We start from the raw sequence: 51290 nt of genomic DNA, 5'->3' as shown, positions 1-51290 counted from the left end.
GGCGGACTCCACTCGAACATAAAATCGATATAAAGAAAAAAAGAAACAATCGTGATTGTTGGCACACGTCGACAAGACCCGGCATTGGCCGAAAAGCCCCTGCACAAAAGGGGTGACGCGCGAACCGCTATCTGCGGTATTTATCCGATGCGGATCGGTGGATCGCGATCGGGACCGGGGATCATAGCCTAAACTGAGAAAGATATCTTGTATTTCTCAACAGATTCTTCCCTGTTTATCCACAGGAAGGATCGAAGACGGGTAAGTGTAATCGATCCGCAGAGCAGTGAGGCACGATTTCGCCCACATATTGGAAAATTTAATGAGATCGGTTGGTTTAGGGCCTAAACGATCTAACAAAGATCCTTTGCGATCCTTGCGCTTTACCCGTCAGGCCGTATAATCCCCCACCCGGCGCGTAATGCCCGTTTTCCGTCGCCTGTCGCAGGTCATTTTTTGTGCGACAAGATGCGAGAAATAAGGAAAGAGAATTGACTCCGGAGTGTACAATTATTACAATCCGGCCTCTTTAATCACCATCGCTGCCGCGTAAGTCGTTCGAAGTTTGTTCGGGTCTACGCAAAAGTCAGTGAAATTATTCAAGTTTAGGTAGAAACCGCCATGAAACGCACTTTTCAACCGTCTGTACTGAAGCGCAACCGTTCTCACGGCTTCCGTGCACGTATGGCTACTAAAAATGGTCGTCAGGTTCTGGCACGTCGTCGTGCTAAAAGCCGTGCTCGTCTGACCGTTTCCAAGTAATAAAGCTAACCCTGCGTGGTTAAGCTCGCATTTCCCAGGGAGTTACGTTTGTTAACTCCCAGTCATTTCACTTTCGTCTTCCAGCAGCCACAACGGGCTGGCACGCCGCAAATCACCATCCTCGGCCGCCTGAATTCGCTGGGGCATCCCCGCATCGGTCTTACCGTCGCCAAGAAAAACGTCAAACGCGCACATGAACGCAATCGGATTAAACGTCTGACGCGTGAAAGTTTTCGTTTGCGTCAACATGAACTCCCGCCAATGGATTTCGTGGTGGTGGCAAAGAAAGGGGTTGCAGACCTCGATAACCGTGCTCTCTCGGAAGCGTTGGAAAAATTATGGCGCCGCCATTGTCGCCTGGCTCCCGGCTCCTGATAGGCCTTATTCGGGTCTATCAGCGCCTGATTAGTCCGCTACTCGGGCCGCATTGTCGTTTCACGCCAACCTGTTCAAGCTACGGAATTGAGGCATTGCGCAGATTTGGAGTGATAAAAGGCAGTTGGTTGACAATGAAACGCGTATTAAAATGCCACCCTTTACACCCTGGTGGTGACGATCCCGTCCCGCCTGGACCATTTGATACCAGAGAACACTAACGATGGATTCGCAACGCAATCTTCTTATCATCGCTTTGTTGTTCGTGTCTTTCATGATCTGGCAAGCCTGGGAGCAGGATAACAATCCTCAGGCTCAGCAACAGACCACGCAGACTACGACCACAGCAGCGGGTAGCGCCGCCGACCAGGGCGTACCGGCCAGTGGCCAGGGGAAACTGATTACGGTAAAAACCGATGTGCTTGAGCTGACCATCAACACCCGCGGTGGTGATGTGGAGCAAGCGCTGCTTCCGGCGTACCCGAAAGCACTGAAGTCGACTGAACCGTTCCAGTTACTGGAAACCACGCCACAGTTTATCTATCAGGCTCAAAGCGGCTTAACCGGTCGTGATGGCCCGGATAACCCGGCTAATGGAGCCCGCCCGCTGTATAACGTCGATAAAGATGCGTTTGTGTTGGCGGAAGGCCAGGACGAAATCGTCATTCCGCTGACGTATACCGATAAAGCTGGCAACGTCTTCACCAAAACCTTCACGCTGAAACGCGGTGATTATGCGGTGAACGTGGGTTATAGCGTGCACAACGCTGGCGAAAAACCGCTGGAGATTTCTACCTTCGGTCAGCTGAAACAGACGGCCAACCTGCCAACCGCCCGCGATACGCAAACCGGTGGTCTGTCTACGATGCACACCTTCCGTGGTGCCGCGTATTCAACGTCTGAGTCGAAATACGAAAAATATAAATTCGATACCATCATCGATAACGAAAACCTGAACGTCAGCACCAAAGACGGTTGGGTAGCGATGCTGCAACAGTATTTCACCACCGCATGGGTGCCGAGTAACAACGGCATCAACAGCTTCTACACCGCCAACCTCGGCAACGGCGTTGTCGCCATCGGCTACAAATCGCAGCCGGTGCTGGTACAGCCGGGTCAAACCGACAAGCTGGAAAGCGTGCTGTGGGTCGGCCCGGCCATTCAGGACAAAATGGCTGCCGTCGCGCCGCACCTCGATCTGACCGTCGACTACGGCTGGCTGTGGTTCATCTCCCAACCGCTGTTTAAGCTGCTGAAATTCATCCACAGCTTCCTCGGTAACTGGGGCTTCTCGATTATCGTCATCACCTTCATCGTTCGTGGCATCATGTACCCGCTGACCAAAGCGCAGTACACCTCGATGGCGAAGATGCGCATGCTGCAGCCGAAGATTCAGGCAATGCGTGAGCGTCTGGGCGATGACAAACAGCGTCAAAGCCAGGAAATGATGGCCCTGTATAAAGCAGAAAAGGTCAACCCGCTGGGTGGCTGCTTCCCGCTGATTATTCAGATGCCGATCTTCCTTGCGCTGTATTACATGCTGAGCGCCTCGGTTGAACTGCGTCATGCGCCGTTTATCCTGTGGATCCACGACCTGTCAGCGCAAGACCCGTACTACATCCTGCCGATCATCATGGGCGCGACGATGTTCTTCATTCAGAAGATGTCGCCAACGACCGTGACCGACCCGATGCAGCAGAAGATCATGACCTTCATGCCGGTCATCTTTACGGTGTTCTTCCTGTGGTTCCCGTCAGGTCTGGTGGTTTACTATATCGTCAGCAACCTGGTGACCATTATTCAGCAGCAGCTGATTTACCGTGGTCTCGAGAAGCGTGGTCTGCATAGCCGCGAGAAGAAAAAGAGCTGATACTCTGCTTAAGCCGCAGTAGCATCAATGCCAGAGAAGGCGGTCAATAGACCGCCTTTTTTACATTTACATAGAGAGTCATCATGAGCCATAACGACACTATCGTCGCCCAGGCAACCCCACCGGGACGCGGTGGTGTGGGCATCCTGCGCATCTCCGGCCTCAAAGCACGCGACGTCGCGCAAGCGGTTCTCGGCAAGCTGCCAAAACCGCGCTACGCCGATTATCTGCCCTTTAAAGATACCGACGGCACGCCGCTGGATCAGGGTATTGCGCTATGGTTCCCCGGCCCAAACTCCTTTACCGGTGAAGATGTCCTGGAACTGCAGGGCCACGGCGGCCCGGTGATTCTGGATCTGCTACTGAAACGAATCCTGACGCTGCCAGGCGTGCGTATCGCCAGGCCTGGGGAGTTCTCTGAACGCGCGTTTCTTAACGATAAGCTCGATCTCGCCCAGGCAGAAGCGATTGCTGACCTGATTGACGCCAGTTCCGAGCAGGCGGCACGCTCGGCGCTAAATTCGCTGCAGGGCGCCTTCTCTGCCCGGGTGAATCATCTGGTGGAAGCGCTGACCCATCTGCGTATCTATGTCGAAGCCGCTATCGACTTCCCGGATGAGGAAATCGATTTTCTCTCCGACGGTAAAATCGAGGCCCAGCTCAACGGCGTGATCGCCGATCTTGATGCCGTACGCGCCGAGGCCCGCCAGGGCAGCCTGCTGCGCGAAGGCATGAAGGTGGTTATCGCCGGTCGCCCGAACGCCGGGAAATCGAGCCTGCTGAACGCGCTGGCCGGGCGCGAAGCCGCGATCGTAACCGATATTGCCGGCACCACCCGCGATGTGCTGCGCGAGCATATCCATATCGACGGCATGCCGCTGCATATTATCGATACCGCAGGACTCCGCGATGCCAATGATGAGGTAGAGCGCATCGGCATCGAACGCGCCTGGCAGGAGATAGAACAAGCCGATCGGGTCCTGTTCATGGTCGACGGCACCACCACCAGCGCCGTCGACCCGGCGGAAATCTGGCCAGACTTTATCGAGCGTTTACCGGCGAAACTGCCGATTACCGTGGTCCGAAACAAAGCTGACGTCACCGGCGAAACGTTGGGTATCAGTGAAGTGAATGGCCACTCACTGATTCGACTGTCGGCGCGTACCGGTGAGGGCGTAGAGGTCCTGCGCAACCACCTCAAGCAGAGCATGGGCTTCGATACCAACATGGAAGGCGGTTTCCTCGCCCGCCGTCGCCACCTGCAGGCGCTGTCAGAAGCCGCTGGTCATCTGCAGCAGGGCAAAGCGCAGCTGCTTGGCGCCTGGGCTGGCGAACTGCTGGCCGAAGAGCTGCGGCTGGCGCAGCAGGCGCTGAGCGAAATCACCGGTGAATTTACCTCTGATGACCTGCTGGGGCGCATTTTCTCCAGCTTCTGTATCGGCAAGTAACGATTCACCGGTACGCAAGAGTGAGCATCAACTAACCTGCATCAACTTAATGTTTATGCAGGTTTTTTTATTGCCCTGCCAGGGGCCTGATCTTTAATCTCGTGTCCCCTACGACTTAAGGTTGCTTCCGGCCACGCGGCATCATTAAATGCGATGAGAACTTCGCTACAGGATACCGCCATGAATTCTGATTACACCGTTATCGAGACCGTCCCGTCGGCAGAGGATTTTTGCCGTTTACGACTGATCGCCGGCATGTCGCCGCGCCCGCTGGAGGGGGTGAAAGCAGGGCTGCCGCGCAGCTGCTATGGCGTGCACATTGTCTGGCAAGGTGTTTCCGTGGGCATGGGGCGCATCGTTGGCGATGGCGCGGTGAATTTCGACATCGTCGATGTGGCGGTCGATCCTGCGCACCAGGGAAAAGGGCTGGGCAGAGCGATCATGGAAAAGATAGTCAGCTGGCTGGACGCTAACGCCTGCCAGGGCGCCTATGTCACGCTGGTCGCCGACGTCCCCGAACTTTATGCGAAGTTTGGTTTTACTTCCGTGCGCCCGGCCAGCGACGGCATGGCCAAAGTCTGGTAATCCCTCGCAGAACGCAGCGAGGGTTTTTCCTTTCAGGAAATCATTGTTGTCCAAATGGCAACTCGTACTGCCGCGCAATAGCCATTACTCTGTACGCCTCTATTCTTGCGGGGGTCCTATGGCACGCTTTCTTATCTGCAGTTTTGCGCTGGTTTTACTCTATCCATCCGGCATCGATATGTATCTGGTGGGTTTGCCGCGTATTGCGCAGGACCTCGGCGCCAGCGAAGCGCAGCTACATATTGCATTCTCGGTTTACCTGGCGGGCATGGCCGCCGCAATGCTGTTTGCCGGCAGAGCAGCCGATAAATCCGGGCGTAAACCGGTCGCCATATTCGGTTCGACGACGTTTATTCTGGCCTCGCTGCTCTGTGCGCAGGCGCAGAGCAGCGATCTCTTCCTGGCGGGGCGTTTTATCCTGGGCATCGGGGCCGGGAGCTGCTATGTCGTCGCTTTCGCCGTGCTGCGCGATACGCTCGACGATCGCCGTCGCGCCAGGGTGCTGTCGCTGTTAAATGGCATCACCTGCATTATCCCGGTCCTGGCACCCGTTCTGGGTCACCTGATTATGCTGAAATACCCGTGGCAGAGCCTGTTCTACACCATGACCGGCATGGGGGTGATGGTCGGCCTGCTCTCGGTCTTTATGCTGCGGGAAACGCGGCCGACGGCCCCTGCGCATACTCTCGCCGGGCAGAACCCTGCCATGGAGTCACTGCTGAACCGCTTTTTCCTCAGCCGTATCGTCATTACGACCCTCAGCGTAACGGCTATCCTCACCTACGTTAACGTCTCCCCGGTATTGATGATGGAAGAGATGGGGTTCGATCGCGGACACTATTCGATGGCGATGGCCTTAATGGCGTTGGTCAGCATGACGGTGTCGTTCTCAACGCCCTTTGCGCTCACCCTGTTTAAGCCGCGGACGTTGATGCTGACGTCCCAGGTTATGTTTTTTATTGCCGGGACTTTGCTCAGCCTTGCCACCAGCCAGACGGTAACCATGCTCGGTCTGGCGCTGATTTGCGCCGGCTTCTCGGTGGGTTTTGGCGTGGCCATGAGCCAGGCCCTGGGGCCATTTACTCTGCGGGCGGGGGTTGCCAGCTCGGTACTGGGCATTGCCCAGGTTTGCGGCTCGTCGCTGTGGATTTGGCTGGCCGCCATCATCGGGTTAAGTGCGATGAATATGCTGATCGGGATTCTCATTGCCTGTAGCATAGTGAGTCTTGTTCTGATTCTGGCCGCGGCCCCTGTCCGGGTTGCGCAACATAATGAAGAAACCCCTGTCGAGTCTCGATCTTAATTTATTACTCTGTCTGCAGCTTCTGACCCAGGAGCTCAGCGTGACCCGCACGGCGAAACGCATGAACGTTTCGCCGTCGGCGGTGAGTAAATCATTAGCTAAACTGCGCGCCTGGTTTGACGATCCGCTATTCGTCAAAACGCCGCTCGGGCTGTCGCCGACGCCATTGATGACCAGCATGGAGCAGGATCTGGCGGACTGGATGCAGATGGGTAACCAGATCCTCGACAAACCCCACCACATCATGCCAAGCGGCCTGAAATTCGAACTGGCGGCGGAAACGCCGCTGCTGATGATTCTGTTTAATTCGCTGTCGCAGCAAATCTACCAGCGCTATCCCCAGGCGCTGATCCGCTTGCGCAACTGGGACTACGACTCACTGGATGCGATTATTCGCGGTGAGGTCGATATCGGCTTTTGCGGACGTGAAACGCATCCGCGCTCACGGGAGCAGCTCAGCCAGCTGCCGTGGTATATCGATTTTGAAGTCCTGTTTACCGACCTGCCTCAGGTCTGGCTGCGCGCGGATCATCCGGCGCTCGATGAAGAGTGGAATCTGGCGACCTTTCTACGCTATCCCCATATCAATATCAGCTGGGAGCAGAGTGATACCTGGGCGCTGGACGATGTTCTTCACGATCTGGGGCATAAACGCACCGTTGCGTTAACCCTGCCGGGGTTTGAACAATCGCTGTTTATGGCCGCCCAGCCAGATCACACGATGCTGGCCACCGCGCCGCGTTACTGCCATCACTATAACCGACAGCACCATCTACCGCTGGTGTCGCGCCCGCTTCCGCTGGAGCCGCTATTGCTGGAGAAAACGCGGGTGCCCTTTACCCTGCTCTGGCACAAACGCAACAGCGACAACCCGAAGATAGTCTGGCTCAGAGAAACGTTTAAGCGACTCTATGCGGACCCCCTCTGACGCGATTTCTCCAGCCATCTCTGTCTGACTGCGCAAGAAATTGTAAAAATCGCGCAAATCACTTTTCAAGGGGGGATTTCCGCATTAAAACCTATCAATACCAGGTGATAATAGATCCTCACAACTTTTTCTCTGACCATTAATCACGGAGCGACGAATGGCAACGCATTTTGCAAGAGGGATACTCAGCACCAGGGAGCCGCTATCGACACGACTGTCCGCGGCCTGCCATCAATCCGCACAGCGCCTGCCAGAATACCGCCAGGCCCGCTATCGCGCATCACGTTCACTGCTCGCTGAACTGTTATTTATGCTGTATGGCATTAGCGAGCTCCCCGAAATCATCAGCGAAGAGAACGGCAGACCCGTTTTTCGCGATCCCCACCTGCCCCGATTTTCCATTTCCTATGCCGGAAACATTGTCGGCGTAAGCCTGACGACGGAAGGCGATTGCGGACTGGATATGGAACTTCAGCACGCCTCGCGCGGCATCCACCCGCTGCACGACGCCAACCGCGACGTATTCAGCAGCAATGAGAATTTATGGATTAACATCCAGAACGACCCTGACGAAGCCCGCGCCCAGCTGGTAGCGCTGCGCCGGAGCGTGCTGAAGTTGACCTGTGAAGCCCCGGTCCATCTGCAGCTGCTCCCCGGCGCGGGTCGGCTACGGACCACCAACATACTGCCTGTAGAAGCCCTGTGCGATGCAGAAACGCTACTGGTCTGGTCGATCGCCGCTACGCCAGCCATCGGCCGGCTTAAAGTCTGGGAATACAATAGTCAGGAAGGCTGGCGTAGTCTGCCAGATGCACCGGTGCGCGCGAAGGAGTCCTCTGCCCGTCTGATGCGCTTTACCAGCCTGCCCATAGAAAAAGCACTCTCCCTCAACTGACCGGTCCGTCCGGCCACCATGATGCAAAGGAGCAATCATGTCTGATACGTTGAAAGTTGTTACGCTACTCGGAAGTCTGCGCAAGGGGTCTTTTAATGGCATGATCGCACGCACCCTGCCAGGCATTGCGCCGGCGGGCATGGAGATCGCAGCGCTGCCGTCGATTGGCGACATTCCGTTATATGACGCGGATATCCAGCAGGAAGACGGATTTCCGCAAAGCGTGCAGGATATTGCGCAACAGATTCGCGAAGCCGACGGCGTTGTTATCGTTACGCCCGAATATAACTATTCCGTTCCCGGCGGCCTGAAAAACGCGATTGACTGGTTGTCGCGCCTGCCAGAACAACCGCTGTCCGGGAAACCGGTGCTGATTCAAACCAGCTCGATGGGCGCGATTGGCGGCGCGCGCTGCCAATATCACCTGCGTCAAATTCTGGTGTTCCTCGACGCGATGGTGATGAACAAACCTGAGTTTATGGGCGGCGTGATTCAGAACAAGGTCGATCCGCAGTCGGGAGAGGTGGTCGATCAGAGCACGCTCGATCATCTGAGCGGACAGCTGAGCGCCTTTGGCGAGTATATTCAGCGAGTGAAAGCGTAAAAAAAGCCCGGCAGCGCTGTGGACTGCCGGGCTTTTCATGATGCGCGACGCTTAGTGCGCGTCGATAAACACGATTTTCAGCACGAACAGCAGCGAGACGATAATCACGCACGGACTGAGATCGCGCAGGCGACCGGTACCTATCTTCATCACGCAGTAAGAGATAAAGCCTAACGCAATCCCTTCGGTAATCGAGAAGCTGAACGGCATCATCACGGCGGTTACAAAGGCCGGCACCGCTTCCGTCAGATCGTCCCACTTCACGCGCGACAGGCTGGATGTCATCAGCACGCCCACATAGATCAGCGCACCAGCTGCGGCATACGCAGGCACCATGCCCGCCAGCGGCGACAGGAAGATAACCAGCAGGAACAGAATCCCCACCACCACCGCCGTCAGGCCGGTACGTCCGCCCACGGAAACACCGGAGGAAGATTCGATATAGGCGGTCACCGAAGAGGTGCCGATAAAGGAACCTGCCACCGATGAGATGCTGTCGACAAACAGCGCCTGTTTCATGCGCGGGAATTTACCTTTTTCATCGGCCAGACCGGCTTTATCGGTCACGCCGATCAAGGTTCCGGAGGAGTCGAACAGGTTGACCAGCATAAAGGAGAAGATGATCCCCGCCAGACCGAGATTCAATGAGCCAGCCAGATCAACATGGCCAATCACCGACGTAATGCTCGGCGGAGCGGAAACAATACCGGTGTAGTGAACATCGCCCAGCATCCAGCCCAGCAGCGTCGTGACGATGATGGAGACCAGCACCGCAGCATGAATATTACGCGAGGCGAGAATAGCGATAATAAAGAAGCCGAGAATCCCCAGCAGCACGCTATGGGAGGTCAGGTTGCCGATGCTCACCAGCGTGTCTTTGTTTGCGACGATCACGCCGGCATTTTTCAGCCCCATCATGCCGATAAACAGCCCGATGCCGCTGGTGATCCCCACGCGCAGGCTGACGGGAATATTGGCGATCATCCAGTAACGTACGCGGAAAATCGTCAGCAGCAGCAGACCGACGGCGCCCCAGAAGATAGCGCCCATTCCCACCTGCCACGGCAGCCCCATCGCCTGGACGACGACAAAGGCGAAGAAGGCGTTCAGCCCCATTGCCGGTGCCAGCGCAACCGGCAGGTTAGCAAACAGCCCCATCAGAATACTACCGAAGGCGGCGATCAGGCAGGTCGTCACAAAGACAGCGCTGGTATCCATACCCGCTACGCCAAGAATTTGTGGGTTAACGAAAACAATGTAGACCATTGTCAAAAAGGTGGTGAAACCTGCTATCGCTTCGGTACGTGCCGTCGTGCCGTGCTCACGTAGTTTGAATACGCGCTCCAGCAGACCCTGGCCAGAAGACTGGCTGGTTTGTTGTTGACTCATTATCGGTTTCCGAACAAAAGGAGGGAAAATTCGTCGCTATCCTATACCAAAATGCGACACCGGGGGCAGTTGTATGGTAATTTTTTTCATTGTATTTGCCTGTACGGCAACGATTGCGTCTTGTGAACAGGCAGGACGAAAACGTTAACTTGTTAAAATGGAAACGGCATGTCCCAAATAGAAGCCCTGTTTTTCGACTGCGACGGCACGCTGGTCGACAGCGAAGTGATCTGTTCGCGCGCCTATGTTCACATGTTCAAAGCATTCGGCATTACGCTGGATTTAGACGAGATCTTTAAGCGTTTCAAAGGCGTAAAGCTCTACGAGATCATCGATACCATCAACGAAGAGTACGGCGTCAATCTACAAAAACCAGAGCTCGAACCGCTCTACCGTGCCGAAGTCGCGCGCCTGTTCGATTCTGAACTGGAAGCGATTGCCGGAGCGGAAACGCTGCTGGATGCGGTCAGCGTGCCGATGTGCGTGGTCTCTAACGGCCCGGTCAGTAAAATGCAGCACTCGCTGGGAAGAACCGGCATGTTGCGCCATTTTCCCGACCGACTGTACAGCGGTTACGATATTCAGCGCTGGAAACCCGATCCGGCACTGATGTTCCATGCGGCAAAAGCTATGAACGTTAACGTCGAGAACTGCATTCTGGTGGATGATTCCAGCGCAGGCGCTCAGTCCGGGATTGAGGCGGGAATGGAAGTGTTTTACTTCTGCGCCGATCCGCACAACAAACCGATCGATCATCCCAAAGTGACGACCTTTACCGATTTAGCACAGCTGCCCGCATTGTGGAAAGCGCGTGGCTGGAACATTACGCGATAATTGCCGGAGCCCTGGAGGCAGCTTACCGCGCCTCCGTACCCCCGGTAAGCGTAGCGCAACCGGGGAGCCGTGGTGATTACTCTTTCGGGTCTTTACCCGCCAGCAGCTTATCCAGCTCGTCGCCGCCAACGTGACGGAAATCCTGGCCCTTCACGAAGTAGAAAATATATTCGCAAATATTCTGGCAACGATCGCCGATACGCTCAATAGAACGGGCGCAGAACAGCGCGGTCAGCACGCTTGGAATCGTACGTGAATCTTCCATCATATAGGTCATCAGCTGACGCACGATGCCCTCATATTCCTGATCCACCTTTTTATCTTCGCGATAGATACGCACGGCCTCGTCAAGATCCATGCGAGCGAAGGCATCCAGCACGTCATGCAGCATCTGCACGGTATGACGCCCCAGTGATTCCAGGCTGACCAGCAGCGGCTGGTGCTGCTGGGAGAACTTCTCCAGCGCGGTGCGGCAAATTTTATCCGCCACATCACCAATACGTTCCAGCTCGGCGATAGTCTTGATAATCGCCATGACTAAACGCAGGTCGCTGGCGGTTGGCTGACGCTTGGCGATGATGCGCACGCAGGCTTCATCAATAGCCACTTCCATCATGTTGACCTGCTTATCGCCATCAATCACGCGTTTTGCCAGAACGCTGTCCTGATTATGCATCGCCGTGATCGCATCAGACAGCTGCTGTTCCACCAGCCCACCCATGGTCAATACCTGGGTGCGGATATACTCCAGCTCTGCATTGAACTGGCCGGAAATGTGTTTGTTAAGATTTAGGTTGTCCATGGTGTCTCCTGAATGCCCAACGGGTTAGTTCCTGTGAAAGCAGAAGGGCAATCAACCGTAGCGGCCAGTAATATAATCTTCAGTTTGTTTCTTCGCGGGCTTAGTAAACAGATCGTCCGTGTTACTGAACTCAATCAGCTCGCCAAGATACATAAATGCCGTATGGTCTGAACAACGCGCAGCCTGCTGCATGTTGTGGGTAACGATAACGACGGTGTAATCCTGTTTCAGTTCGGTGATCAACTCTTCAATGCGTCCGGTGGAGATCGGGTCCAGCGCTGAACACGGCTCATCGAGTAACAGCACTTCCGGGCGAATCGCGATGCCGCGCGCGATGCACAGGCGCTGCTGCTGACCGCCGGAGAGAGAATATCCGCTCTGATGCAGTTTATCTTTGGTTTCGTTCCATAATGCGGCTTTGGTCAAAGCCCACTGCACGCGCTCGTCCATATCGGCACGCGACAGCTTTTCAAACAGACGAACGCCAAAGGCGATATTGTCATAAATCGACATCGGGAATGGCGTCGGCTTCTGGAATACCATGCCGACTTTGGCACGCAGCAGAGCGATATCCTGAGTATTGGTCAGGATGTTATCGCCATCCAGCAGGATTTCGCCTTCCGCGCGCTGCTCCGGGTAGAGCTCGAACATTTTGTTGAACGTGCGCAGCAGGGTCGATTTACCGCAGCCTGACGGGCCGATAAACGCCGTAACCTGGTTTTTGGTGATATCCAGGTTGATGTTTTTCAGGGCATGGAATTTTCCGTAGTAGAAGTTCAGATTACGAACTGAAAGTTTACCCGGGGTCGCATTCGCCATACTCATCAATCTCTTCCTCATTCGGCGCCGCATTTCGCCGCGCCGCAAAAATTAACCGTGTTTATTCTTCGCGAAAACCACGCGCGCCAGAATGTTCAGCAGCAATACGCACAGGGTGATAATCAGTACCCCGGCCCATGCCAGTTGCTGCCACTCCGCGAACGGACTCATGGCAAATTTGAAAATGGTCACCGGCAGATTGGCAATCGGCTGCATCATATCGGTGCTCCAGAACTGGTTGGAGAGCGCGGTGAACAGCAGCGGCGCCGTTTCCCCGGCAATACGTGCGATAGCCAACAGGATCCCCGTCATGATGCCGGAAACCGAGGCCTTCAGGGTGATCGCAGAAATCATTCTCCACTTCGGCGTGCCCAGCGCATAGGCCGCTTCACGCAGGCTGTCCGGCACCAGTTTCAGCATATTTTCGGTGGTACGAATCACGATAGGCACCTGCAGCAGCGCCAGGGCGATAACCCCAGCCCAGCCGGAAAAGTGCTGCATCTGCGCCACCACGATGGTGTAGACGAACAGGCCGACCACGATGGATGGCGCGGAAAGCAGGATATCGTTAATAAACCGAATCACTTCCGCCAGCACAGACTTACGCCCGTATTCCGCCAGATAAATGCCCGCCATAATACCCAGCGGCGTACCGAAAATCGTCGACCACAGGATCAACAGGCCGCTACCGGCGAGGGCATTCGCCAGACCACCGCCCGCGGTGTTCGGCGGCGGGGTCATTTCAGTGAACAACGCCAGCGACATTCCATCGAAGCCGCGCGTAATGGTGGCCATCAGGATCCACACCAGCCAGAACAGACCAAACGCCATCGTCGCCATGGAAAGCGTCAGGGCGATACGGTTCTTCAGCCGGCGTTTAGCCTGCATTTTACGGCGGGACTCCGCCAGCTCAGCGGTCGTTTGCAATTCGATCGTTGCCATTAGCGTGCCCCCTCATTCTTAGCGAGGCGCATAATCATCAATTTAGACGCTGCCAGAACAATAAAGGTGATAACGAACAGAATCAGCCCCAGCTCCATCAGTGCCGCCACGTGCAGGCCGGTTTCCGCTTCGGCAAACTCATTCGCCAGCGCGGAAGTAATACTGTTCCCCGGCATATACAGCGAAGCGCTATCCAGCTGGTAGGTGTTGCCGATAATAAAGGTTACCGCCATCGTTTCACCCAGCGCGCGCCCCAGACCGAGCATCACGCCGCCGATAACCCCGTTCCTGGTAAACGGCAGAACGATACGCCAGATGACCTCCCAGGTCGTACAGCCGATACCGTAGGCCGACTCTTTCATCATCACCGGCGTTTGTTCAAAGACATCGCGCATAACGGCGGCGATGTACGGAATAATCATGATGGCCAGAATGACGCCCGCCGCCAGAATCCCGATGCCAAATGCCGGACCGGCAAACAGCGCGCCCACAAACGGAATCGTCGACAAGATGTTGCCCACCGGTTCCTGGAAGTAGGTGGCAAAAAGCGGAGCAAAGATAAACAGGCCCCACATGCCGTAAACGATACTAGGGATAGCCGCCAGCAGTTCAATGGCGATGCCAAGAGGGCGTTTCAGCCAGGCAGGGGAGAGTTCCGTCAGGAACAGCGCGATACCAAAACTCACCGGAACGGCGATCAGTAGCGCAATAAATGAAGTGACCAGCGTCCCGTAGATAGGCACCAGCGCACCGAAAATCTCGTTGGGCGCATCCCACTCTTTGGTCCACAAAAAGGAAAAACCAAACTTCTGAATGCTTGGCCATGAAGAGATAATGAGGGAAACGATGATGCCGCCCAGCATCAATAGCACAATCAGCGCCGCCAGTTTAACCAGCACGCCGAAAATTATGTCACCCTTTTTCCCCGGAGGGTTAAATGCCGGCTTGGTTGCAGCCATAAGTTACTCTTTCTGTTTGGGCCTGGAAGCGCGCATTTTATCGAGCCTCCAGGCTAACGTAATGCTATACCCTAAATAATTCGAGTTGCAGCAAGCTTGTGAATCCCCAGGAGCATAGATTCACTATGTCACTGGGGTAAGCAAGTGCAGCCAAGGCAGCTGCGGCTCAAAGTATGACGGGTATTTAGTACAGTGCTTTACCGCTGCTGTCTTTCACGTTGGTTTTCCATGCAGCGCGAACCTGCTGAACCACGCTTTCCGGCAGCGTTGCGTAATCCAGAGCGTTAGCTTCTTTACCGCCGTGTTTGTACGCCCAGTCGAAGAACTTCAGCACTTCAGCAGTCTGTTCTGGTTTGGTCGCAGCTTTGTGCACCAGGATAAAGGTGGTTGAGGTGATCGGCCATGCTTTCTCACCTTTCTGGTTAGTCAGATCCTGTGCGAAGGATTTGCTCCAGTCGATACCTTTAGCCGCGTTAGCGAAGTTATCTTCAGTCGGGCTGACCGGCTTGCCATCTGCGGAAAGCAGTTTGGTGTAGGCCAGGTTGTTCTGCTTAGCATAAGCGTATTCTACGTAGCCAATGGAGCCCGGCAGACGTTGAACGAAAGCGGCGATACCGTCGTTACCTTTACCGCCCAGACCGGTCGGCCAGTTTACGGTAGAACCCGCACCAACCTTAGATTTCCACTCTTCGTTCACTTTCGCCAGGTAGCTGGTGAACACGAAGGAAGTACCGGAACCATCGGCGCGACGAACCACGGCGATATTCTGAGACGGCAGCTTCATGCCCGGGTTGAGTTTAGCGATCGCTTCGTCATCCCATTTTTTAATTTTGCCGAGGTAGATATCCCCCAGGGTTTTACCGTCCAGAACCAGCTCACCCGACTTCACGCCAGGCAGGTTGATTGCCAGAACCACGCCGCCAATCACGGTCGGGAACTGGAACAGGCCTTCCTGAGCCAGTTTGTCATCGGCCAGAGGAGCATCAGAAGCACCGAAATCAACGGTGTTAGCAATAATTTGTTTTACACCACCGGAAGAGCCAATGCCCTGGTAGTTCACTTTATTGCCGGTTTCTTTCTGATAGGTATCAGCCCATTTGGCATACACCGGTGCAGGGAAAGTTGCGCCCGCGCCAGTCAGGCTTGCAGCTGCAAATGCAGAGAAAGCGCTCATCGATAAGGTCGCGGCGACAACTGTTGCGACGGTGGTACGCATAACGTTCATAATGTCTCCTGCTGGATTCGTAAATCGTTGTTTCGAGGCTATGGTGAGCAAAATAGGACAAAGAGGTGACAGTAAAATGTACGAATTATTACAGTTTTATGACACCCAAAAAGACAGCGGAGTGATGAAAATAAAAACAATATTAATCATAGCGTTACTTATTTAAGTGACCGCAGGATTGCAGAAAAATTTTCTTTTTATGACACTAAAAATCGTAGCCGAAGATGACGGTTTGTCATCAACCCTTTTCCGCCAGAGCGGTACAAAAGCGATCGCCAGAAGCCAAAAAGGGCCGCCGGATGGCAGCCCTTATACGATAGGTATTGGCTTATTCTACGGTGACTGATTTTGCCAGATTACGCGGCTGGTCAACGTCAGTGCCTTTAATCAGCGCAACGTGATAGGCCAGCAGCTGTAGCGGCACGGTGTAGAAGATCGGCGCAATCACCTCTTCAACATGCGGCATTTCAATAATGTGCATATTGTCGCTGCTGTTGAAACCCGCCTCGCCATCGGCAAAGACATACAGCTGGCCGCCGCGCGCGCGAACTTCTTCAATGTTGGATTTCAGCTTCTCCAGCAATTCGTTATTCGGTGCCACGACGATCACCGGCATTTCGGCGTCAATCAGGGCCAGAGGGCCGTGCTTCAGCTCACCGGCCGCGTAGGCTTCCGCGTGGATATAAGAGATCTCTTTCAGCTTCAGCGCCCCTTCCAGCGCGATCGGATACTGATCGCCACGGCCAAGGAACAGCGCATGGTGCTTATCGGAGAAGTTCTCAGCCAACGCTTCAATACGCTTATCCTGCGACAGCATCTGCTCAATACGGCTCGGCAACGCCTGCAGCCCATGCACGATATCATGCTCAACGGCGGCATCCAGACCTTTAAGACGCGCCAGTTTTGCCACCAGCAGCAGCAATACGGTCAGCTGAGTGGTAAAGGCTTTGGTCGAGGCTACGCCGATCTCAGTGCCCGCTTTGGTCATCAGCGACAAATCGGACTCGCGGACCAGAGAAGAACTCGCCACGTTACAAATAGCCAGCGATCCCAGATAGCCCAGCTCTTTTGACAGACGCAGCGCGGCCAGCGTATCCGCAGTCTCACCGGACTGGGAAAGCGTGATCATCAGGCTGTTGCGACGCACCGCCGATTTGCGATAGCGGAATTCAGAGGCGATTTCAACATCGCACGGTACGCCCGCCAGCGCTTCAAACCAGTAACGAGAAACCATGCCGGAGTTATACGAGGTACCGCAGGCCACGATCTGGATGTGTTCAACCTGAGACAGCATCTCGTTAGCATGCGCGCCCAGCTCGCTGAGATCCACTTCACCATGGTTGATACGCCCGGTGAGGGTGTTTTTGATAGCATTCGGCTGTTCGTAAATCTCTTTTTGCATATAGTGGCGATAAATACCTTTATCGCCCGCATCATATTGCTGGTTGGATTCGATATCCGGACGTTTTACTTCCGCGCCAGACTTATCAAAAATCACCACGGAGCGGCGGGTCACTTCGGCAATATCGCCCTCTTCGAGGAAGATAAAGCGGCGGGTCACCGGCAGCAGCGCCAGCTGATCGGAAGCAATGAAGTTTTCCCCCATTCCCAGACCGATAACCAGCGGGCTACCAGAACGCGCAGCCAGCAGAGTTCCCGGATCGCGGGCATCCATAATCACCGTGCCATAAGCACCGCGCAGCTGTGGAATAGTCCGCAGAACGGCGTCACGCAGCGTGCCGCCTTGCTTCTGCTCCCAGTTTACCAGGTGAGCAATCACCTCGGTGTCGGTCTCAGAGGCAAAGACATAGCCGCGGGACTGCAGGAGTTCACGCAGCGGCTCGTGGTTTTCGATGATACCGTTATGGACCACCACAATGTGTTCAGAAACATGCGGATGCGCGTTACCTTCAGACGGCTCACCGTGCGTTGCCCAGCGGGTATGGGCAATGCCCGTACCACCGTGTAACGGGTGCTCTTCTACCGCCTGAGCCAGCATCTGGACTTTACCGAGACGACGAACGCGGGACATATGCCCGGCGTTATCAACCACTGCCAGACCGGCAGAGTCATATCCACGGTATTCAAGACGACGTAAACCTTCGAGAAGGATTTCAGCAATATCACGCTGCGCGACTGCGCCAACAATTCCACACATAGTTAAATTTCCTGATAATGGCGTTATGCCATGCGTTGTCGCTGACCTGTATTTGCCCGCATTACGGGCGCCCCGAGCCTTGTAGAGAGTGGGGTTATTTTTATGGTCCTGCCTGCGGACGGGGACCTGTATTGATCCTCTCATCCTGGTTCGCCGGGCGGTCTCCCCCCGGCGACAATCCAAAAATTACTTCTTCTTCACCGGACGCTGCCAGCCCTGTTTATGGACCTGCGGCACACGGCTTAAAACCAGTTCGTTGTCGGCAATATCGCGCGTGACCGTCGTACCGGCGGCAATCGTGGCACCTTTACCCACGGTCACCGGCGCCACCAGTTGGGTGTCGGAACCGACAAACACATCGTCGCCGATGATGGTTTTAAATTTATTCGCCCCATCGTAGTTACAGGTAATGGTACCGGCGCCGATATTCACATTGTCGCCGATTTCCGCGTCGCCGAGATACGAGAGATGCCCGGCTTTCGAACCTTTACCCAGCCGCGCTTTTTTCATTTCTACGAAGTTGCCGACATGCGCGCCTTCCAGCAGTTCAGCACCTGGACGCAGGCGCGCGAACGGCCCGATGGTGCAGGCGGCCTGCAAATGAGCATCTTCCACCACCGAATACGGGCTTATCTCACAGTCATCGCCAATGGTGCTGTTTTTGATCACGCAGCCGGCGCCTATCTTCACGCGCTCGCCCAGTACCACGTTTCCTTCGAGGATAACGTTAGTATCAATCTCTACATCGCGCCCATGTTTCAGGGTACCGCGGAGATCGAAACGCGCCGGATCGCGCAGCATCACGCCCGCCAGCAGCAGTTTTTCCGCCTGTTTGGCTTGATAAACGCGCTCCAGACGCGACAGCTGCAGGCGGTTGTTTACCCCTTCAACTTCGCTTAAGCGCTGCGGATGAACGGCAACGATTTCACGCCCTTCCTGATACGCCATGGCGATAATATCAGTGATGTAGTATTCGCCCTGCACATTGTTGTTCGTTAGCTTCGCCAGCCAGCGTTTTAAATCCGCCCCACCCGCGATCAAAATTCCGGTGTTAATTTCCTGAATCTGACGCTGCGCATCGCTGGCATCTTTATGCTCAACGATGCCGGTAACCTGGCCATTTTCACGGGTAATGCGACCATATCCGCTCGGATCGTCCAGTTTCACCGTCAGCAGGCCAATACCGCCCTGCGGCTTCGCCGCACGCAGGCGTTGTAGCGTATCAACGGAAATCAGCGGAACATCGCCGTACAGCATCATGATGTCTTCATCATCACGGAAGAACGGCGCCGCCTGTTGCATGGCATGACCGGTACCGAGCTGTTCAGCTTGTAAGACCCAGTTAAGATTATCTTCATGCAGCGTCTGGCGCAGCAGATCGCCACCGTGCCCGTACACCAGATGTACGGCCGAAGCACCGAGATCTTTAGTTGCATCAATAACATGCTGCACCATTGGCTTCCCGGCCAGGGAGTGCAGCACCTTAGGAAGATCGGAATACATGCGGGTCCCTTTGCCTGCGGCAAGGATAACCACGCTCATCGCACTGTTTGACATACGCATCCTGACAACGATTAGAACGAAAAGTAAAAGCCTTTCACGTTGAAATATCTACATATTTTTCATCATGAAACGAGACGAGGATAAACCGCCCTGGCTCAACGCTATACACCATTTTATGGCGCTATTTTTCACCACTGCAAATCAGTTTATCTCCTGAAAAACCACATACGGGAGATAAATGCCTGCTATCCCACTGCTTTTCCTGTTTTTTTGACACCTGAATAAAGCAAAGCAATAAAATAAAACATGGTTTCAATATTCATTAATTGTGACGCGTCAAATAGAAACGCCATTTCATTATTATGATAATACTGCTCAATAATTACCCAGGAGACAAAAATGAATAAAAAAATACCTTTGGCATTAGCCCTTTGCAGCACAATTATCGCATTACCGCTGCAGGCTGACGAGCAGCATGTCTGGCGAAGCATCGCTTTTGGTCAATCAACTGACGTGAATTTTTCCTCCAACGTGCTGCCGGAAAAGATCGGCGTTAACGACGTAACGATAGCAGGAAAAAAACTGGCTCCGCAGGATACTGCCAACCTCCAGGCCCCCGTCACGCTTGAGAGTCGGGGTGGAAAAATCGCCAACTCCCATGACGGTCTGACCTTCTTTTATACTGAACTTCCGGCCCGGCAGAATTTCATCCTGCAAGCCACGGTGACGGTGGAGCAATTTGGTCCGGAAAATAGCGCCCTTCCGGCAGCACAAGAGGGTGCAGGGCTGTTGGTTCGCGATGTTCTCGGCCAACCGCGGCAGCAACCTTTGGTGGTTGGCTACGAAGAGTTTCCGGCGGCATCCAATATGGTCATGAACGCGATTATGACTCAGGATAAAAAAGATCGCTCGCACGTCAAACTCCAGGCTATCGCCCGGGAAGGGATCACTCGCCCCTGGGGAAACCCAGGCTCGACTATCAACCGGCTGAGCTATAAAGAGAATATCGATCTTAAGCAGACACCGGACTTCCAGCTCAGACTCGAACGTACCAATGAGGGATTTGTGACATCATGGGCCCCGGTCGGCAGTGATAAGTGGGTAAGCCAAACAGTGCCTCATGCCGATCTGATAACCCAACAGGATAAAGACAGCTACTACGTTGGCTTTTTTGCCTCACGTAATGCCAGAATCACCGTCAGCCATGCATCTCTGGTGACATCCCCGGCGAATACCGTTGCTTCACAGCCCTATGTTGCCAAAACCTGGCCGGTCGTGATGCAAATCGCCTCGGGCGCAAAAAGCCAGAGCGCAGATTACGTATTGCAGGCGCGGGCCAGCGCCGATGGCGATTTCACGGTTCGTCAGGACGAGGTGACGCTTGGGATAAATAAAAAGGTCAAGGCTGGCGCGATGTTTACGCAGCCCGCGACGCTCAAAGAGAAAAGTACCTTCGAGATTGTTTTTACTCCCGCCAGTAGCCAAAAACCCATTACGCAAAGCCTGACGGTTGAACGCAGCTCCCGCGTTGAAGGGAATACGCTGCATGTCTCTCCTGAAGGTCAGACTGACGCCAAAGGGACGCTTGATTCTCCGCTCGACCTCTCCACCGCGCTCGATTTGTTGCCTCCGGGCGGAAAGATTATCTTAGCCGCCGGGGATTATCCGCAAACGGTGATTCCGCTGCCGGCCAGCGGGCTCAGAGAAAAGGTAAAAACGCTGCTGGCCGACGACAAGGCGGTTATTCATGGCCTGCTGCTGGATGCGAACTACTGGCATATCAAGGGTATCTCAATAACAGACAACAGCCTGCGCATCCAGGGCAGCCATAACCTGATCGAGAACGTCACCGCCTACAAAAACGAGGATACCGGGATCCAGATCTCCTCCCCGGACAAAACTGGTCGCCCGCTGTGGGCCAGCTACAACCGGGTCGTGAACTCAGAATCCTACGGCAATGAGGATCCCGGTAAGATTAACGCCGATGGCTTCGCCGTAAAAATGCGGGTAGGGGAAGGTAATCGCCTGCAAGGCTGCTACTCACACGACAATATCGATGACGGATTCGACCTGTTTAACAAAATCGAAGACGGTGCCAACGGTGTTGTGGTGATCGAGAATTCAATTGCCCGCAATAACACCAGTAACGGTTTTAAACTCGGTGGGGAAGGGCAGCCGGTTGCCCACGAAATACGTCACAGCATTGCCATCGGCAACCATCTTGACGGGTTCACGGATAATTTCAATCCCGGCAAGCTGGTGGTGGCCAATAACGTCGCGGTAGATAACCTGCGCTTTAACTATCTCTTCCGCCCCAGCCCTTACGGTAAGCCAGAGACTCAAGGGGTCTTCAGCAACAATCTGTCACTGCGCAGCCAGCCGGGAAAATATGATGATGCCGTGGTCGGCAATATAGCAGACAACAACTACTTTATTCGCGAGGGGAAAAGCGTTAACGCTGAGGGGAAAACCATACAGAGCGCCGATTACCAGTCCCTGACGCTGCCGGATCCGCTGCTGCGTCATGCCGATGGCAGTTTTGCCAGCGGAGATTTTCTCAACCGTCGTTAATGAGTGCGCTTTATCCGGCAGAGAAAAACACAAAGGCCGCCCCCGGGCGACCTTTTTCGTTCTGCTTCACACCGCATGTGTTGTCGTTGTCGTTAGCGGTACAGCGCAAATGCAGAGCGGCTGGCGACTTAGTGATTGAAGGTACCGAAAGTGACGTTCATAGCACTGAAGAAAGCGATGATTTTGTTAAGCAGTTTCATGATGACTTCCTGGATAAAGAATGTGTTCTGGTAAATTCGTTTTGTGATACACATCACAAAAACAAGTCTACGCTTCATTTTTTAACCGATCAACAGAAATGAGACGTCAATCACAAAAAATTAAAATACCATTTTAGTTTTGATGAGTTTGAAACGAAAGCATAAAAAAAGCCAGCCTGGAAACCAGACTGGCTTTTTAACTTTCAAGCCGGTGTTACATCGCTTTTTTGGTCAACTCGATAACGCGCAGTTTGGCGATCGCTTTGGCCAGTTCCGCGGACGCCTGAGCGTAATCCACGTCGCCGTGAGAGCTGTTAATGTGCTCTTCCGCTTTACGCTTCGATTCCAGGGCTCGCGCTTCGTCGAGATCCTGGCCACGAATAGCCGTATCAGCCAGAACGGTCACGCTACCAGGCTGCACTTCAAGAATGCCGCCGGACAGATAGATAAACTCTTCATGACCGTGCTGTTTAACGATGCGAATCATACCAGGCTTAATGGCGGTGAGCAGCGGTGCGTGACCTGGGTAAATCCCCAGTTCACCTTCACTACCCGTTACCTGGATTTTCTCGACCAGACCGGAGAACATTTGCTGCTCCGCGCTGACGACATCCAGGTGGTAAGTCATTGCCATATCACCCTCCGATTAAGGCGTTAAAGTTTTTTGGCTTTTTCCACGGCTTCGTCGATAGAACCGACCATGTAGAACGCCTGCTCTGGCAGGTGATCGTATTCGCCTTCCATGATGCCTTTAAAGCCACGGATGGTGTCTTTCAGGGAGACGTACTTGCCCGGAGAACCGGTAAATACTTCTGCCACGAAGAACGGCTGGGACAGGAAGCGCTGAATCTTACGCGCGCGAGCTACCACCAGTTTGTCTTCTTCAGACAGTTCATCCATACCGAGGATGGCGATGATGTCTTTCAGTTCCTGATAACGTTGCAGCAGGGACTGTACGCCACGCGCGGTGTCATAGTGTTCCTGACCAACAACCAGCGGATCCAGCTGACGGCTGGTGGAGTCCAGCGGGTCAACGGCCGGGTAGATACCCAGAGACGCGATCTGACGGCTCAGTACCACGGTTGCATCTAAGTGCGCAAAGGTGGTGGCTGGTGACGGGTCAGTCAAGTCATCCGCAGGGACGTAGACGGCCTGTACGGAAGTGATAGAACCGGTTTTGGTGGAGGTGATACGTTCCTGCAGAACACCCATCTCTTCCGCCAGGGTCGGCTGATAACCTACCGCTGAAGGCATACGACCCAGCAGTGCGGATACTTCAGTACCGGCCAGGGTATAACGATAGATGTTATCGACGAACAGCAGAACGTCACGACCTTCGTCACGGAATTTCTCAGCCATGGTCAGGCCGGTCAGCGCAACGCGCAGACGGTTTCCCGGCGGCTCGTTCATCTGGCCATAAACCAGGGATACTTTATCCAGAACGTTGGAGTCGGTCATTTCGTGGTAGAAGTCGTTACCCTCACGAGTACGTTCACCTACGCCCGCAAACACGGAGTAACCGGAGTGCTCGATCGCGATGTTACGGATAAGCTCCATCATGTTTACGGTTTTACCTACGCCCGCACCACCGAACAGACCCACTTTACCGCCCTTAGCGAACGGACACATCAGGTCGATAACTTTGATGCCGGTTTCCAGCAGTTCCTGAGAGCTGGACAGCTCTTCATAGGACGGTGCTGCACGGTGAATAGCCCAACGCTCTTCTTCGCCGATGTCGCCTTTCATATCGATCGGCTGACCCAGCACGTTCATGATACGGCCCAGCGTTGCTTTACCAACCGGGACTTCGATCGGGTGCTCAAGGTCTTTAACTTCCAGACCACGACGCAGACCGTCAGAAGAACCCATGGCGATAGCACGTACGATACCACCGCCGAGCTGCTGCTGAACTTCCAGCACCAGGCTCTCATTACCATTCTGTACCTCAAGAGCATCGTACACGCGCGGTACGGCATCCTGAGGGAATTCGACGTCAACCACGGCGCCGATTACCTGGACAATTTTTCCAGTAGCCATCTTGAATCCTCTACGAATTAACCTGGTTATACCGCGGATGCACCACCGACGATCTCGGTGAGTTCCTGAGTAATGCTGGCCTGACGAGCTTTGTTGTATACCAACTGCAGCTCTTTAATCAGGCTGCCGCCATTATCGGTTGCGGCTTTCATCGCCACCATACGTGCGGCCTGCTCGCTGGCCAGGTTTTCTACCACGCCCTGATAAACCTGGGACTCGACATAACGGCGCAGGAGGGTATCCAGCAGCGCTTTCGGGTCTGGCTCATACAGATAATCCCAGGATTTACGCTTCAGCTCAGCATCTTCTGATGCCGGTAACGGCAGCAGCTGAGTGATGGTCGGAGTCTGGGACATGGTATTAATAAATTTGTTGCTGACAACGTACAGCTTGTCCAGACGGCCTTCATCATAGGCCTGCAACATCACTTTTACCGGGCCGATCAGTTCGGACAGCGATGGGTTATCCCCCATGCCAGTCACCTGGGCGACAATATTGCCGCCGACGGAACTAAAGAAAGATACGCCTTTAGAGCCGATCATTGCGATGTCGCACTGAACGCCTTTATCGGACCATACTTTCATATCTGCCAGCACTTTCTTGAACAGGTTAATGTTCAAGCCGCCGCACAGACCACGGTCGGTCGACACCACCAGGTAGCCCACGCGTTTAACGTCGCGTTCTTCCAGGTACGGGTGCTTATATTCCAGATTACCGTTTGCAAGGTGACCAATCACTTTGCGCATGGTATCTGCATAAGGACGGCTGGCCGCCATGCGCTCCTGCGATTTACGCATTTTGGAAGCGGCGACCATTTCCATCGCTTTAGTGATCTTTTGCGTGTTCTGGACGCTTGCGATCTTACTACGTATCTCTTTTGCGCCGGCCATGAACTTCTCCTCAATGCCTTGCGGCCTGCCCTAAGGCAAGCCGCCAGACTTTACCAGGACTGGGTTGCTTTAAAGGAGTCGAGGATGCTTTTCAGCTTGCCTTCGATCTCGTCGTTATAGCCACCGGTCTGGTTAATCTCTTGCATCAGCGGAGCGTGGTCACGGTCAACGTAAGCCAGCAGAGCGGCTTCGAAGCTACCGATTTTCGCCAGTTCCACATCTTCGAGGTAACCGCGTTCAGCAGCAAACAGGACCAGACCCTGCTGTGCTACAGACATCGGCGCATACTGTTTCTGTTTCAGCAGCTCGGTTACTTTCTGACCATGGCTCAGCTGTTTACGGGTTGCTTCATCCAGATCGGATGCGAACTGAGAGAACGCAGCCAGTTCACGATACTGCGCCAGCGCGGTACGGATACCACCGGACAGTTTCTTGATGATCTTGGTCTGAGCAGCACCACCCACACGGGATACGGAGATACCCGGGTTAACCGCAGGACGAATACCAGAGTTAAACAGGTTGGTTTCCAGGAAGATCTGACCATCGGTAATGGAAATTACGTTGGTCGGAACGAACGCAGAAACGTCACCCGCCTGGGTTTCGATAATCGGCAGCGCGGTCAGGGAGCCGGTTTTACCTTTGACTTCACCGTTGGTGAACTTCTCTACGTATTCCGCGTTAACGCGGGATGCGCGCTCCAGCAGACGGGAGTGGAGGTAGAACACGTCGCCCGGGAATGCTTCACGTCCTGGCGGACGACGGAGCAGCAGGGAAACCTGACGGTAAGCAACAGCCTGTTTAGACAGGTCATCGTAAACGATCAGCGCATCTTCACCGCGGTCGCGGAAGTATTCGCCCATTGCGCAACCGGCATACGGTGCCAGGTATTGCAGTGCAGCAGATTCAGAAGCGGTCGCCACGACAACGATAGTGTTGGACAGCGCGCCGTGTTCTTCCAGTTTACGCACCACGTTAGAAATGGTGGACGCTTTCTGGCCGATAGCCACGTAGACGCACTTGATACCGGAATCACGTTGGTTGATGATCGCATCGATTGCCATCGCGGTTTTACCGGTCTGACGGTCACCGATGATCAGCTCACGCTGGCCACGGCCGATTGGAATCATGGCATCGACGGATTTGTAACCGGTCTGTACCGGCTGATCGACGGACTGACGTTCGATAACGCCCGGAGCGATAACTTCGATTGGCGAGAAGCCATCGTGCTCAACCGGACCTTTACCGTCGATAGGCGCACCCAGGGTGTTCACCACGCGACCCAGCAGGCCGCGGCCAACCGGAACTTCAAGGATACGGCCAGTACATTTAACCTTCATGCCTTCGGCGAGGTCGGCGTACGGACCCATCACCACCGCACCTACGGAGTCGCGCTCCAGGTTCAGTGCGATAGCGTAACGGTTACCCGGCAGGGAAATCATCTCACCCTGCATACAATCGGCCAGGCCGTGGATGCGGATAACACCGTCACTGACGGAAACAATAGTACCTTCGTTGTGAGCTTCGCTCACCACATTGAACTGAGCAATGCGCTGCTTGATCAGTTCGCTGATTTCGGTGGAATTCAGTTGCATGCTCCAGTCCCCTTAAGACTGCAAGACGTCTGCAAGGCGATCAAGACGGCCGCGTACGCTACCATCAATGACCATATCACCCGCACGGATGATAACACCTGCCATAACAGACTTATCGATTTTGCAATTCAGCTTAACTTTGCGTGACAGACGTTTTTCCATCGCGCCGACGATCTTCTCAAGCTGTGCTTCACTCAACCGGGAGGCAGAAATAACATCTACCTCTGCGGTTGCCTCACTGGCAGCGCGCAGGTGAATGAACTGCTCAAGAACATCCGGGAGCACTTGCAGACGACCATTTTCAGCCATAACCCGAATCAGGTTCTGGCCATTTTCGTCCAGTTGCTCACCGCATACCGCAATGAACGCGTCAGAGAGCGTTTCCGGCGCCAGAGCACCGGACAGAAGCTCTGCCATTTGTTCGTTTTTCGTCACTTCAGCAGCAAACGCCAGCATATCCTGCCAGCGTTCGACACTTTTGTGTTCGACGGCAAAGTCAAAAGCTGCTTTGGCGTAGGGGCGAGCTACCGTTACAAATTCAGACATCAGCCCCTCCCTCCTTACAGTTCAGCGACAAGTTTGTCCACGATGTCGCTGTTAGCAGCTTCATCCACGGAACGTTCGATGATCTTCTCGGCGCCAGCAACAGCCAGGATTGCGACCTGCTTACGCAGCTCCTCGCGAGCACGTTTACGTTCGGCATCAATTTCAGCCTGCGCCTGTGCGACGATTTTGGTGCGTTCCTGTTCTGCTTCAGCTTTAGCTTCGTCCAGCATCTGAGCGCGACGCTTGTTCGCCTGCTCGATGATGACCTGGGCTTCCGCTTTCGCTTTTTTCAGCTGGTCGGTCGCGTTGGCCTGTGCAAGGTCCAAATCTTTCTTAGCGCGTTCTGCAGAAGCCAAACCGTCGGAAATCTCTTTCTGACGCTTTTCGATGGCAGCCATTAAAGGCGGCCATACGTACTTCATGCAGAACCATACGAAAAGAACAAACGCGATGGCCTGGCCGAGGATTGTTGCGTTCATGTTCACAGCACAATACCTCTTAAATTAACTCTGTGGCTTAGGTTTCTTTCGAACAACTTACTACGCGACAGCAAACATCACGTACAGACCCAGACCTACAGCGATCATCGGGATAGCATCCACCAGACCCATAACGATAAAGAACTGAGTACGCAGCAGAGGAATCAGATCCGGTTGACGCGCTGCGCCTTCCAGGAATTTGCCCCCGAGGATGCCGATACCGATCGCAGCACCGATCGCCGCCAGACCCATCATCACAGCGGCAGCCATGTACAGCAGATCCATATTCAGGTTTTCCATGACAGTCTCCAGTTTGTTTCAGTAAAAACGTAGTATGTTGGTAAAAATCAATGCTCTTCAGATGCCATCGACAGATAGACGATCGTCAGAACCATGAAGATGAAGGCTTGCAGCGTAATAATCAGGATGTGGAAAATGGCCCATGGCACATTCAGAACCCACTGTGACCACCACGGCAGCAGACCAGCAATCAGAATGAAAATCAGCTCACCGGCATACATGTTGCCGAACAGTCGCAGACCCAGTGAAACCGGTTTGGACAGCAGGCTTACCCCTTCAAGGATTAAGTTGACAGGAATGAACGCCCAGTGATTGAACGGCTGCAGCGTCAGTTCTTTAACGAACCCACCCACGCCTTTCATTTTGATGCTGTAGAAAAGAATCAGGATAAACACGCCAAGCGCCATCGACAGGGTGATGTTCACGTCAGCAGACGGAACCACGCGCAGTGCAGGCAGGCCGAAAATGTGTTCACCGATATAAGGAATCAGGTCGATTGGCAGCAGGTCCATCAGGTTCATCAGGAATACCCAGACAAACACGGTGAGGGCCAGCGGAGCAATCAGCTTGCTCTTGCCATGATACATGTCTTTGACGCTGCCATGGACGAAGCCGATGGTCATCTCGATAGCCGTCTGGAGTTTACCAGGAACACCGCTGGTCGCTTTTTTGGCAACGCTACGGAAAATGGTAAGGAACAACAGACCGAGCACCACTGAGAAGAACATGGAGTCAATGTTGAGCGTCCAGAAGGTGGCCGGGGGGTTGTGCGGATCCACCAGCGAGAATGTACGCAGATCAATCTGAAGGTTCTTCAGATGGTGACCTATGTAATCCTGCGGCGTCATATTTTCTGCAGCCATGATGCCTTTTACCCTTTGTTGTTAATTACAGCTGGTGCCAGAATTTGTACCACCAGCACCAAAACCCACGTCACTATCAGCGGCATGAATACCACTTTGAATACGGCCAGCGCCACCGCGAGGAGGGCAAAGGTCAGCAACACCTTAAAAGCTTCGCCGAAGGCGAAGGTCCAGGCCACACGGCCTTTAGATGGTGTATGCGCCTGATGACGCCAGGCAAAAATCATAAACAACATGTTTGGCAAAACAACCGCCAAACCCCCGCATACTGCGGAGATGCCCCAGAAGGGGTCTTTTAGGCTGAACAGCAGTCCACTTGCTATTACTGCCAGTAACTGAATAAACAGAAGCTTACGAGCAACGTTTCGACTCAAGAGCGACACAGACATCACGTTTTTACTCCTGCTCCCTTCGAGGTATGTCGCGTGTCGTATAAAACGTCCTTTAAGACGAAGAGTCAAGCATCAAAAAGCGGACAAATTATACGGTGACGCCCCGTGATTTCAAACAATAAGTAGCAAAATAGTGAATAAATGTTTAATTATTTTCCAGCAGGCAACTTTTCCTGCATTTTGCCAATCTGTGAGCCGTCATACGAAACTGCAAATACTGAGAAAACACAGAGATTAAAGCGTGCACCAGATCACATATTAAACATTTTAGAGTAAAGCGAATTAATTCCATTCATAAATTGTCTGTTTTCATCTTTTTGATATTAAAGATAAAAAATGAGCAGTTTTTATAAAACAACCGCGCATACAATGAAAACCTTTTATTGACATTTATAATAAATATTTAACATCCGTATGCCTTGCCAGTCGCTCGATTTTTAGCGTCCTGATATTTTCAATGTTGACTATTTTACCAGTAAACCAACCGTCAAAGTTAACCCTGGGATAACCCATGGTAAAAACATGGTTAAAAGGCGCCGCGAATCGCGCGCAGTGACATTTATTTTTGTAACATGCGGCGGTCTGATTTTTTTCACATTTTTTGATAAAAACTAAATCATTTTTGGCTTAATAACCACCAGGTGACGCTCCCCTTCCAGCGCAGGAACATGCAACCTGATAATCTCGCTGACGGTGTATCCTTCGGGAAGATTTGCCATTTCATCTTCCTGAGCCACTCCTTTCAACGCATAGAAACAGCCGGTTTCTGACGGCAGATGATGGCACCAGCTGACCATGTCGTTCAGCGAGGCAAATGCGCGGCTGATGACGCCATCGAACGGCGGTTCTGCAGGGAAATCTTCCACGCGGCTCTGTACCGGGGCGATATTCTCCAGTTTTAACTCATGCTGGACCTGGCGAAGAAAACGCACGCGCTTGCCGAGGCTGTCCAGCAGCGTGAAATGTGCTTGCGGGAGCACTATCGCCAGCGGGATTCCCGGCAGCCCTGGTCCTGTTCCAACGTCGATAAAACGCGTTCCCTGCAGGTACGGCGCAACAACAATGCTATCGAGGATATGGCGAATCAGCATCTCATTCGGATCGCGAACGGAAGTCAGATTGTAGGCTTTGTTCCACTTATCCAGCATGCCAACATAGGCCACCAGCTGGTTTTTCTGGTGATCGGTGAGCGAAATACCGGCCTCAGCCAGCAGACGAGAAAGTTTGTTGAGCACGTTCAGTACCTGTCCAGAAATAATGAGCCCGGAGGCGATGACGCTTACCGGGCCGGTGAATCAAAAAGGGCGGAGAAGCAGCCTGCTATCCGCCAAATTCCGCCTGTCGGGGCAATCAGGCGCTGCGGCGCAGCATCCCCTGCTTTTTCAACCAGACCAGCAAAATAGAAATCGCCGCTGGCGTGATGCCGGAAATACGCGAAGCCTGGCCGATTGAAGACGGTTTGTGATCGTTAAGCTTGGCAATCACTTCATTCGACAACCCGATCACCTGACGATAATCAAGCGTTGCCGGCAGGATCGTATTCTCATTACGCTGCTGTCTTTCGATCTCTTCCTGCTGACGAGCGATATATCCTTCGTACTTCACCTGGATCTCAACCTGCTCTGCAGCCTGCGCATCTTCCAGGCCCGGCGAGAACGGTGACAGCTGAACCAGCTGCTCATAGGTCATTTCCGGACGACGGAGCAAATCTTCCCCGCTCGCTTCGCGAGACAGTGGCGCAGACAGATGCGCATTGACTTGTTCCACGCTGTCTGCCGCCGGGTAAACCCAGGTGGATTTCAGACGTTGACGCTCAAGCTCAATGCTTTCCAGCTTCTCGTTGAATCGCGCCCAGCGTTCATCATCGACCAGACCCAGTTCGCGCCCCTGTTCCGTCAGACGCAGATCGGCATTATCTTCGCGCAGCATCAGACGATATTCGGCGCGTGAAGTAAACATCCGGTACGGTTCTTTGGTTCCCAGCGTACACAGATCGTCGACCAGCACACCGAGGTAGGCTTCTGAACGCGCCGGCGCCCAGCCCTCTTTTTCCGCTGAGAAACGACTGGCGTTCAGGCCGGCAAGCAGTCCCTGAGCAGCGGCTTCTTCGTAACCGGTGGTACCGTTAATCTGTCCGGCAAAGAACAGACCGTGGATATATTTGCTTTCCAGCGTCGGCTTCAGGTCACGCGGGTCGAAGAAATCGTACTCAATAGCGTAGCCTGGACGAACGATTCTGGCGTTCTCCATACCCTGCATTGAGCGAACAATCTGCATTTGTACGTCAAACGGCAGGCTGGTGGAGATACCGTTCGGATAAATTTCGTTAGAGGTCAGCCCTTCCGGCTCGAGGAAGATCTGGTGCTGGTTGCGATCGGCAAAGCGCATCACTTTATCTTCGATCGACGGGCAGTAGCGCGGACCGATCCCTTCAATCACCCCGGCATACATCGGGCTGCGATCGAGATTATTGCGGATCACATCGTGGGTTTTCTCGTTGGTATGGGTGATATAGCACGGTACCTGCTGCGGATGCTGAGCCGCATTGCCCATGAACGAGAAGACCGGCATGGGATTATCACCATGCTGCTGCGCCAGAACGCTGAAATCGATGGTACGGGCGTCAATACGCGGCGGCGTCCCGGTTTTCAGGCGACTGACCCGCAGCGGCAGCTCACGTAAACGGCGAGAAAGCGGGATCGACGGCGGATCGCCTGCGCGGCCACCGCTGTAGTTATCCAGCCCGATATGGATCTTGCCGTCAAGGAAGGTGCCGACGGTCAGGACCACCGCTTTAGCGCGGAATTTCAGTCCCATCTGGGTAACGGCGCCGACAACCCGATCGTTTTCGACAATCAGATCCTCCACCGCCTGCTGGAAGATCATCAGATTTGGCTGGTTTTCCAACGCCGTGCGCACCGCCTGACGATAGAGCACGCGGTCTGCCTGAGCTCGCGTCGCCCGTACCGCCGGGCCTTTGCTGGCGTTTAGTATCCTAAACTGAATGCCTGCCTGGTCGATCGCTTTCGCCATCAGTCCGCCAAGCGCATCCACTTCTTTTACCAGGTGTCCTTTCCCAATGCCGCCAATCGCCGGGTTGCAGCTCATCTGCCCCAGGGTGTCGATATTGTGTGTCAAAAGCAGGGTCTGCTGACCCATCCGCGCTGCGGCCATCGCGGCCTCAGTGCCTGCATGACCCCCGCCAATGATGATGACGTCAAAAGGATCCTGATAAAACATGGTGGTATGCCTCGCATAAAGCGGTTTGAAAATAGATTGAAGCCCGGGCCGTGGATTCTACTCAACTTTAGCCTTTCGAGAAAGCTCCGGGATCTTGAGTATTAAAAAGAAGATCTTTTATTTAGAGATCTGTTTTACTGTGATCTCTTATTAGGATCGAACCTTTCTGTGGATAAGCCCGATCTGCGGTTTAAGATCAAATATTTAAGAAGGATCACTATCTGTGAATGATCGGTGATCCTGTTCCGTATAAGCTGGGATCAAAATGAAGGGTTATACACAGGTCAAAAAGCAGCCACGGCTTATACTTTGGATAACTACCGGTTGATCAGAGCTTTTAAGTATAGTTATCCACAGAAGATCGAACGATATTTACAAAACTTAGAGCAAATCTTTCCAGGATCCGACCCAAATCTCAGCCGGATCTTCCGGAATTTCATGTTCCAGGACATTTATCTTCAGCGTTTCGCCGAGCTGTTGTGCACCACATGCCTTCAATGCGCTGTCGATTTTGTCGATGGCGCCGCAGAAGGTGTCGTATTCGCGGCTGCCGATGCCGATGGCGCCAAAACGAACGGTGGACAGGTCTGCCTGCTTTTCCTGAAGCGCTTCATAGAACGGCAGCAGATTATCAGGGATATCCCCCGCGCCATGTGTAGAGGAGATAACTAACCAGATCCCCTCGGCCTGCAGATCCTCGATCAACGGACCGTGCTGGATTTCGGTGCTGTAGCCCGCCTCTTCCAGCTTTTCAGCCAGATGCTCCGCTACATATTCCGCACTGCCCAGGGTACTGCCGCTGATAAGCGTAATGTCTGCCATGATCGCCTGCTCAATTATTCAGAGTGGCACATTGTACGCTGTGTGAGAGCTGGGATCTACCTGTGGAAAATGTGGGATTAAAAAAGCCCGATCACGGGCGGATAGTCCGCATGATCGGGTTCTGCAGGGAGATCAGGGTCTCGGTGGACTGAATTTCATCGATTGTTTGGATCTTGTTGATAAGTACCTGCTGGAGGGCATCGATCGAGCGGCACATTACCTTAATAAAGATGCTGTAGTGCCCGGTGGTGTAATACGCTTCGGTCACTTCATCCAGCGCGTTCAGCTTTTCCAGGGCGGAAGGATAGTCTTTGGCGCTTTTAAGGATAATGCCGATAAAGCAGCAGACGTCGTAGCCGAGTTGTTTAGGGTTTACGTCAATGCGCGCGCCGGTGATGATACCCGCCTGTTTCATCTTCTCCACGCGAACATGAATCGTCCCCGGGCTGACGCCAAACTGTTTGGCCAGTTCAGCATAGGCGGTACGGGCATTGGTCATTAACGCTTCCAGAATGCCGCGGTCCAGATTGTCGATCTGATAATTTTCCATAGGTTTTTCTTATGATGTTTGAGGATTCTTTCTATATTAGCCATATATTTTAATGAATCAAAAGTGAACATGGCTTTTTGTTGTTTGATTATTGAATTGGTAGCCATTTTTGTTGCTTAATCAATATCAACAGGACGCAGGAGCCATAAAAAATGAAAACCGCATACATCGCAAAACAACGCCAGATTAGTTTCGTTAAGTCTCACTTTTCCCGCCAGCTGGAAGAGAAACTTGGTCTGATTGAAGTCCAGGCGCCTATCTTAAGCCGCGTAGGAGATGGGACTCAGGACAACCTGTCTGGTTGCGAGAAAGCGGTTCAGGTGAAAGTGAAAACACTGCCAGACGCCCGGTTCGAAGTGGTTCATTCACTGGCGAAGTGGAAACGTCAAACCCTGGGACAACACGACTTCAGCGCGGGCGAAGGGCTGTACACGCACATGAAGGCCCTTCGCCCCGATGAAGACCGCCTGACCGCTATTCACTCTGTCTACGTTGACCAGTGGGACTGGGAGCGCGTGATGGGGGATGGCGAGCGCCATCTCGGTACGCTGAAATCCACCGTTGAGGCTATCTACGCCGGGATCAAAGCGACCGAAGCCGCAGTGAGCAAAGAGTTTGGTCTGGCACCGTTCCTGCCGGAATCGATCCACTTTGTCCACAGTCAGGAACTGCTGAGCCGTTTCCCGGATCTGGATGCCAAAGGCCGTGAGCGGGCGATCGCCAAACAGCTGGGCGCGGTATTTCTGATTGGGATTGGCGGCAAGTTATCCGACGGTAAGCGCCATGACGTTCGTGCCCCGGATTATGATGACTGGAGCAGCACGGGGGAGGGTGAATTTGCCGGTCTGAACGGCGATATCCTGGTGTGGAACCCGGTGCTGGAAGATGCGTTTGAGCTCTCTTCTATGGGGATCCGCGTGGATGCCGACGCTCTCAAGCGTCAGCTGGCGGTCACCGGTGATGAAGACCGTCTCAAGCTGGAGTGGCACCAGGCGTTGCTGCGCGGTGAAATGCCGCAGACTATTGGCGGCGGCATTGGTCAATCCCGGCTTACCATGCTGCTGTTGCAGCTGGATCATATCGGCCAGGTACAGTGCGGCGTATGGCCGACGCAGGTACGTGAAAGCGTTGCCGCTCTGCTGTAACCATTAACGCCGCCAGCGTCGCAGCAGGCGGCTACGTAACCCGGTATCAAAGCGCCAGATATGATCGAAGATGCGCATAATGCCGGGTTTGCCATGTACAGACATCGCCACCGCATGAAAGCGATGATGATGCTTGCGCTGTAGCTCCCCCACCTTATTGATTACCTCGTCCGGCAGCCGCTGGGCAATAAAATCGGAAATCACCACCGCGTCGGCATCGACCCACTGCGGATTTTGCATTCGCTCGATGATGGAACGGAAACAGCTGGCTAGATCCGTGCCGCCGCGAAAACGCTGGCTCAGAAAGCGGATCGCCTGCTCCAGGCCCTGCGGGCCCGTCAGCTCGTAGTGCACGACTTCACTGGAGAACAGCATAATAAAGCAGCGGCGATTGTCGGCCAGCGCCACCCGCATTAAGGCCAGGCAAAACGCCTTGGCACACTGTTCGTTGAAACCGCCCATCGAGCCGGAAGTATCGACGCAGACGATAAACGGTCCGCGCGGCTGTTCGTCAAAATCTTGCCGGGTCACCGGCCTCTCGGTGATTTTTTCCCGCCAGGCGTCGCCATGTAAGCGATAGGTCAGCAGCTGCTTTTCTACCAGCTTACGATAGAACTCGAATTCCAGTTCAGTTATCCCCAGCGTCGCCAGCTCCGGCGGGAGCAGGCGCAGGATATCATCGCTCTGTTGCAGGCCATCAACCTGTTCCGGTACCGTTGCCGGCTCACGAACCAGGCTGCGAAAAGCTTCCATCGGCGCATCTTTTTTCGGCACCGATTTGGCTTCCCGCGAGCGGCCTAACTGTTCAGCCAGCTGCATCAGTTCCGGCTGCTGGCTGAGAAAGTCGCCGTAGCGAATGATCAGCTGATAGTCGCCGCGCTTCAGCTCGCCGGCGCTCATATCCCACAGCCGACCCGCGGCGTTATCGTTCTCCACCAGCACCGGCTCCAGCTGCCCGCTGAGGGTCATCCTCTCCTGGACTTCGCTCAGCAGCTGATCGCGTTCTTCATCCAGTAGCTGCTGGTTGAGTGTGGTTGCCTGCACCACCAGGCTCAGACGCCAGCGCTGTAAAAACAGGGTATGGAGCGCGGGCGTGAAGGCGGCATTGTTATCCACCAGCTGCTGCGCCTGGGCGGCAAACGGCGAGTGCAGTTGATGCAGCTGGCCAAGGATCTGCGGAAGCTGCACGATAAACTGCGAGGTGGAGAGCAGTTGCGAGCGCTGATAGTGCTGTACTTCAATATCCAGCTCAGGCGGGATTGACGTCTCTTTGAGTCGGGCTCTGACGGCCTCTCGCCAGCGCGGAATATCGGCGGCGATAATATTCTTCAGGCGCGGAAATTTTTCGAAGAACACGGCAAGCTGAGGAGAGGCCAGCAGCGCCAGCAGCATCTCTTCGATCATCCCCTCTTCGCTGACTGCCAGCATGACATTCAGCATATCCAGCGTCATGGCTGCCGCGCCTGTTTAATCTGCGCGCCGACGTCCTGCAGGCTGGCTTCAATACGCCCTAGCCAGTCGCCGGGAATAAACAGACATTTTTGCTGTTCGCTAAAGCGGTTATGTTGCTGGTGCCACTCGTCATCCAGCGCTTCCAGCTGCTGGCGGATTTCCACCGGCATGTTTTCTTGCGATTCGCTGCCGGGCAACGAAAGGCGGGAGCCTTGCAGGCTGACGTCGCGAACGACCAGATGCTGGCTGGCATCGACATCGATATTCAGCGGCTGGGCGAAACCAATGCCGTTAAGCTTGCCGCGGATTTCACCGCCTTTTTCCAGCCAGTGCGAGAGTTCTTCGCGGACGAAGGTAATATGAATCACTTCCATATCGTGCAGCTTAAGCGGCTGCTGGAGCAGCAGGGTCAGCGTGGTATCCTTGAGTTCAGACGGTAATTCATAATGCGGCTTACGGCTGAACATCCCGCCGAGGCGCGTGACCTTCAGCGCGGTTTTGTCACTGTGCTGCTGTTGGATTTGGATGCGTCTTTGGGTGATAGCGCCCAGTTTGCTCAGCATGGCCTGCTGCTGCCAGGCATGGCTGGTCATCAAGATTTCCAACTGCTGCGCCATCAGGTTCATGCTTTCGATATCGTGCCACAGGCAATCTTTCAGCAAAATCAGGTCGATAGGGGCAATCGTATCCCGGCCGCTAAAGAAAGCGCTGGCCTGCAGCAGCCGAATGGCCTTTTTCCAGCGCCGATCCGAGACATACGGCGAACCGGGTAACGTATCCAGCTGCTGGCGGAGCTGAAAGATAAGTTCAAACACGCTATCCGTGAGCTTCACGGCGCTGATATCCTGCTGCCACTGCCGGAACTCTTCATCGCTGACCTGCAGGCTGGCGGGAACCGGGTTGCTGTTTTCATCCTGCTGGCTTACCAGCATCGAGCGGAAGTTCGTTTTGTCCTGGACCTTATCCAGCCATAAACGGATGAGCATGCGATCGTACAGCGCTTCAAGGCTGCTGTCCGTTTCCGGTAATTCGTTTGAAGCCGCCACCAGCAGGCGCATGGGGATTTTTTCTTCTTTCGCCCCGTTGCGAAAATGCCGTTCGTTGATTGCGGTCAGTAAGGTGTTGAGGATAGCCGGGCCGGCTTTCCAGATTTCGTCGAGGAAGACGATTTCGGCTTCCGGAAGATAGCCTGTCGTCAGGCGCTCGTAGCGCCCTTCATCCTTCAGCGCCTGGATGGAGAGTGGGCCAAAAACTTCTTCCGGAGTGGAAAAGCGGGTCATCAGATATTCAAAGGCGCGGGCTTGCTGAAAGGCGAATTTGAGGCGGCGGGCGATCAGGCTTTTAGCGATGCCCGGCGGACCGAGTAAAAAAACGCTTTCGCCGCTGAGGGCGGCAAGCAGGCAGAGTCGTATCGCGTGACTGCGTTCGAACAAGCCTTTTTCGAGGGAGGCGCTGAGCCGGGAAATTCTTTCTGCCAGTAAATGTGATTGAGCCATAATTGAGTTGCGTGCTTTTTCATGTGTCGTTATTGATTCGAGTATAGATGTTTGGTTAGGGATGGTAATAGCCTGAAGAATCGATTTATTTTCTTTGAGTCAGGTTAATATGATGTTAGTTAGGGGTACGATTCAGCAAATAATCGTGCATACTGTGCGCTTTTTGTGGGCCAAGGGACTAGGCACACATTTGTTTTATAAACGAAAAGACTAGTCTATGAGCACTGATAATAAGCAATCGCTGCCAGCAATAACGCTGGCGGCTATCGGCGTGGTATACGGAGATATCGGTACCAGTCCGCTGTATACACTTCGGGAATGTCTGTCTGGTCAGTTTGGCTTTGGCGTTGAACGTGATGCTGTTTTTGGCTTTCTGTCGCTAATATTCTGGCTGTTGATCTTTACCGTATCACTCAAATATATCACCTTTGTCATGCGCGCAGATAACGCCGGTGAAGGGGGGATCCTGACGCTGATGTCGCTGGCGGGCCGCAATACGTCCGCGCGAATGACGTCGGTTCTGGTGATTCTTGGCCTGATTGGCGGCAGCTTCTTCTATGGCGAAGTGGTGATTACGCCGGCGATTTCGGTTATGTCGGCGATTGAAGGGCTGGAAATTATCGCCCCTGATCTGGATACCTGGATTGTCCCCATCTCCATTATCGTGTTGACGCTGCTGTTTGCTATCCAGAAGCACGGTACCGGTATGGTCGGCAAGCTGTTTGCGCCGATTATGCTGATTTGGTTCCTGCTGCTGGCGGTGCTGGGCGCGCGCAGCATTATCGCCAACCCGGAAGTGCTGCAGGCGCTAAACCCTTACTGGGCGGTTCATTTCTTCCTTGAATATAAAACCGTCTCTTTTGTTGCGCTGGGCGCGGTAGTGCTGTCCATTACCGGTGTCGAAGCGCTGTATGCGGATATGGGGCACTTTGGCAAACTACCGATTCGCCTGGCCTGGTTTTCGGTGGTACTGCCCTCGCTGGTGCTGAACTACTTTGGTCAGGGGGCGCTGCTGTTACAGCACCCGGAAGCGATCAAAAACCCCTTCTTCCTGCTGGCCCCTGAATGGGCGCTGATTCCGATGCTGATTATTGCCGCGCTGGCGACGGTTATCGCCTCGCAGGCGGTCATTTCCGGGGTCTTTTCGCTGACTCGCCAGGCGGTCCGTCTGGGATATCTGTCGCCGATGCGGATTATTCATACCTCGGAAATGGAGTCCGGACAGATTTATATTCCGTTCATCAACTGGCTGCTGTATGTCTCGGTGGTCATCGTGATTATCAACTTCGAACACTCTTCGAACCTGGCGGCGGCGTACGGGATCGCGGTAACGGGAACCATGGTGCTGACCACGATTCTCTTCACTACGGTTGCGCGTAAAAACTGGCACTGGAATAAGTTCTTTGTGGCGTTGTTCTTTATTGCCTTTATGAGCATTGATTTTCCGCTGTTCTCGGCCAACCTCGATAAGATTGTTTCCGGCGGCTGGCTGCCGTTAACGCTGGGTCTGGTGATGTTCACCGTGATGACGACCTGGAAAAGCGAACGTTTCCGTCTGCTGCGTCGGATGCATGAACACGGTAACTCTCTGGAAGCGATGATCTCTTCCCTGGAGAAATCACCGCCGGTTCGCGTACCGGGAACCGCCGTGTATATGTCCCGTGCGTTGAACGTGATTCCTTTTGCGCTGCTGCATAACCTCAAGCACAACAAGGTACTGCACGAACGCGTGATTCTGCTGACGCTGCGTACTGAAGACGCGCCTTATGTGCATAACGTTCGTCGCGTGCAGATTGAGCAGATTTCACCGTCTTTCTGGCGCGTGGTCGCCAGCTACGGCTGGCGCGAAACGCCAAACGTGGAAGAGGTGTTCCATCGCTGCGGGCTGGAAGGTCTGAGCTGCCGGATGATGGAGACCTCGTTCTTTATGTCGCATGAGTCGTTGATTATCGGCAAACGGCCTTGGTATTTGCGTCTGCGCGGAAAACTGTACCTCCTGCTGCAGCGTAACGCCCTGAGGGCGCCGGATCAGTTTGAAATCCCGCCAAACCGGGTAATTGAACTCGGTACCCAGGTCGAAATCTGATGCTCTGAAGCCCTTCCTCGTGAAGGGCTTTTTTTGCTTTTTTGCCCCGCTTCACTTTTCCTTTCCGGCGTTTGCGAAACGTTTCGATGGCGATCACATTTCTCTCTTCTGGTGATGGTTTTTCGTGCGCGTATTGACAATACTTATGACAGCGAAACGTTTCGCTAGTGGAGCAAAAGAGAAAAATGAAAAAAGGCACCGTACTTAACGCTGATATTTCTTCGGTTATCTCCCGCCTGGGTCATACCGATACGCTGGTGGTCTGCGATGCCGGTTTACCGGTTCCCCGCAGCAGCGCGCGCATCGATATGGCATTAACCCATGGCGTTCCCTCCTTTATGCAGGTTCTGGAGGTGGTAACGGCGGAAATGCAGGTTGAGGCGGCGATCCTCGCGGAAGAGATAAAGACTCACAATCCGCAGCTCCATGCGACGTTGCTCACTCACCTTGAGCTGCTGCAGCAATACCAGGGAAATACCATTGACATTCGTTACACCAGTCATGAGCAGTTTAAAAAACAAACCGCAGACAGTCAGGCGGTGATTCGCAGCGGGGAGTGTTCCCCGTATGCGAACGTTATTCTCTGTGCCGGCGTCACGTTCTGAGGTCGCCGATATGGAAGCCTTATTGCAATTAAAAGGGATCGATAAAGCGTTCCCTGGCGTGAAGGCGCTCTCCGGCGCCTCGCTCAATGTCTATGCTGGCCGCGTAATGGCGCTGGTCGGCGAAAACGGCGCCGGCAAATCCACGATGATGAAGGTGCTGACCGGGATCTATACCCGCGATGCCGGCTCACTGCTGTGGCTCGGCAAAGAGATCACCTTCAACGGACCGAAATCCTCCCAGGAAGCCGGTATCGGCATTATTCATCAGGAACTCAACCTGATCCCACAGCTGACGATCGCGGAAAACATTTTCCTCGGTCGTGAGTTCGTCAACCGGTTTGGCAAAATCGACTGGAAAACGATGTATGCCGAAGCCGACAAACTGCTGGCGAAGCTGAACTTACGCTTTAACAGCCAGAAACTGGTGGGCGATCTGTCGATTGGCGATCAGCAGATGGTTGAAATCGCCAAGGTGCTGAGCTTTGAGTCGAAGGTCATCATTATGGATGAACCCACGGACGCATTGACCGATACCGAAACGGAATCTCTGTTCCGCGTCATCCGCGAGCTGAAAGCGCAGGGGCGCGGGATTGTCTATATCTCTCACCGTATGAAAGAGATCTTCGAGATTTGTGATGATGTGACGGTTTTTCGCGACGGGCAGTTTATCGCCGAGCGCGAGGTGGCCAGTCTGAATGAAGATCTGCTGATCGAAATGATGGTTGGCCGCAAGCTGGAGGATCAGTACCCGCATCTCGATAAAGCGCCGGGGGCGGTTCGCCTGAAAGTAGACAATCTGTGCGGGCCGGGCGTTGAAAATGTGACCTTTTCCCTTCGTCAGGGTGAAATTCTCGGCGTCGCCGGGCTGATGGGGGCTGGCCGCACGGAGTTGATGAAGGTGCTGTACGGCGCATTGCCGCGCACCAGCGGTTCCGTCACGCTCGATGGCCATGAAGTGGTGACCCGTTCCCCTCAGGATGGGCTGGCAAACGGGATTGTCTATATCTCTGAAGACCGCAAGCGCGATGGCTTAGTGCTCGGTATGTCGGTGAAAGAAAACATGTCATTAACGGCGCTGCGCTATTTCAGCCATGCCGGTGGCCGCCTGAAGCACAAAGATGAGCAGCAGGCGGTAGGCGATTTTATCCGCCTGTTCAATGTGAAAACGCCGTCAATGGAACAGGCGATAGGCCTGCTCTCCGGCGGTAACCAGCAAAAAGTGGCCATCGCTCGCGGGCTGATGACGCGGCCGAAGGTGTTGATCCTTGATGAACCGACTCGCGGCGTGGACGTGGGGGCGAAGAAAGAGATCTATCAGCTGATCAACCAGTTTAAAGCCGATGGTCTGAGCATCATTCTGGTCTCTTCGGAGATGCCGGAAGTGCTGGGCATGAGCGATCGCATCATGGTGATGCATGAAGGGCATCTCGGCGGTGAGTTCACACGCGAGCAGGCCACCCAGGAAGTATTGATGGCTGCCGCTGTGGGCAAGCTTAACCGTGTGAATCAGGAGTAAAAAAGATGACAACCCAGGCTGTTACTGGTCGCCGCTATTTCACCAAAGCATGGCTGATGGAGCAAAAGTCGTTGATTGCCCTGCTGGTGCTGATAGCGATTGTTTCGACCATGAGCCCCAACTTTTTTACCGTTAATAACCTCTTCAATATCCTGCAACAAACGTCGGTCAACGCCATTATGGCCGTCGGAATGACGCTGGTCATTCTGACCTCAGGGATCGACCTGTCCGTCGGGTCCCTGTTGGCGCTGACCGGCGCGGTTGCGGCATCGATTGTGGGGCTGGAGGTGAATGCGCTGGTGGCGATTGCCGCAGCGCTTGCCTTAGGCGCGGCAATTGGCGCGGTGACCGGCGTGATTGTGGCGAAAGGGCGTGTGCAGGCCTTTATCGCCACCCTGGTAATGATGCTGCTCCTGCGCGGGGTGACGATGGTTTACACCAACGGTAGTCCGGTGAATACCGGGTTTACTGATAACGCCGACCTGTTTGGCTGGTTTGGTATCGGTCGCCCGTTAGGGGTGCCGACGCCGGTGTGGATTATGGCAATCGTCTTTCTGGCGGCCTGGTACATGCTGCACCATACGCGGCTGGGTCGTTATATCTACGCGTTGGGTGGTAACGAGGCGGCGACCCGTTTATCCGGTATCAGCGTCAATAAAGTAAAAATCATTGTCTATTCGTTATGCGGCCTGCTGGCTTCGCTGGCGGGGATTATCGAAGTGGCACGCCTCTCTTCCGCGCAGCCGACGGCGGGTACCGGCTATGAACTGGATGCTATCGCGGCGGTCGTGCTCGGCGGCACCAGTCTGGCGGGGGGGAAGGGGCGTATTGTCGGTACTTTAATTGGTGCGTTGATCCTTGGCTTCCTGAACAACGGTTTGAATCTATTAGGCGTTTCTTCCTATTACCAGATGATCGTGAAAGCGGTGGTAATTTTGCTGGCGGTGCTGGTAGACAACAAAAAGCAGTAACTAAGAACTCTACAGGACATCTTAACTATGAATATGAAAAAACTGGCGACCCTGGTCTCTGCTGTGGCTCTCAGTGCAACCGTCAGCGCCAACGCGATGGCGAAAGATACCATCGCTCTGGTTATCTCTACCCTGAATAACCCGTTCTTTGTTTCTCTGAAAGAGGGGGCGCAGAAAGAAGCTGACAAACTGGGCTACAACCTGGTGGTACTGGATTCGCAGAACAACCCGGCGAAAGAGCTGGCGAACGTGCAGGATTTAACGGTACGTGGCGCGAAGCTGCTGCTGATTAACCCCACCGACTCTGATGCGGTAGGTAACGCGGTGAAGATGGCTAACCAGGCCAAAATCCCGGTCATTACCCTCGACCGTCAGGCTTCGAAAGGCGACGTGGTCAGCCATATCGCGTCTGATAACGTGCTGGGCGGTAAGATGGCCGGCGACTATATTGCGAAGAAAGTCGGTGAAGGCGCGAAAGTGATTGAACTGCAGGGTATTGCCGGGACCTCTGCGGCTCGTGAACGTGGTGAGGGCTTTAAGCAGGCCGTTGCCGCGCACAAATTCAACGTTCTGGCCAGCCAGCCGGCGGACTTCGACCGTACCAAAGGTCTGAACGTCATGCAGAACCTGCTGACCGCTCATCCTGATGTGAAAGCGGTGTTTGCGCAGAACGATGAAATGGCGCTGGGTGCGCTGCGCGCATTACAAACGGCGGGCAAATCCGATGTGATGGTGGTTGGATTTGACGGTACTCCGGATGGCGAAAAAGCGGTAAATAGTGGCAAACTGGCAGCGACCATCGCTCAGTTGCCAGAGCAGATCGGCGTGAAAGGCGTGGAGACTGCTGATAAAGTGCTGAAGGGTGAGAAAGTGGACGCCAGCTATCCGGTTGAGCTGAAACTGGTCATTAAGCAGTAATATGCGATTCGGACCGGAAACGGTCCGAGGGACAACATAAAAAGAAAAGCAGGGCATGCGCCACCGGAGTCCGGTGGCGCGCTTTCCCGGGAACAGAAATAATGAAAACCTCAGGCAAACTTGTCGTCCTTGGCAGCATCAATGCCGATCACATTCTTAACCTTGAATCTTTCCCGACGCCGGGCGAAACCGTCACCGGCCAGCATTATCAGGTGGCTTTCGGCGGTAAAGGGGCGAACCAGGCCGTCGCCGCCGGGCGAAGCGGCGCGGATATTGCGTTTATTGCCTGTACCGGCGATGACGATATCGGCGAACGCGTTCGCCGCCAGCTGGAGCGCGATCGGATCGATGTTGCGCCGGTGCGTGCGGTAAAAGAGCAATCGACCGGCGTGGCGCTGATTTTTGTTAACGCCGAAGGTGAGAATGTCATCGGTATTCATGCCGGCGCTAACGCCGCGCTCTCTGTCGGGCAGGTTGCGGCGGAAGAAGCGCGTATTGCGGGTGCCCAGGCGCTGCTGATGCAGCTGGAGTCACCGCTGGAAAGCGTGCTGGCGGCGGCAAAAATCGCCCATCAGCATCAAACCACCGTTGTGCTCAACCCGGCGCCGGCGCGCGCCCTGTCCGATGAGCTGCTTTCGCTGATAGATATTATTACGCCTAACGAAACCGAAGCTGAAAAGCTGACCGGCATCCGCGTTGAGAACGATGACGATGCGGCTAAGGCGGCCCGTGCGCTGCATGAAAAAGGCATTGGTATCGTGATGATTACGCTTGGCAGCCGGGGCGTATGGGTCAGTCGCGAAGGTCAGGGCCGGCGGATTCCCGGTTTTAAAGTGCAGGCCATCGATACCATTGCCGCGGGTGATACCTTTAATGGCGCCTTTGTGACGGCCTTACTGGAAGGAACTGCGCTGGACGAAGCGATTCGTTTTGCCCATGCCGCGGCGGCGATTGCCGTTACCCGCAAAGGCGCACAGCCTTCCGTACCATGGCGCGAAGAAATCGACGAGTTTTTACGTCAACAGGGGTAACGTTTGGCTACCATGAAGGATGTAGCCCGCGAAGCGGGCGTTTCCACTTCAACAGTTTCTCACGTCATTAATAAAGATCGCTTCGTCAGTGAAGCGATTACGGCCAAAGTTGATGCGGCGATTAAAAACCTTAACTATGCGCCGTCTGCGCTGGCGCGCAGCCTCAAATTAAACCAGACCCGGACCATCGGCATGCTGATCACCGCCAGTACCAATCCGTTTTATTCGGAACTGGTGCGCGGCGTGGAGCGCAGTTGTTTTGAGCGCGGCTATAGTCTGGTGCTGTGTAATACCGAAGGCGATGAGCAGCGCATGAACCGCAATCTTGAGACGCTGATGCAAAAACGCGTCGACGGTTTGCTGCTGCTGTGCACCGAAACGCACCAGCCTTCACCGGAAATTATGCAGCGCTACCCGTCAGTCCCTACGGTGATGATGGACTGGGCGCCGTTCGACGGCGATAGCGATCTGATTCAGGACAACTCGCTGCTGGGCGGCGATATGGCAACCCAATATCTGATTGATAAAGGATATACCCGCGTCGCCTGTATTGCCGGACCGCTGGATAAAACGCCGTCGCGCCTGCGCCTGGAGGGGTATCACGCGGCGATGGCGCGCGCCGGACTGCCGGTGGCGGAAGGTTATGTCATTACCAGTGATTTCGAGTTCGGCGGCGGATTTAGCGCCATGCAAAAGCTGCTCGCCTTACCCGAGCGGCCGCAGGCGGTCTTTGTCGGTAACGATGCGATGGCCGTTGGGGCCTATCAATCGTTGTATCAGGCCGGGTTACGGATTCCGCAGGATATGGCGCTGGTGGGATATGACGATATTGAACTGGCGCGCTATATGACGCCGCCGCTGACGACTATCCATCAGCCAAAAGATGAACTGGGCGAACTGGCCATCGACGTACTGATTCATCGCATGGCCGACCCGGGTCAGAAACAGCAGCGCGTTCAGCTCACCCCGGAGCTGGTTGTTCGCGGCTCCGTTTAACCCTTATGCCGCTCTTTAATCAGATTGTGGCCGTCTTTCGCTCTTAACAGTATAAATGTCAGCGCCGAAACCACGGTAATCACCCCCATCGTAATAAAGGTGTAGTGAAACTGCTCGACGGTACTGGCATTGCCGAACCCTTCATAAAAACGTAGCACTGCCGCACTAATGGCGACGCCGAGGCTAATGGATAGCTGTTGCGTCACGGCCAGCAGGCTATTGCCGCTACTGGCGTTATCATCGGTTAAATCGGCCAGCGTGATGGTATTCATCGATGTGAACTGGGTAGACATGGCCATCCCCAGTACAAACAGCGGCAGTAAAAGCATCCAGATGGGCATTTCCGGGGACTGGAATGCGAACTGGGCAATCATCAGTCCGATAAAAATGGTGACGCTGACCAGGGTTTTCCGATAGCCGAGCCAGCGTAAAATCTGCGTCACGGTCGATTTCGCGATAATCGACCCGATTGCGGTGGGGGCTATCATGCAGCCTGCGACGATCGCCGGATAGCCAAAACCGACCTGCAACATCAAGGGCATCAGAAACGGCACACAGCCGGTACCCAGACGCGTCGCCAGATTACCGGCAATACCGACCGAAAAGGTGCGCGTCTTAAATAAAGAAAGCGAGATCAGCGGCGCCGGGTGGCGACGCGCGTGGCGGATATAGGCCAGCAGTAGCATGACGCTGAGGGCAATGACCGAAAGGGCTATCCAGGTTGCGACGATTTTCTCGCCAAACAGTTCGATGCCGCTGGAAAACAGTACCAGACTCAACCCAAACAACAGAAAACCGGTGATATCGAAACGCCGGCGCGGCGTGGTGAAATTCGGCATACATTTACGCGCGTAAAGTATCCCGATAATGCCGATAGGAATATTAATGAGGAAAATCCAGTGCCAGCTGGCCCAGGTGACCAGCACTCCGCCGAGTACCGGCCCAAGAATAGGGCCAACCAGTCCGGGCATGGTGACGAAGTTCAGTACCGGGAGCAGTTCGCTGCGCGGGTAGGCTCTTAATAATGCCAGGCGCGCCACCGGCATCATCATGGCGCCGCCTGTCCCTTGAATCACGCGAAAGATAACCAGCTCCATTAATGAACTGGAGAGGGCGCAGGCCAGCGAACCGAGCGTAAACAGGCCAACGGCAATGATAAACACCTTACGGGTGCCGAAGCGGTCTGCTAACCAGCCGCTGACCGGGATAAGCATGGCGACGGTTAATGTGTAGCTGATAATGGCGGACTGCATGGCCAACGGAGAACGGTTAAGGCTATGCGCAATGGCGGGAAGGGCGGTGTTGAGAATGGTGGCGTCCAGCGCCTGCATAAAAAAAGCCATGGCGGCAATCCACGGCAGTCCGGCCATACTGCGTCCTTTCTTTTCGCTCATGCGGAACCCTTGTTACTTGCCTGAATGGTTTGGTGCGTTCAATAACGTCTGGCAGGCGCTAAGCGCGCGCGGGCCATCGCTATCCTGGATAGCGTCGACAATGGCCTGGTGGAGATCCAGCTTTACCACTTCGTTCTGAGTAATAGAGGTGAAGTAGGTGTGGTAGACCGAATGAAACAGAGAAGCGAAAGCGATCAGGAACGGATTTCCGCTCATTTCATAAATGTGCTCATGCCAGGCCATATCGACTTCTATCCAGCGTTCGCGCAGAAAGCGTTTTTTTAACTGCCCCATCTCTTCCATTAAGGTATTGAGCTGCACCTTTTGTTCTGCGTTACCAAAGGTAGCCGCCAGAAAACAGGCCTGAGGCTCCAGGCTGCTACGCATAACCAGGAAATGGTTCACCACCTCTTCAAAGTTATCTTCCGTTAACCACCATGAAAGCAGTTCCTTATCGAGGAAGTTCCAGCTACTGCGTGGCATGACCCGGGTACCGATACGCGGGCGCGGCAACAGCATCCCTTTGGCGGTAAGTGTTTTAACCGCTTCACGTACCGCGGTGCGACTCACGCCAAACTGTTCGCCCAATTCCATTTCGCCTGGAAGAATACTTTCCGGCGGGTATTCGCCGGTCAGGATTTTTTGAGCCAGCTTCTCTGCTAATACCCAGGAGATGTTCTTTTGTGCCGCCAGTTGCTGTGCGCTTAAAGACATAGATGCCGTTCCTTTCTCTTTTTATCTGTATCAGTATGCCATCTGGTGGACTGTTTCGTTGGTTAAAACAGCAAAACGCTGGTTTTTTGCCACGTTATGCGCTGTTTTGGTGAAAAAAGAGACGGTTGAAAAGTTTTTTTAAAACAGGGCTTGTCAACGTCTCAGAACTCCCTATAATGCGCCTCCACTGACACGGAACAACGGCTTACAGGCCGCCGGGTTAGCGGGGTTCAGCGATGAGCACCGACAGAGAAAAGCAAAAATAAATGCTTGACTTTGAAAGAGGAAAGCGTAATATACGCCACCTCGCGACAGAGCGCTAAGCGCCGTCGCAACTGCTCTTTAACAATTTATCAGACAATCTGTGTGGGCACTCAAAGTGACATGGATTCTTAACGTCCTCGGACGAAAAATGAATACCAAGTCTCAGTGAGTGAACATACGTAATTCATTACGAAGTTTAATTCATGAGCATCAAACTTAAATTGAAGAGTTTGATCATGGCTCAGATTGAACGCTGGCGGCAGGCCTAACACATGCAAGTCGAACGGTAGCACAGAGAGCTTGCTCTCGGGTGACGAGTGGCGGACGGGTGAGTAATGTCTGGGAAACTGCCTGATGGAGGGGGATAACTACTGGAAACGGTAGCTAATACCGCATAACGTCGCAAGACCAAAGTGGGGGACCTTCGGGCCTCATGCCATCAGATGTGCCCAGATGGGATTAGCTAGTAGGTGGGGTAACGGCTCACCTAGGCGACGATCCCTAGCTGGTCTGAGAGGATGACCAGCCACACTGGAACTGAGACACGGTCCAGACTCCTACGGGAGGCAGCAGTGGGGAATATTGCACAATGGGCGCAAGCCTGATGCAGCCATGCCGCGTGTATGAAGAAGGCCTTCGGGTTGTAAAGTACTTTCAGCGAGGAGGAAGGCATTAAGGTTAATAACCTTGGTGATTGACGTTACTCGCAGAAGAAGCACCGGCTAACTCCGTGCCAGCAGCCGCGGTAATACGGAGGGTGCAAGCGTTAATCGGAATTACTGGGCGTAAAGCGCACGCAGGCGGTCTGTTAAGTCAGATGTGAAATCCCCGGGCTCAACCTGGGAACTGCATTTGAAACTGGCAGGCTTGAGTCTTGTAGAGGGGGGTAGAATTCCAGGTGTAGCGGTGAAATGCGTAGAGATCTGGAGGAATACCGGTGGCGAAGGCGGCCCCCTGGACAAAGACTGACGCTCAGGTGCGAAAGCGTGGGGAGCAAACAGGATTAGATACCCTGGTAGTCCACGCTGTAAACGATGTCGACTTGGAGGTTGTTCCCTTGAGGAGTGGCTTCCGGAGCTAACGCGTTAAGTCGACCGCCTGGGGAGTACGGCCGCAAGGTTAAAACTCAAATGAATTGACGGGGGCCCGCACAAGCGGTGGAGCATGTGGTTTAATTCGATGCAACGCGAAGAACCTTACCTACTCTTGACATCCAGAGAACTTAGCAGAGATGCTTTGGTGCCTTCGGGAACTCTGAGACAGGTGCTGCATGGCTGTCGTCAGCTCGTGTTGTGAAATGTTGGGTTAAGTCCCGCAACGAGCGCAACCCTTATCCTTTGTTGCCAGCGGTCCGGCCGGGAACTCAAAGGAGACTGCCAGTGATAAACTGGAGGAAGGTGGGGATGACGTCAAGTCATCATGGCCCTTACGAGTAGGGCTACACACGTGCTACAATGGCATATACAAAGAGAAGCGACCTCGCGAGAGCAAGCGGACCTCATAAAGTATGTCGTAGTCCGGATTGGAGTCTGCAACTCGACTCCATGAAGTCGGAATCGCTAGTAATCGTAGATCAGAATGCTACGGTGAATACGTTCCCGGGCCTTGTACACACCGCCCGTCACACCATGGGAGTGGGTTGCAAAAGAAGTAGGTAGCTTAACCTTCGGGAGGGCGCTTACCACTTTGTGATTCATGACTGGGGTGAAGTCGTAACAAGGTAACCGTAGGGGAACCTGCGGTTGGATCACCTCCTTACCTGAAAGAACCTGCCTTTGTAGTGCTCACACAGATTGTCTGATGAAAAGTAAAAAGCAAGGCGTCTTGCGATTGAGACTTCAGTGTCCCCTTCGTCTAGAGGCCCAGGACACCGCCCTTTCACGGCGGTAACAGGGGTTCGAATCCCCTAGGGGACGCCACTTGCTGGTTTGTGTGAGTGAAAGTCGCCGACCTCTGTATCTCAAAACTGATTCTCCGGAATCACGTTTGAGATATTTGCTCTTTAAAAATCTGGATCAAGCTGAAAATTGAAACGACACACTGTTCCCTTTCTCCGTAATAAGAAAGGAAAAGCGGTGTGTCCGAGTCTCTCAAATTTTCGCAACACGAACCGTTTTACGAAACAGTTTCGGGTTGTGAGGTTAAGCGACTAAGCGTACACGGTGGATGCCCTGGCAGTCAGAGGCGATGAAGGACGTGCTAATCTGCGATAAGCGTCGGTAAGGTGATATGAACCGTTATAACCGGCGATTTCCGAATGGGGAAACCCAGTGTGATTCGTCACACTATCGTTAAGTGAATACATAGCTTAACGAAGCGAACCGGGGGAACTGAAACATCTAAGTACCCCGAGGAAAAGAAATCAACCGAGATTCCCCCAGTAGCGGCGAGCGAACGGGGAGCAGCCCAGAACCTGAATCAGTTTGTGTGTTAGTGGAAGCGTCTGGAAAGTCGCAGGGTACAGGGTGATACTCCCGTACACTAAAATGCATATTCTGTGAGTTCGAAGAGTAGGGCGGGACACGTGGTATCCTGTCTGAATATGGGGGGACCATCCTCCAAGGCTAAATACTCCTGACTGACCGATAGTGAACCAGTACCGTGAGGGAAAGGCGAAAAGAACCCCGGCGAGGGGAGTGAAAAAGAACCTGAAACCGTGTACGTACAAGCAGTGGGAGCCTCTTTATGGGGTGACTGCGTACCTTTTGTATAATGGGTCAGCGACTTATATTCTGTAGCAAGGTTAACCGAATAGGGGAGCCGCAGGGAAACCGAGTCTTAACTGGGCGTTAAGTTGCAGGGTATAGACCCGAAACCCG

The 51290-nt window shown here is 54.0% G+C and carries 46 protein-coding genes, 1 tRNA gene and 2 rRNA genes (1 of these 49 only partly in view); 24 read left to right on the top strand and 25 right to left on the bottom strand.

Annotated elements, in window-relative coordinates:
• Positions 1–322 precede the first annotated feature (322 nt).
• The 11 genes from Electrica_RS29475 (at position 323) to Electrica_RS25120 (ending at position 8770) form a co-directional block, all read left to right on the top strand.
• Positions 323–403, top strand: a complete 81-nt coding sequence (locus Electrica_RS29475) for a hypothetical protein (protein ID WP_439912448.1) — start codon at positions 323–325, stop codon at positions 401–403.
• A 218-nt stretch (positions 404–621) separates the two neighbouring features.
• Positions 622–762 carry a 50S ribosomal protein L34 gene (gene rpmH / locus Electrica_RS25165; protein ID WP_004871828.1) on the top strand — a complete coding sequence of 47 codons (141 nt, stop codon included), beginning with the start codon at positions 622–624 and terminating at the stop codon, positions 760–762.
• Between the two features lie 15 nt (positions 763–777).
• Positions 778–1137 (top strand): ribonuclease P protein component, encoded by a 360-nt coding sequence (gene rnpA / locus Electrica_RS25160; protein WP_049264554.1) that lies wholly within the window; start codon positions 778–780, stop codon positions 1135–1137.
• Positions 1101–1358, top strand: a complete 258-nt coding sequence (yidD, locus tag Electrica_RS25155; RefSeq protein ID WP_100684591.1) for a membrane protein insertion efficiency factor YidD — start codon at positions 1101–1103, stop codon at positions 1356–1358. Before rnpA ends, yidD begins: the two co-directional genes overlap by 37 nt.
• Before the next feature lie 2 nt (positions 1359–1360).
• Positions 1361–3007 (top strand): membrane protein insertase YidC, encoded by a 1647-nt coding sequence (gene yidC, locus Electrica_RS25150; protein ID WP_100684590.1) that lies wholly within the window; start codon positions 1361–1363, stop codon positions 3005–3007.
• A gap of 83 nt (positions 3008–3090) precedes the next feature.
• Entirely contained in the window at positions 3091–4455 is a 1365-nt protein-coding gene (mnmE, locus tag Electrica_RS25145) for a tRNA uridine-5-carboxymethylaminomethyl(34) synthesis GTPase MnmE (protein ID WP_131050148.1), read from the top strand.
• Between the two features lie 180 nt (positions 4456–4635).
• Positions 4636–5040: a GNAT family N-acetyltransferase gene (locus Electrica_RS25140; RefSeq protein ID WP_142255822.1), complete on the top strand. Its 405-nt coding sequence runs from the start codon at positions 4636–4638 to the stop codon at positions 5038–5040.
• A 118-nt stretch (positions 5041–5158) separates the two neighbouring features.
• The gene (locus tag Electrica_RS25135) at positions 5159–6343 is read left to right on the top strand and encodes an MFS transporter (RefSeq protein ID WP_142255821.1); all 1185 of its coding nucleotides are present in this window, start codon (positions 5159–5161) and stop codon (positions 6341–6343) included.
• The gene (gene yidZ, locus Electrica_RS25130) at positions 6312–7271 is read left to right on the top strand and encodes an HTH-type transcriptional regulator YidZ (protein WP_131050145.1); all 960 of its coding nucleotides are present in this window, start codon (positions 6312–6314) and stop codon (positions 7269–7271) included. Before Electrica_RS25135 ends, yidZ begins: the two co-directional genes overlap by 32 nt.
• A gap of 310 nt (positions 7272–7581) precedes the next feature.
• Positions 7582–8166 (top strand): 4'-phosphopantetheinyl transferase family protein, encoded by a 585-nt coding sequence (locus tag Electrica_RS25125; protein ID WP_320416075.1) that lies wholly within the window; start codon positions 7582–7584, stop codon positions 8164–8166.
• Between the two features lie 37 nt (positions 8167–8203).
• On the top strand, positions 8204–8770 hold the full coding sequence (locus tag Electrica_RS25120; protein WP_131050143.1) for an NADPH-dependent FMN reductase: 567 nt from the start codon (positions 8204–8206) through the stop codon (positions 8768–8770).
• A 51-nt stretch (positions 8771–8821) separates the two neighbouring features.
• Here the strand turns inward: Electrica_RS25120 and Electrica_RS25115 are convergent, their stop codons facing one another.
• Complete coding sequence (locus Electrica_RS25115; protein ID WP_100684584.1) at positions 8822–10159, bottom strand: NCS2 family permease; 1338 nt, start codon at positions 10157–10159, stop codon at positions 8822–8824.
• Positions 10160–10327: 168 nt separating this feature from the next.
• Between Electrica_RS25115 and yieH the strand changes: the two genes are divergently transcribed.
• Positions 10328–10993 carry a 6-phosphogluconate phosphatase gene (gene yieH / locus Electrica_RS25105; RefSeq protein ID WP_100684583.1) on the top strand — a complete coding sequence of 222 codons (666 nt, stop codon included), beginning with the start codon at positions 10328–10330 and terminating at the stop codon, positions 10991–10993.
• 76 nt (positions 10994–11069) lie between these two features.
• Here the strand turns inward: yieH and phoU are convergent, their stop codons facing one another.
• From phoU to glmU, 7 genes are all read right to left on the bottom strand, one after another.
• Entirely contained in the window at positions 11070–11795 is a 726-nt protein-coding gene (gene phoU / locus Electrica_RS25100) for a phosphate signaling complex protein PhoU (RefSeq protein WP_131050141.1), read from the bottom strand.
• Positions 11796–11846: 51 nt separating this feature from the next.
• Positions 11847–12620 (bottom strand): phosphate ABC transporter ATP-binding protein PstB, encoded by a 774-nt coding sequence (pstB, locus tag Electrica_RS25095; RefSeq protein WP_004869200.1) that lies wholly within the window; start codon positions 12618–12620, stop codon positions 11847–11849.
• Positions 12621–12665: 45 nt separating this feature from the next.
• Complete coding sequence (gene pstA, locus Electrica_RS25090) at positions 12666–13556, bottom strand: phosphate ABC transporter permease PstA (RefSeq protein WP_100684582.1); 891 nt, start codon at positions 13554–13556, stop codon at positions 12666–12668.
• Complete coding sequence (gene pstC, locus Electrica_RS25085) at positions 13556–14515, bottom strand: phosphate ABC transporter permease PstC (RefSeq protein ID WP_100684581.1); 960 nt, start codon at positions 14513–14515, stop codon at positions 13556–13558. The genes pstA and pstC overlap by 1 nt, the downstream gene beginning before the upstream one ends.
• 184 nt (positions 14516–14699) lie before the next feature.
• On the bottom strand, positions 14700–15740 hold the full coding sequence (gene pstS, locus Electrica_RS25080) for a phosphate ABC transporter substrate-binding protein PstS (RefSeq protein WP_131050140.1): 1041 nt from the start codon (positions 15738–15740) through the stop codon (positions 14700–14702).
• Positions 15741–16068: 328 nt separating this feature from the next.
• Positions 16069–17898, bottom strand: a complete 1830-nt coding sequence (glmS, locus tag Electrica_RS25075; protein WP_100684579.1) for a glutamine--fructose-6-phosphate transaminase (isomerizing) — start codon at positions 17896–17898, stop codon at positions 16069–16071.
• A 186-nt stretch (positions 17899–18084) separates the two neighbouring features.
• Positions 18085–19455 carry a bifunctional UDP-N-acetylglucosamine diphosphorylase/glucosamine-1-phosphate N-acetyltransferase GlmU gene (glmU, locus tag Electrica_RS25070; protein WP_142255820.1) on the bottom strand — a complete coding sequence of 457 codons (1371 nt, stop codon included), beginning with the start codon at positions 19453–19455 and terminating at the stop codon, positions 18085–18087.
• A gap of 345 nt (positions 19456–19800) precedes the next feature.
• Here glmU and Electrica_RS25065 point away from each other — a divergent pair, with 345 nt between their 5' ends.
• On the top strand, positions 19801–21972 hold the full coding sequence (locus Electrica_RS25065; RefSeq protein WP_142255819.1) for a right-handed parallel beta-helix repeat-containing protein: 2172 nt from the start codon (positions 19801–19803) through the stop codon (positions 21970–21972).
• Positions 21973–22386: 414 nt separating this feature from the next.
• On the opposite strand, the gene Electrica_RS25060 is transcribed toward Electrica_RS25065, so the two are convergent.
• From Electrica_RS25060 to asnC, 13 genes are all read right to left on the bottom strand, one after another.
• Positions 22387–22806 (bottom strand): F0F1 ATP synthase subunit epsilon, encoded by a 420-nt coding sequence (locus Electrica_RS25060; RefSeq protein WP_004869216.1) that lies wholly within the window; start codon positions 22804–22806, stop codon positions 22387–22389.
• A gap of 20 nt (positions 22807–22826) precedes the next feature.
• On the bottom strand, positions 22827–24209 hold the full coding sequence (gene atpD / locus Electrica_RS25055; RefSeq protein WP_004869217.1) for a F0F1 ATP synthase subunit beta: 1383 nt from the start codon (positions 24207–24209) through the stop codon (positions 22827–22829).
• 26 nt (positions 24210–24235) lie between these two features.
• On the bottom strand, positions 24236–25099 hold the full coding sequence (gene atpG / locus Electrica_RS25050; RefSeq protein WP_004869218.1) for a F0F1 ATP synthase subunit gamma: 864 nt from the start codon (positions 25097–25099) through the stop codon (positions 24236–24238).
• Positions 25100–25149: 50 nt separating this feature from the next.
• On the bottom strand, positions 25150–26691 hold the full coding sequence (atpA, locus tag Electrica_RS25045) for a F0F1 ATP synthase subunit alpha (protein WP_100684575.1): 1542 nt from the start codon (positions 26689–26691) through the stop codon (positions 25150–25152).
• Between the two features lie 12 nt (positions 26692–26703).
• Complete coding sequence (gene atpH, locus Electrica_RS25040; RefSeq protein ID WP_100684574.1) at positions 26704–27237, bottom strand: F0F1 ATP synthase subunit delta; 534 nt, start codon at positions 27235–27237, stop codon at positions 26704–26706.
• Positions 27238–27251: 14 nt separating this feature from the next.
• Positions 27252–27722 carry a F0F1 ATP synthase subunit B gene (gene atpF, locus Electrica_RS25035; protein WP_100684573.1) on the bottom strand — a complete coding sequence of 157 codons (471 nt, stop codon included), beginning with the start codon at positions 27720–27722 and terminating at the stop codon, positions 27252–27254.
• Positions 27723–27776: 54 nt separating this feature from the next.
• Positions 27777–28016: a F0F1 ATP synthase subunit C gene (gene atpE / locus Electrica_RS25030; RefSeq protein WP_000429386.1), complete on the bottom strand. Its 240-nt coding sequence runs from the start codon at positions 28014–28016 to the stop codon at positions 27777–27779.
• 47 nt (positions 28017–28063) lie between these two features.
• Complete coding sequence (gene atpB / locus Electrica_RS25025; protein ID WP_131050138.1) at positions 28064–28879, bottom strand: F0F1 ATP synthase subunit A; 816 nt, start codon at positions 28877–28879, stop codon at positions 28064–28066.
• Positions 28880–28887: 8 nt separating this feature from the next.
• On the bottom strand, positions 28888–29268 hold the full coding sequence (gene atpI / locus Electrica_RS25020; protein WP_131050137.1) for a F0F1 ATP synthase subunit I: 381 nt from the start codon (positions 29266–29268) through the stop codon (positions 28888–28890).
• A gap of 614 nt (positions 29269–29882) precedes the next feature.
• Positions 29883–30506, bottom strand: coding sequence for a 16S rRNA (guanine(527)-N(7))-methyltransferase RsmG (rsmG, locus tag Electrica_RS25015; RefSeq protein ID WP_131050136.1), 624 nt, complete (start codon positions 30504–30506; stop codon positions 29883–29885).
• Between the two features lie 115 nt (positions 30507–30621).
• Positions 30622–32511, bottom strand: a complete 1890-nt coding sequence (mnmG, locus tag Electrica_RS25010; RefSeq protein ID WP_142255818.1) for a tRNA uridine-5-carboxymethylaminomethyl(34) synthesis enzyme MnmG — start codon at positions 32509–32511, stop codon at positions 30622–30624.
• Between the two features lie 381 nt (positions 32512–32892).
• On the bottom strand, positions 32893–33333 hold the full coding sequence (gene mioC, locus Electrica_RS25005; RefSeq protein WP_131050135.1) for an FMN-binding protein MioC: 441 nt from the start codon (positions 33331–33333) through the stop codon (positions 32893–32895).
• A 91-nt stretch (positions 33334–33424) separates the two neighbouring features.
• Entirely contained in the window at positions 33425–33883 is a 459-nt protein-coding gene (gene asnC, locus Electrica_RS25000; RefSeq protein WP_100684567.1) for a transcriptional regulator AsnC, read from the bottom strand.
• Between the two features lie 152 nt (positions 33884–34035).
• Here asnC and asnA point away from each other — a divergent pair, with 152 nt between their 5' ends.
• On the top strand, positions 34036–35028 hold the full coding sequence (gene asnA / locus Electrica_RS24995) for an aspartate--ammonia ligase (RefSeq protein ID WP_142255817.1): 993 nt from the start codon (positions 34036–34038) through the stop codon (positions 35026–35028).
• 3 nt (positions 35029–35031) lie between these two features.
• Here asnA and viaA read toward each other — a convergent pair whose 3' ends face one another.
• Entirely contained in the window at positions 35032–36480 is a 1449-nt protein-coding gene (viaA, locus tag Electrica_RS24990; protein WP_142255816.1) for an ATPase RavA stimulator ViaA, read from the bottom strand.
• A complete protein-coding gene (ravA, locus tag Electrica_RS24985) occupies positions 36477–37976 on the bottom strand; it encodes an ATPase RavA (protein WP_100684564.1) in 1500 nt (499 codons plus the stop codon). Before ravA ends, viaA begins: the two co-directional genes overlap by 4 nt.
• A 217-nt stretch (positions 37977–38193) precedes the next feature.
• On the opposite strand from ravA, the gene kup reads away from it, so the two are divergent.
• The 7 genes from kup to rbsR all read left to right on the top strand — a co-directional run bounded on the left by kup (position 38194) and on the right by rbsR (position 46099).
• Positions 38194–40062 (top strand): low affinity potassium transporter Kup, encoded by a 1869-nt coding sequence (gene kup / locus Electrica_RS24980; RefSeq protein WP_100684563.1) that lies wholly within the window; start codon positions 38194–38196, stop codon positions 40060–40062.
• A 185-nt stretch (positions 40063–40247) separates the two neighbouring features.
• Complete coding sequence (gene rbsD / locus Electrica_RS24975) at positions 40248–40667, top strand: D-ribose pyranase (protein ID WP_131050132.1); 420 nt, start codon at positions 40248–40250, stop codon at positions 40665–40667.
• A 10-nt stretch (positions 40668–40677) separates the two neighbouring features.
• Complete coding sequence (gene rbsA, locus Electrica_RS24970; protein WP_142255815.1) at positions 40678–42183, top strand: ribose ABC transporter ATP-binding protein RbsA; 1506 nt, start codon at positions 40678–40680, stop codon at positions 42181–42183.
• 5 nt (positions 42184–42188) lie between these two features.
• The gene (rbsC, locus tag Electrica_RS24965) at positions 42189–43154 is read left to right on the top strand and encodes a ribose ABC transporter permease (RefSeq protein ID WP_004869245.1); all 966 of its coding nucleotides are present in this window, start codon (positions 42189–42191) and stop codon (positions 43152–43154) included.
• Positions 43155–43181: 27 nt separating this feature from the next.
• Positions 43182–44072, top strand: coding sequence for a ribose ABC transporter substrate-binding protein RbsB (gene rbsB / locus Electrica_RS24960; protein WP_100684560.1), 891 nt, complete (start codon positions 43182–43184; stop codon positions 44070–44072).
• Positions 44073–44170: 98 nt separating this feature from the next.
• Complete coding sequence (gene rbsK / locus Electrica_RS24955) at positions 44171–45103, top strand: ribokinase (protein ID WP_160704457.1); 933 nt, start codon at positions 44171–44173, stop codon at positions 45101–45103.
• Positions 45104–45115: 12 nt separating this feature from the next.
• Positions 45116–46099 (top strand): ribose operon transcriptional repressor RbsR, encoded by a 984-nt coding sequence (gene rbsR, locus Electrica_RS24950; RefSeq protein ID WP_165457195.1) that lies wholly within the window; start codon positions 45116–45118, stop codon positions 46097–46099.
• Here the strand turns inward: rbsR and mdtD are convergent.
• Both mdtD and Electrica_RS24940 read right to left on the bottom strand, forming a co-directional pair.
• Positions 46096–47493 carry a multidrug transporter subunit MdtD gene (mdtD, locus tag Electrica_RS24945; protein ID WP_142255814.1) on the bottom strand — a complete coding sequence of 466 codons (1398 nt, stop codon included), beginning with the start codon at positions 47491–47493 and terminating at the stop codon, positions 46096–46098. The genes rbsR and mdtD overlap by 4 nt on opposite strands.
• 12 nt (positions 47494–47505) lie before the next feature.
• Positions 47506–48207, bottom strand: coding sequence for a FadR/GntR family transcriptional regulator (locus Electrica_RS24940; protein ID WP_142255813.1), 702 nt, complete (start codon positions 48205–48207; stop codon positions 47506–47508).
• 482 nt (positions 48208–48689) lie between these two features.
• On the opposite strand from Electrica_RS24940, the gene Electrica_RS24935 reads away from it, so the two are divergent.
• The 3 genes from Electrica_RS24935 to Electrica_RS24925 all read left to right on the top strand — a co-directional run.
• Positions 48690–50229: ribosomal RNA gene (locus tag Electrica_RS24935) — 16S ribosomal RNA — on the top strand.
• 85 nt (positions 50230–50314) lie between these two features.
• A tRNA-Glu gene (locus tag Electrica_RS24930) sits at positions 50315–50390 on the top strand.
• A 220-nt stretch (positions 50391–50610) separates the two neighbouring features.
• Positions 50611–51290 (top strand): 23S ribosomal RNA (locus Electrica_RS24925); it runs 2227 nt beyond the window's last position.
• The 16S and 23S rRNA genes sit together here with 1 tRNA gene alongside, the layout of an rRNA operon.

The organism is Klebsiella electrica (assembly GCF_006711645.1).
GTDB lineage: Bacteria > Pseudomonadota > Gammaproteobacteria > Enterobacterales > Enterobacteriaceae > Klebsiella > Klebsiella electrica.
Note: the sequence above shows the minus strand (reverse complement) of the source record. Positions and strands in the feature narration are given on the sequence as shown.

Excerpts from the sequence above, each read along its gene's own strand:
- mnmG (WP_142255818.1), bottom strand. The coding sequence starts at position 32,511 with ATGTTTTATCAGGATCCTTTTGACGTCATCATCATTGGCGGGGGTCAT.
- rbsB (WP_100684560.1), top strand. The coding sequence starts at position 43,182 with ATGAATATGAAAAAACTGGCGACCCTGGTCTCTGCTGTGGCTCTCAGT.
- mnmE (WP_131050148.1), top strand. The coding sequence starts at position 3,091 with ATGAGCCATAACGACACTATCGTCGCCCAGGCAACCCCACCGGGACGC.
- rbsD (WP_131050132.1), top strand. The coding sequence starts at position 40,248 with ATGAAAAAAGGCACCGTACTTAACGCTGATATTTCTTCGGTTATCTCC.
- Electrica_RS25065 (WP_142255819.1), top strand. The coding sequence starts at position 19,801 with ATGAATAAAAAAATACCTTTGGCATTAGCCCTTTGCAGCACAATTATC.
- atpA (WP_100684575.1), bottom strand. The coding sequence starts at position 26,691 with ATGCAACTGAATTCCACCGAAATCAGCGAACTGATCAAGCAGCGCATT.
- asnC (WP_100684567.1), bottom strand. The coding sequence starts at position 33,883 with ATGGAAAATTATCAGATCGACAATCTGGACCGCGGCATTCTGGAAGCG.
- atpD (WP_004869217.1), bottom strand. The coding sequence starts at position 24,209 with ATGGCTACTGGAAAAATTGTCCAGGTAATCGGCGCCGTGGTTGACGTC.
- rbsA (WP_142255815.1), top strand. The coding sequence starts at position 40,678 with ATGGAAGCCTTATTGCAATTAAAAGGGATCGATAAAGCGTTCCCTGGC.
- glmS (WP_100684579.1), bottom strand. The coding sequence starts at position 17,898 with ATGTGTGGAATTGTTGGCGCAGTCGCGCAGCGTGATATTGCTGAAATC.
- Electrica_RS25115 (WP_100684584.1), bottom strand. The coding sequence starts at position 10,159 with ATGAGTCAACAACAAACCAGCCAGTCTTCTGGCCAGGGTCTGCTGGAG.
- viaA (WP_142255816.1), bottom strand. The coding sequence starts at position 36,480 with ATGACGCTGGATATGCTGAATGTCATGCTGGCAGTCAGCGAAGAGGGG.
- atpI (WP_131050137.1), bottom strand. The coding sequence starts at position 29,268 with ATGTCTGTGTCGCTCTTGAGTCGAAACGTTGCTCGTAAGCTTCTGTTT.
- atpG (WP_004869218.1), bottom strand. The coding sequence starts at position 25,099 with ATGGCCGGCGCAAAAGAGATACGTAGTAAGATCGCAAGCGTCCAGAAC.
- rbsC (WP_004869245.1), top strand. The coding sequence starts at position 42,189 with ATGACAACCCAGGCTGTTACTGGTCGCCGCTATTTCACCAAAGCATGG.
- Electrica_RS25125 (WP_320416075.1), top strand. The coding sequence starts at position 7,582 with ATGCTGTATGGCATTAGCGAGCTCCCCGAAATCATCAGCGAAGAGAAC.
- Electrica_RS25120 (WP_131050143.1), top strand. The coding sequence starts at position 8,204 with ATGTCTGATACGTTGAAAGTTGTTACGCTACTCGGAAGTCTGCGCAAG.
- ravA (WP_100684564.1), bottom strand. The coding sequence starts at position 37,976 with ATGGCTCAATCACATTTACTGGCAGAAAGAATTTCCCGGCTCAGCGCC.
- Electrica_RS24940 (WP_142255813.1), bottom strand. The coding sequence starts at position 48,207 with ATGTCTTTAAGCGCACAGCAACTGGCGGCACAAAAGAACATCTCCTGG.
- glmU (WP_142255820.1), bottom strand. The coding sequence starts at position 19,455 with ATGTCAAACAGTGCGATGAGCGTGGTTATCCTTGCCGCAGGCAAAGGG.
- mioC (WP_131050135.1), bottom strand. The coding sequence starts at position 33,333 with ATGGCAGACATTACGCTTATCAGCGGCAGTACCCTGGGCAGTGCGGAA.
- Electrica_RS25135 (WP_142255821.1), top strand. The coding sequence starts at position 5,159 with ATGGCACGCTTTCTTATCTGCAGTTTTGCGCTGGTTTTACTCTATCCA.
- pstS (WP_131050140.1), bottom strand. The coding sequence starts at position 15,740 with ATGAACGTTATGCGTACCACCGTCGCAACAGTTGTCGCCGCGACCTTA.
- rbsR (WP_165457195.1), top strand. The coding sequence starts at position 45,116 with ATGAAGGATGTAGCCCGCGAAGCGGGCGTTTCCACTTCAACAGTTTCT.
- yieH (WP_100684583.1), top strand. The coding sequence starts at position 10,328 with ATGTCCCAAATAGAAGCCCTGTTTTTCGACTGCGACGGCACGCTGGTC.
- phoU (WP_131050141.1), bottom strand. The coding sequence starts at position 11,795 with ATGGACAACCTAAATCTTAACAAACACATTTCCGGCCAGTTCAATGCA.
- yidC (WP_100684590.1), top strand. The coding sequence starts at position 1,361 with ATGGATTCGCAACGCAATCTTCTTATCATCGCTTTGTTGTTCGTGTCT.
- kup (WP_100684563.1), top strand. The coding sequence starts at position 38,194 with ATGAGCACTGATAATAAGCAATCGCTGCCAGCAATAACGCTGGCGGCT.
- pstB (WP_004869200.1), bottom strand. The coding sequence starts at position 12,620 with ATGAGTATGGCGAATGCGACCCCGGGTAAACTTTCAGTTCGTAATCTG.
- asnA (WP_142255817.1), top strand. The coding sequence starts at position 34,036 with ATGAAAACCGCATACATCGCAAAACAACGCCAGATTAGTTTCGTTAAG.
- atpH (WP_100684574.1), bottom strand. The coding sequence starts at position 27,237 with ATGTCTGAATTTGTAACGGTAGCTCGCCCCTACGCCAAAGCAGCTTTT.
- pstC (WP_100684581.1), bottom strand. The coding sequence starts at position 14,515 with ATGGCTGCAACCAAGCCGGCATTTAACCCTCCGGGGAAAAAGGGTGAC.
- yidZ (WP_131050145.1), top strand. The coding sequence starts at position 6,312 with ATGAAGAAACCCCTGTCGAGTCTCGATCTTAATTTATTACTCTGTCTG.
- Electrica_RS29475 (WP_439912448.1), top strand. The coding sequence starts at position 323 with ATGAGATCGGTTGGTTTAGGGCCTAAACGATCTAACAAAGATCCTTTG.
- rpmH (WP_004871828.1), top strand. The coding sequence starts at position 622 with ATGAAACGCACTTTTCAACCGTCTGTACTGAAGCGCAACCGTTCTCAC.
- atpB (WP_131050138.1), bottom strand. The coding sequence starts at position 28,879 with ATGGCTGCAGAAAATATGACGCCGCAGGATTACATAGGTCACCATCTG.
- pstA (WP_100684582.1), bottom strand. The coding sequence starts at position 13,556 with ATGGCAACGATCGAATTGCAAACGACCGCTGAGCTGGCGGAGTCCCGC.
- Electrica_RS25060 (WP_004869216.1), bottom strand. The coding sequence starts at position 22,806 with ATGGCAATGACTTACCACCTGGATGTCGTCAGCGCGGAGCAGCAAATG.
- mdtD (WP_142255814.1), bottom strand. The coding sequence starts at position 47,493 with ATGAGCGAAAAGAAAGGACGCAGTATGGCCGGACTGCCGTGGATTGCC.
- atpE (WP_000429386.1), bottom strand. The coding sequence starts at position 28,016 with ATGGAAAACCTGAATATGGATCTGCTGTACATGGCTGCCGCTGTGATG.
- Electrica_RS25140 (WP_142255822.1), top strand. The coding sequence starts at position 4,636 with ATGAATTCTGATTACACCGTTATCGAGACCGTCCCGTCGGCAGAGGAT.
- yidD (WP_100684591.1), top strand. The coding sequence starts at position 1,101 with ATGGCGCCGCCATTGTCGCCTGGCTCCCGGCTCCTGATAGGCCTTATT.